Origin of the sequence: Flavobacterium sp. ABG (genome assembly GCF_001027725.1) — a bacterium.
In the GTDB taxonomy this organism is placed as follows: Bacteria; Bacteroidota; Bacteroidia; order Flavobacteriales; family Flavobacteriaceae; genus Flavobacterium; species Flavobacterium cupriresistens.
On record NZ_LEKS01000019.1, the window covers coordinates 1 to 57,671 of the forward strand.

At 36.2% G+C, this 57,671-nt stretch carries 47 protein-coding genes and 1 riboswitch (1 of these 48 running past the window's edge); of the genes, 29 read left to right on the forward strand and 18 right to left on the reverse strand.

Annotated features, from left to right (window positions below):
• Nucleotides 1–361: 361 nt before the first annotated feature.
• Genes AB674_RS17265 through AB674_RS17275 form a run of 3 tightly spaced genes read right to left on the reverse strand, consistent with a single transcriptional unit; the run spans nt 362 to nt 4,221 of the window.
• Nucleotides 362–1,093, reverse strand: coding sequence for an MIP/aquaporin family protein (locus tag AB674_RS17265; protein ID WP_047778522.1), 732 nt, complete (start codon nt 1,091–1,093; stop codon nt 362–364).
• A 25-nt stretch (nt 1,094–1,118) separates the two neighbouring features.
• Complete coding sequence (glpK, locus tag AB674_RS17270) at nt 1,119–2,615, reverse strand: glycerol kinase GlpK (protein ID WP_047778523.1); 1,497 nt, start codon at nt 2,613–2,615, stop codon at nt 1,119–1,121.
• Nucleotides 2,616–2,631: 16 nt separating this feature from the next.
• Entirely contained in the window at nt 2,632–4,221 is a 1,590-nt protein-coding gene (locus AB674_RS17275; protein WP_047778524.1) for a glycerol-3-phosphate dehydrogenase/oxidase, read from the reverse strand.
• A gap of 326 nt (nt 4,222–4,547) precedes the next feature.
• On the opposite strand from AB674_RS17275, the gene topA reads away from it, so the two are divergent.
• From topA to AB674_RS17315, 8 genes are all read left to right on the forward strand, one after another.
• Nucleotides 4,548–7,064 (forward strand): type I DNA topoisomerase, encoded by a 2,517-nt coding sequence (topA, locus tag AB674_RS17280; RefSeq protein WP_047778525.1) that lies wholly within the window; start codon nt 4,548–4,550, stop codon nt 7,062–7,064.
• Nucleotides 7,065–7,067: 3 nt separating this feature from the next.
• Nucleotides 7,068–8,219 carry a formimidoylglutamase gene (locus AB674_RS17285; RefSeq protein ID WP_047778526.1) on the forward strand — a complete coding sequence of 384 codons (1,152 nt, stop codon included), beginning with the start codon at nt 7,068–7,070 and terminating at the stop codon, nt 8,217–8,219.
• A 263-nt stretch (nt 8,220–8,482) separates the two neighbouring features.
• The gene (gene gldK, locus AB674_RS17290; protein WP_047778527.1) at nt 8,483–9,877 is read left to right on the forward strand and encodes a gliding motility lipoprotein GldK; all 1,395 of its coding nucleotides are present in this window, start codon (nt 8,483–8,485) and stop codon (nt 9,875–9,877) included.
• A 60-nt stretch (nt 9,878–9,937) separates the two neighbouring features.
• Nucleotides 9,938–10,585 carry a gliding motility protein GldL gene (gene gldL / locus AB674_RS17295; protein WP_047778528.1) on the forward strand — a complete coding sequence of 216 codons (648 nt, stop codon included), beginning with the start codon at nt 9,938–9,940 and terminating at the stop codon, nt 10,583–10,585.
• Nucleotides 10,586–10,637: 52 nt separating this feature from the next.
• Complete coding sequence (gldM, locus tag AB674_RS17300; protein ID WP_047778529.1) at nt 10,638–12,179, forward strand: gliding motility protein GldM; 1,542 nt, start codon at nt 10,638–10,640, stop codon at nt 12,177–12,179.
• Between the two features lie 44 nt (nt 12,180–12,223).
• Entirely contained in the window at nt 12,224–13,213 is a 990-nt protein-coding gene (gldN, locus tag AB674_RS17305; protein WP_047778530.1) for a gliding motility protein GldN, read from the forward strand.
• Between the two features lie 408 nt (nt 13,214–13,621).
• Nucleotides 13,622–14,611, forward strand: a complete 990-nt coding sequence (gldN, locus tag AB674_RS17310) for a gliding motility protein GldN (protein WP_047778531.1) — start codon at nt 13,622–13,624, stop codon at nt 14,609–14,611.
• A 77-nt stretch (nt 14,612–14,688) separates the two neighbouring features.
• The gene (locus AB674_RS17315; protein ID WP_047778532.1) at nt 14,689–15,738 is read left to right on the forward strand and encodes an NAD(P)/FAD-dependent oxidoreductase; all 1,050 of its coding nucleotides are present in this window, start codon (nt 14,689–14,691) and stop codon (nt 15,736–15,738) included.
• A gap of 5 nt (nt 15,739–15,743) precedes the next feature.
• Here the strand turns inward: AB674_RS17315 and AB674_RS17320 are convergent, their stop codons facing one another.
• A complete protein-coding gene (locus AB674_RS17320; protein WP_047778533.1) occupies nt 15,744–16,139 on the reverse strand; it encodes a DUF983 domain-containing protein in 396 nt (131 codons plus the stop codon).
• A gap of 345 nt (nt 16,140–16,484) precedes the next feature.
• Here AB674_RS17320 and AB674_RS17330 point away from each other — a divergent pair, with 345 nt between their 5' ends.
• The 15 genes from AB674_RS17330 (at nt 16,485) to AB674_RS17400 (ending at nt 32,099) form a co-directional block, all read left to right on the forward strand.
• Entirely contained in the window at nt 16,485–17,060 is a 576-nt protein-coding gene (locus AB674_RS17330) for a TerD family protein (protein ID WP_047778535.1), read from the forward strand.
• A gap of 209 nt (nt 17,061–17,269) precedes the next feature.
• The gene (locus tag AB674_RS17335; protein WP_047778536.1) at nt 17,270–17,935 is read left to right on the forward strand and encodes an HAD family hydrolase; all 666 of its coding nucleotides are present in this window, start codon (nt 17,270–17,272) and stop codon (nt 17,933–17,935) included.
• Between the two features lie 2 nt (nt 17,936–17,937).
• The gene (locus tag AB674_RS17340) at nt 17,938–18,744 is read left to right on the forward strand and encodes a phosphoribosyltransferase family protein (protein ID WP_047778537.1); all 807 of its coding nucleotides are present in this window, start codon (nt 17,938–17,940) and stop codon (nt 18,742–18,744) included.
• Between the two features lie 3 nt (nt 18,745–18,747).
• Nucleotides 18,748–19,302 carry a TerD family protein gene (locus AB674_RS17345; RefSeq protein ID WP_047778538.1) on the forward strand — a complete coding sequence of 185 codons (555 nt, stop codon included), beginning with the start codon at nt 18,748–18,750 and terminating at the stop codon, nt 19,300–19,302.
• A gap of 3 nt (nt 19,303–19,305) precedes the next feature.
• Nucleotides 19,306–19,914, forward strand: a complete 609-nt coding sequence (locus AB674_RS17350) for a TerD family protein (RefSeq protein ID WP_047778539.1) — start codon at nt 19,306–19,308, stop codon at nt 19,912–19,914.
• A gap of 4 nt (nt 19,915–19,918) precedes the next feature.
• Entirely contained in the window at nt 19,919–21,007 is a 1,089-nt protein-coding gene (locus tag AB674_RS17355) for a toxic anion resistance protein (RefSeq protein WP_047778540.1), read from the forward strand.
• A gap of 26 nt (nt 21,008–21,033) precedes the next feature.
• Nucleotides 21,034–21,999, forward strand: coding sequence for a hypothetical protein (locus AB674_RS17360; RefSeq protein WP_047778541.1), 966 nt, complete (start codon nt 21,034–21,036; stop codon nt 21,997–21,999).
• Nucleotides 22,000–22,007: 8 nt separating this feature from the next.
• Nucleotides 22,008–22,559 (forward strand): TerD family protein, encoded by a 552-nt coding sequence (locus tag AB674_RS17365; protein ID WP_047778542.1) that lies wholly within the window; start codon nt 22,008–22,010, stop codon nt 22,557–22,559.
• 19 nt (nt 22,560–22,578) lie between these two features.
• Nucleotides 22,579–23,238 carry a TerD family protein gene (locus AB674_RS17370; RefSeq protein WP_047778543.1) on the forward strand — a complete coding sequence of 220 codons (660 nt, stop codon included), beginning with the start codon at nt 22,579–22,581 and terminating at the stop codon, nt 23,236–23,238.
• A gap of 26 nt (nt 23,239–23,264) precedes the next feature.
• Complete coding sequence (locus tag AB674_RS17375; protein WP_047778544.1) at nt 23,265–23,900, forward strand: vWA domain-containing protein; 636 nt, start codon at nt 23,265–23,267, stop codon at nt 23,898–23,900.
• Between the two features lie 1,002 nt (nt 23,901–24,902).
• Complete coding sequence (locus tag AB674_RS17380; protein ID WP_047778545.1) at nt 24,903–25,955, forward strand: TerY-C metal binding domain-containing protein; 1,053 nt, start codon at nt 24,903–24,905, stop codon at nt 25,953–25,955.
• Between the two features lie 5 nt (nt 25,956–25,960).
• Nucleotides 25,961–27,370 (forward strand): PP2C family serine/threonine-protein phosphatase, encoded by a 1,410-nt coding sequence (locus tag AB674_RS17385; protein WP_047778546.1) that lies wholly within the window; start codon nt 25,961–25,963, stop codon nt 27,368–27,370.
• 3 nt (nt 27,371–27,373) lie between these two features.
• Nucleotides 27,374–28,885, forward strand: a complete 1,512-nt coding sequence (locus AB674_RS17390) for a helix-hairpin-helix domain-containing protein (protein ID WP_047778547.1) — start codon at nt 27,374–27,376, stop codon at nt 28,883–28,885.
• A 31-nt stretch (nt 28,886–28,916) separates the two neighbouring features.
• Nucleotides 28,917–29,915, forward strand: coding sequence for a TerC/Alx family metal homeostasis membrane protein (locus AB674_RS17395; RefSeq protein WP_047778548.1), 999 nt, complete (start codon nt 28,917–28,919; stop codon nt 29,913–29,915).
• Between the two features lie 270 nt (nt 29,916–30,185).
• On the forward strand, nt 30,186–32,099 hold the full coding sequence (locus AB674_RS17400) for an ABC-F family ATP-binding cassette domain-containing protein (RefSeq protein WP_047778549.1): 1,914 nt from the start codon (nt 30,186–30,188) through the stop codon (nt 32,097–32,099).
• A gap of 231 nt (nt 32,100–32,330) precedes the next feature.
• Here AB674_RS17400 and AB674_RS17405 read toward each other — a convergent pair whose 3' ends face one another.
• The gene (locus AB674_RS17405; protein WP_047778550.1) at nt 32,331–33,293 is read right to left on the reverse strand and encodes an App1 family protein; all 963 of its coding nucleotides are present in this window, start codon (nt 33,291–33,293) and stop codon (nt 32,331–32,333) included.
• 63 nt (nt 33,294–33,356) lie between these two features.
• Here AB674_RS17405 and AB674_RS17410 point away from each other — a divergent pair, with 63 nt between their 5' ends.
• On the forward strand, nt 33,357–34,226 hold the full coding sequence (locus AB674_RS17410) for a diacylglycerol/lipid kinase family protein (protein ID WP_047778551.1): 870 nt from the start codon (nt 33,357–33,359) through the stop codon (nt 34,224–34,226).
• A gap of 2 nt (nt 34,227–34,228) precedes the next feature.
• Here AB674_RS17410 and AB674_RS17415 read toward each other — a convergent pair whose 3' ends face one another.
• Together AB674_RS17415 and AB674_RS17420 are read right to left on the reverse strand one after the other, a co-directional pair.
• Nucleotides 34,229–35,374 carry a GNAT family N-acetyltransferase gene (locus AB674_RS17415; protein ID WP_047778552.1) on the reverse strand — a complete coding sequence of 382 codons (1,146 nt, stop codon included), beginning with the start codon at nt 35,372–35,374 and terminating at the stop codon, nt 34,229–34,231.
• Between the two features lie 120 nt (nt 35,375–35,494).
• Nucleotides 35,495–35,983, reverse strand: a complete 489-nt coding sequence (locus AB674_RS17420; RefSeq protein WP_047778553.1) for a DUF1761 domain-containing protein — start codon at nt 35,981–35,983, stop codon at nt 35,495–35,497.
• Between the two features lie 181 nt (nt 35,984–36,164).
• Between AB674_RS17420 and AB674_RS17425 the strand changes: the two genes are divergently transcribed.
• Nucleotides 36,165–37,022 (forward strand): Two component regulator three Y domain protein, encoded by an 858-nt coding sequence (locus AB674_RS17425; protein ID WP_047778554.1) that lies wholly within the window; start codon nt 36,165–36,167, stop codon nt 37,020–37,022.
• Between the two features lie 806 nt (nt 37,023–37,828).
• Nucleotides 37,829–38,134, forward strand: coding sequence for a hypothetical protein (locus AB674_RS17430; RefSeq protein ID WP_047778555.1), 306 nt, complete (start codon nt 37,829–37,831; stop codon nt 38,132–38,134).
• Nucleotides 38,135–38,506: 372 nt separating this feature from the next.
• Here AB674_RS17430 and AB674_RS17440 read toward each other — a convergent pair whose 3' ends face one another.
• Nucleotides 38,507–39,640: a PKD-like domain-containing protein gene (locus AB674_RS17440; protein WP_047778557.1), complete on the reverse strand. Its 1,134-nt coding sequence runs from the start codon at nt 39,638–39,640 to the stop codon at nt 38,507–38,509.
• Between the two features lie 119 nt (nt 39,641–39,759).
• A riboswitch (cobalamin riboswitch) is annotated at nt 39,760–39,995 on the reverse strand.
• Nucleotides 39,996–40,316: 321 nt separating this feature from the next.
• On the opposite strand from AB674_RS17440, the gene AB674_RS21995 reads away from it, so the two are divergent.
• Nucleotides 40,317–41,039, forward strand: a complete 723-nt coding sequence (locus AB674_RS21995) for a hypothetical protein (RefSeq protein WP_053004313.1) — start codon at nt 40,317–40,319, stop codon at nt 41,037–41,039.
• Nucleotides 41,040–42,118: 1,079 nt separating this feature from the next.
• Here AB674_RS21995 and AB674_RS17460 read toward each other — a convergent pair.
• Together AB674_RS17460 and AB674_RS17465 are read right to left on the reverse strand one after the other, a co-directional pair.
• Nucleotides 42,119–42,604 carry an acyl-CoA thioesterase gene (locus AB674_RS17460; protein ID WP_047778560.1) on the reverse strand — a complete coding sequence of 162 codons (486 nt, stop codon included), beginning with the start codon at nt 42,602–42,604 and terminating at the stop codon, nt 42,119–42,121.
• Between the two features lie 50 nt (nt 42,605–42,654).
• Complete coding sequence (locus tag AB674_RS17465; RefSeq protein WP_047778561.1) at nt 42,655–43,236, reverse strand: TetR/AcrR family transcriptional regulator; 582 nt, start codon at nt 43,234–43,236, stop codon at nt 42,655–42,657.
• A 486-nt stretch (nt 43,237–43,722) separates the two neighbouring features.
• On the opposite strand from AB674_RS17465, the gene AB674_RS22000 reads away from it, so the two are divergent.
• Nucleotides 43,723–45,294, forward strand: coding sequence for a murein L,D-transpeptidase catalytic domain-containing protein (locus AB674_RS22000; RefSeq protein WP_053004314.1), 1,572 nt, complete (start codon nt 43,723–43,725; stop codon nt 45,292–45,294).
• A 116-nt stretch (nt 45,295–45,410) separates the two neighbouring features.
• On the opposite strand, the gene AB674_RS17480 is transcribed toward AB674_RS22000, so the two are convergent.
• The gene (locus AB674_RS17480; RefSeq protein ID WP_047778562.1) at nt 45,411–45,866 is read right to left on the reverse strand and encodes a carboxymuconolactone decarboxylase family protein; all 456 of its coding nucleotides are present in this window, start codon (nt 45,864–45,866) and stop codon (nt 45,411–45,413) included.
• A gap of 113 nt (nt 45,867–45,979) precedes the next feature.
• On the opposite strand from AB674_RS17480, the gene AB674_RS17485 reads away from it, so the two are divergent.
• Nucleotides 45,980–46,432, forward strand: a complete 453-nt coding sequence (locus AB674_RS17485; protein ID WP_047778563.1) for an Lrp/AsnC family transcriptional regulator — start codon at nt 45,980–45,982, stop codon at nt 46,430–46,432.
• A gap of 111 nt (nt 46,433–46,543) precedes the next feature.
• Here AB674_RS17485 and AB674_RS17490 read toward each other — a convergent pair whose 3' ends face one another.
• The 7 genes from AB674_RS17490 to AB674_RS22010 all read right to left on the reverse strand — a co-directional run.
• Nucleotides 46,544–47,848 carry an ATP-binding protein gene (locus AB674_RS17490; RefSeq protein WP_047778564.1) on the reverse strand — a complete coding sequence of 435 codons (1,305 nt, stop codon included), beginning with the start codon at nt 47,846–47,848 and terminating at the stop codon, nt 46,544–46,546.
• Nucleotides 47,845–48,435 (reverse strand): hypothetical protein, encoded by a 591-nt coding sequence (locus tag AB674_RS17495; protein WP_047778565.1) that lies wholly within the window; start codon nt 48,433–48,435, stop codon nt 47,845–47,847. The genes AB674_RS17490 and AB674_RS17495 overlap by 4 nt, the downstream gene beginning before the upstream one ends.
• Before the next feature lie 70 nt (nt 48,436–48,505).
• The gene (locus AB674_RS17500) at nt 48,506–53,446 is read right to left on the reverse strand and encodes a DUF4157 domain-containing protein (RefSeq protein WP_047778566.1); all 4,941 of its coding nucleotides are present in this window, start codon (nt 53,444–53,446) and stop codon (nt 48,506–48,508) included.
• A gap of 26 nt (nt 53,447–53,472) precedes the next feature.
• A complete protein-coding gene (locus tag AB674_RS17505) occupies nt 53,473–53,826 on the reverse strand; it encodes a hypothetical protein (protein ID WP_131701556.1) in 354 nt (117 codons plus the stop codon).
• A gap of 91 nt (nt 53,827–53,917) precedes the next feature.
• Nucleotides 53,918–56,341 carry a DUF4157 domain-containing protein gene (locus AB674_RS22005; protein WP_053004315.1) on the reverse strand — a complete coding sequence of 808 codons (2,424 nt, stop codon included), beginning with the start codon at nt 56,339–56,341 and terminating at the stop codon, nt 53,918–53,920.
• A gap of 31 nt (nt 56,342–56,372) precedes the next feature.
• Nucleotides 56,373–57,479 carry a hypothetical protein gene (locus AB674_RS17515; RefSeq protein WP_047778568.1) on the reverse strand — a complete coding sequence of 369 codons (1,107 nt, stop codon included), beginning with the start codon at nt 57,477–57,479 and terminating at the stop codon, nt 56,373–56,375.
• A 74-nt stretch (nt 57,480–57,553) separates the two neighbouring features.
• Nucleotides 57,554–57,671, reverse strand: partial view of a DUF4157 domain-containing protein gene (locus AB674_RS22010; protein WP_053004316.1) — the 3' portion only. Its footprint extends 2,204 nt past the window's final position; only the last 118 of its 2,322 coding nucleotides appear in the window; its start codon lies beyond the right edge, outside the window; its stop codon occupies nt 57,554–57,556.

Genomic DNA, 57,671 nt, shown 5'->3' on the forward strand with positions numbered 1-57,671 from the left:
GCATTATTTTGAATTGCCTCCTGCTTTAGCTGGAGGAGTATAGTTTGATTTAAGAGTTTAATGGCTTTAGCCAAAATAAGCACCAGTTTGACTAAAGCTCAAAGTCATTAAGGTAAGAGATTTTTTCACGCAGATTCTGCGGATTTTGCGGATTTTTTTAATTTCATTCCGCTGAAACCTGCGTGAGACTTTGTTTTTGACAATCCTTAACTTAATGACTTTGAGCTAAAGCAAGAGGCAATTCAAAATGATACTTTTGCAAATCTTTTAATTTTTGCTGGAGATTTATATCATTTTAATTCGGAAAACAAGGTGTAATTTTTTTAATATTAGGGATAAGAAGACTAATGATCTGAATGGACTAATTTAAAATTCCGAATAAGAATGCGGCTAAAGAAGCACCCAAAAGTGGTCCTGCAATGGGAATCCAGGCATAACTCCAATCGCTACTTCCTTTGAAGGGAAGGAGGCTGTGTACAATTCGAGGGCCTAAATCACGAGCCGGATTAATCGCGTAACCCGTAGTTCCTCCTAAGGACAGGCCGATGCCCCAAACTAAAAAAGCAACAGGAATCGCACCTGCTGAACCTAATCCTATTTTTGCAGAAGGATCACTGGCTAATGAAATGCTGGGATCGGAAAAATAAAAGATCACAAAGACCAGTACAAAAGTGCCGATTATTTCACTGATAAGATTAGAAAAAGGATTTCTGATTGCGGGACTGGTACTAAAACAAGCCAATTTTGCCCCCTCATCTTCTGTGGCGGCAAAATGATCTTTATGAAATAGCCAGACCAAGAATGCTCCTGCCATTGCGCCAATTAACTGAGCGATAATATAGGAAGGCACTAATGCCCATGAAAATTTTCCCGCTATGGCCAAACCAACTGTTACGGCAGGATTTAAGTGCGCGCCACTCACCGGACCTGCAACTTGAACGCCTACGAAAACAGCCAAAGCCCAGGCTGTGGTAATAACAATCCATCCTGAATTGTTGCCTTTGGTGTCTTTTAAAACTACGTTTGCTACCACACCGTTTCCTAGTAGTATAAGAAGCATGGTACCTATTATTTCTGCTGTAAATGGGGTCATTTTTGTGTTTTTTGAGGTTGGTAGATTAATCTTCAATCCATTTAGTTGTGCGTCCAACGGCTTTGTTCCAGTTGTGTACGAGTTGGTCTACTTCTGTTTTTGGCATTTCGGGAGAAAAGACTCGGTCAACCGACCATTGTTTTTGTAATTCGTCTACACTTTTCCAATACCCTACGGCTAATCCGGCCAGATAGGCGGCGCCCAGTGCTGTTGTTTCGAGTGTTTTGGGGCGTATTACTTTAAAACCGAATAAATCAGATTGGAATTGCATCATTAGATTGTTGACAACAGCTCCGCCATCGACTCTTAATTCTGTTCCTGCATTTCCCGAGTCCGCTTCCATTGATTTTGCTAAATCATATACCTGATAAGCTATCCCTTCTAAAGTGGCACGTGCTATATGTGCGCTGGTTGTCCCTCTGGTAATACCCAAGATAGCTCCTCTCGCATATTGATCCCAATGCGGGGCACCTAATCCTGTCAGGGCAGGGACAAAATAAACACCGCCATTGTCCGGAACACTTGCTGCCAAGGCTTCAATTTCGTCTGATGAGTTAATCATTTTTGCACCGTCGCGCAGCCATTGTACGGCCGCTCCGCCTACAAAAACACTTCCTTCCAGCGCATAAGTTGTTTTGCCGTTTATCTTCCAGGCGATGGTGGTTAAGAGATTGTTCTTAGAATAAACAGGTTTGTCTCCGGTATTCATTAGCATAAAACAACCGGTGCCGTAAGTATTTTTCATCATTCCGGGTTCGGTGCACAATTGTCCAAAAAGGGCTGCCTGCTGATCTCCGGCTACACCGGAAATCGGAATTTTTGAGGAAAATAACGTGGTGCTGGTTTCGCCATATATTTCGCTACTTTGTTTTACTTCGGGCAACATGGCTCTTGGAATGTCAAATAATTCGAGTAATTCGTCATCCCATTCTAAGGTATGAATGTTTAGCAATAAGGTTCTGCTCGCATTAGAAACATCGGTCATGAACATTTTGCCTCGCGTTAGTTTCCAAATGAGCCAGGTGTCTACAGTTCCAAAACACAGTTTTCCCTGTTCTGCTTTTTCACGTGCGCCTTCAACATGGTCTAAAATCCATTTTAATTTGGTTCCGGAAAAGTAGGCATCCAGTATCAGTCCTGTTTTTTCCTGAATCATATCGGAATGCCCTTTTGCTTTTAATTCATCACAATACTTGGCTGTTCGGCGATCTTGCCAAACAATGGCATTGTACAAGGGTTCGCTGGTTTCTCTGTCCCAGACAATGGTGGTTTCGCGTTGGTTCGTGATTCCAATTGCCGCGATTTCTCTTCCCGAAATTCCCACTTTTGCAATCACTTCGGCTGCAACACTAATTTGGGAAGACCAGATTTCATTTGGATCGTGTTCTACCCATCCCGGTTTTGGGAAAATCTGTTCGTAAGGTTTTTGAGAAATGCTCACGATTTCGCCATCATGATTAAACACGATGGCTCTCGAGGAAGTGGTTCCCTGATCCAATGTTAAGATTAATTTATTTTGCATAATGGTGGGTATGTGGTTAGGTTTGTTTTTCGTGAAAATCGGATAATAAAAATCCGTTGGCAAGATGTTTGAACTCGGCTATTTGTCTTTGAATCCATTTTTCATCATGACCGAGTTCTTTCGCCAGTAATTGTGCTACTTTTTCGCAGCAGCTAATGGCCGCCCGTGCGTCTAAAAATAGCAGACGAACTCTTCTCGCTAGTACATCATCTATCGTTCGGGCCATTTCATAGCGAATAGACCAGGCAACTTCTGCCATCGTATAGTCGTAATCCGGATGTAGTTTTTCTTTTAATTCGGGTTCCGTGTTGTGCAATTCTGCTATTTTAGGAATATCAGTTCCGTATATATACAAATGATTTGCTCGTGCTGCGGAATCCGTTTTTATATTTCCGTGAATGGAGAGCTGTTCTGTTTTACATTTCTTTTTAGGTAGACGATGTACTGCAATGGCTTTGTCTATAATGTCTTCGGCAATTCTTCTGTAGGTGGTCCATTTCCCGCCCGTTATGGTGATTAATCCGGTTTCAGAAACAATGATTTTGTGACTTCTGGATACTTCTTTGGTGCTTTTTCCTTCTTCTTTTGGTGCTGCCAAGGGTCTTAGTCCGGCAAAAACAGACAGCACATCGGCACGTGTTGGTTTTTTTGTTAAAAAGCGTTGGGCGGTTTCTAGAATGAATTCGATTTCTGCTTCGAGTGCAATGGGTTCGAGGCTGTGTTTTTTAATTAAAGTATCAGTCGTTCCTATTACTATTTTGTTGTGCCAGGGCACCGCAAACAAAACTCTTCCGTCACTTGTTTTTGGAATCATCAAGGCCTGATCGCCCGGTAAAAAGGAACTGTCGAAGACCAAATGAATACCCTGACTTGGAACAATGTATTTTTTGTACACCGTGTCGTTTAGTTTCATTATCGCGTTGGTGAAAACGCCCGTCGCGTTGATGACAGCCTTTCCTTTTATATCGTATTTAATACCGGTTTCATGATCAATCGCCTGTACACCTGTTACCTGATTGTGGTCGTCTTTTAAAAGATTGACGACTTTGAAATAATTAAGAAGACAAGCGCCTTCTTCTACTGCAGTTTGTGCAATGTTTATGGCGAGACGGGAATCATCAAATTGGCCGTCTTGATAAACAACGCCGCTTGTTAGGTTTTTTGGTTCTACGGTAGGGAGTAGTGCTAAGGTTTTTTCTTTTGAAATGTATTTCGATCGTCCTAAGCTTAGTCTTCCAGCCAGCAAATCATAAACCGTAAGGCCGATGGTGTAGAAATAACCGCCCCACCAGTTGTAATTGGGGATCACAAAAGATTGGTTTTTGACTAAATGACCTGCATTTTGTGCCAGTAACCCCCTTTCTTTTAAAGCTTCCTGTACTAAAGGGATGTTTCCCTGCTCCAGATAACGAACGCCGCCATGAACTAATTTAGTGCTTCTGCTGGAAGTACCTTTTGCAAAATCTACTGCTTCAACCAAAACGGTTTTGTATCCTCTGCTTGCGGCATCAAGGGCAGTCCCGAGTCCGCTTGCACCACCTCCAATCACTATAACATCCCATTCCTGAGTTTGTTTTAGTTTTGTTAGCTGTTCTGTTCGTTTCATCCTATGCTTTTTTTAGTTTGATTTTATTTTGAATACCAAATATAACGAAACCAAATGAAGCGGAAGTGAATAGAGAGCAGATATGATTGCTGTTAAAAAGGAGCAAAGAATTGTATCTGTTTTAATGTAACTTATGCGATTTTGAGTGTTAAAAATCATCTATTTTTGGAGTATAACCCCTTAAAAGTTATACCTATATATGTAATCGCGATGTTTACAGATAAATCTGTAATTTTTGGAAACATATTATTAAAATACTTCAAAAATGAATAAGCAAGGTTAATATTTAAAAAAAATAGATACTTTTGTTGCAGAAAAATAGAGCAATGGCAAAGAATTTAGTAATAGTGGAATCACCTGCAAAGGCGAAAACGATAGAGAAATTTCTAGGAAGTGATTTTCAGGTAGAGTCAAGTTATGGACATATAGCCGACTTACCATCAAAGGAAATAGGGGTAGATGTAGAAAATGGATTTAAACCTAAATATGAAGTTTCTTCTGATAAAAAAGCTTTAGTAAGTAAACTGAAAACACTATCTAAAAATGCCGAAATGGTTTGGTTGGCGAGTGATGAGGACCGCGAAGGGGAAGCTATTTCATGGCATCTTGCGGAAGAACTAAAATTGGATACCAAAAAGACAAAGCGAATTGTTTTTCACGAGATTACCAAAAGTGCAATTCTTAAAGCAATTGACAATCCAAGAGAAATTGATTATAATTTAGTAAACGCTCAACAAGCGCGTCGTGTTTTAGATCGTTTAGTGGGGTACGAATTATCACCGGTTTTATGGAGAAAGATTAAAGGTGGTTTGTCTGCCGGTCGTGTACAGTCCGTTTCTGTTCGTTTGATCGTAGAGAGAGAACGTGAGATTCAGAATTTTAGCGCTGTAGCAAGTTATTCTGTAGTAGCAGAATTTGTTAACGAAGCCGGAAAAACATTCAAAGCAAAACTGCCAAAAAACTTCAATACAAAAAAAGAAGCCGAAGATTTCTTAAAACAAAATGTCGGTTCTATATATAAGGTAGCAGATTTAGAAACTAAACCTACCAAAAAATCTCCAACAGCACCTTTTACAACGTCGACTTTACAACAAGAAGCGGCCAGAAAGTTGTATTTACCGGTTGGTATTACCATGCAATTAGCACAACGTTTATACGAGGCGGGACTTATTACTTATATGAGAACTGATAGTGTGAATCTTTCTAAAGATGCAATGGATGCCGCCGAAGCTGAAATCATCAAATCATACGGAAAAGAATTCTCTAAGCCACGTACTTTTGCTAATAAAAGCAAAGGAGCGCAAGAGGCACACGAGGCGATTCGTCCGACAGATATGTCACGTCACACCGTAAATATTGATCGTGATCAGGCACGTTTGTACGATTTGATCTGGAAAAGAACATTGGCATCTCAAATGAGTGATGCCCAATTAGAAAGAACAAACGTAAAAATTGAAGCCAACAATCACGGCGAAATTTTTACAGCTTCAGGTGAAGTTTTACTTTTTGAAGGTTTCTTAAAAGTATACTTGGAAGGACATGATGATGATGAGGAAGAGCAGGAAGGAATGCTTCCGGCATTAAAAGTAAACGAGAAATTAGCAAACAATTATATTACCGCTACCGAAAGATATTCAAGACCACCGGCACGTTATACAGAGGCTTCGTTGGTTAAAAAATTAGAGGAATTAGGAATCGGGCGTCCGTCTACGTATGCACCGACTATTTCGACGATCATCAACAGAAATTATGTTGAAAAAGGAACTCTTGAAGGTCAGGAACGTAATTATACCCAACTTACTTTGCAAAACAGTAAGGTTGGTGAAAAGTTGTTAAAAGAAAATACAGGTTCTGATAAAGGGAAATTAGTTCCTACAGATATCGGAACTATCGTAACAGACTTCCTGGTTAAGAATTTTGGAAACATCCTTGATTATAATTTCACGGCAAAAGTAGAGCAGGATTTTGATGAGATTGCCGAAGGAAATATTGATTGGGCTGTCATGATGAAGGAGTTCTACGATAAATTCCATCCGAATGTAAAAGAAGTGGAAGCGAATGCGGAACGTGAAAGCGGAGAAAGAATTTTAGGAAAAGATGCAGACGGAAGACAGGTTTCTGTTCGTTTAGGAAAATTTGGACCAATGGCTCAAATTGGAGAAGCGGATGATGAAGATAAAAAATTCGCCAGTTTGATGTCGGATCAGAATATTGGAAACATCACTTTAGAAGATGCTCTTAATTTGTTTTTATTACCTAAAAGTTTAGGAGAATATAAAGGAGAAGAAGTAGAGGTAAGTAATGGTCGTTATGGTCCTTATGTACGTCACGGAAGTGTTTTTATCTCTTTGCCAAGAGGAGAAGATCCATTAGGGGTTTCGAAAGACAGAGCACAGGAACTAATTGATGAAAAAGCACTTGCTGATGCACCAATTGCAGTTTATAAAGCAGAACCGGTTCAGAAAGGTGTGGGGCGTTTTGGTCCTTTCATTAAATGGAATGGTCTTTTTATAAACGTAAGTAAAAAATACAACTTTGATAATTTATCACAAACAGATGTTGAAGAACTGATTGAAGATAAATTACAGAAAAATATAGATAAAGTCCTTCACAATTGGGAGGATGAAGGGATTTTAGTTGAAAAAGCACGTTGGGGTCGTTCGGTGATAACAAAAGGTAAGATTAAAATTGAACTAAGCAAAGAGGTTGATGCTACAAAGCTGACATTGGCTGAGGTTCAGGAAATGATCGCCAAAAAAACACCGGCAAAGAAGACACCGGCAAAAAAAGCAACAACAACTAAAAAAGCTCCAGCTAAAAAACCAGCTGCTAAAAAGAAATAAAAAATGGAATTTGATTTTCTAGAACCGGTTAATGACGGGATTTTAAAATTCATTAGTTCATTGTCTTCTCAGGAATTAGGCAGTAAGGTTGTTTTTCATACTCAGGATCAGTTTCCCGATATTAGTAAAGTCACTATTGCGATTGTTGGTGTTTTAGAAGATCGACGTAATAGTGGTGTTGTTAATGAGGTAAATCTGACAGCCGTTCGAAAGAAATTTTATGGTATGTTTCCCGGTAATTGGGATGCTTCGATAGCAGATTTAGGCGATATTCTTGCAGGAGATTCTGTAGAGGATACGTACTTCGCACTTAAAAAAGTTACATCAGCTTTAATTAAGAATAAAGTGATTCCGATAGTTTTAGGAGGTTCACAGGATTTGACGTATGCTTTGTATCGTGCTTATGACGATTTGGAGCAAATGGTGAACATGGTTTCGGTAGATAATAAATTTGATTTTGGTAAAGACGATGAAGCGGTTTCTGCGAATTCTTATTTAACAAAAATTATTATTGACGAACCGAATAATCTCTTTAATTATTGTAATATTGGATTTCAGACGTATTACAATTCTCAAGAAGAAATTGATTTAATTGAAAAGCTGTTTTTTGACGCTTACCGTTTAGGTGAGATTTCGAATAAAATCGCTTTGGCTGAACCTGTTTTTAGAGATGCTGATTTAGTTAGTATTGATTTAAATTCGGTAAAGTCATCGGCTTCGGGGAATATGGTTTCTTTTGAGCCGAATGGTTTTAATGGAAAAGAGATTTGTGCCTTGGCGAGATATGCCGGAATTAGCGATAAGGTTTCGTCTTTTGGGGTTTTTAATCACAACAGTACCGTACCGGAAGCGGCAATTATTGGCCAGATTGTTTGGTATTTTATCGAGGGATATCACTACCGATCCAAAGAATATCCATTTGGAAGCAGGGCGAATTATTTAAAGTATATTGTTCCTTTAGAAGAGGAAGAATTGATATTTTATAAAAGTGACAAAACCGATCGTTGGTGGATTGAAATTCCGTACGAATCAAACGGCCACAATAAATTAAAAAGAAATACGTTATTACCCTGTTCTTACGATGAATATTTGCTTGCTTGCAATCAGGAATTACCGGAAAGATGGTGGAAAGCGCAGCGAAAAAACGCTTTGTAGACGGAAATTTTAGCGAAAATCAGGACTTTTTAAAGTTGTGAGAAAAAAGTTAAGAAACATTAGTAGGAAAAGATTTATAGAGTATAAAAAATAACGTTTTACGTCGATTTTTTGCGTTAGTTTATCGATAAAATATTTTTTTTTTATTTTATTTAACATTATTTTTGAACGGTGAAATAAATTTCGTGACTAGTATTGTTTTTTAGCTAAATAATAAATACGTTTACGGACTTATAATAATGAATAGATAATCCCAAATTTATATGAAGAAGTTTATTGCATTTGCAACAATATTAACCCTAGTTGTCGGCTGTGGAAAATCAGGTGATAAAGGTGAGTTAGTTGGTGTTACAGGAGGAAAATGGCATCCTGAAAAACCTTATGGAATGACATTGGTTCCAGGTGGGTCTTTTATTATGGGTAAATCAGATGCTGATTTGGCTAATGTAGAGGACGCTCCAACTAAAACAGTGACAGTTCGTTCGTTTTATATGGACGAAACTGAAATTACCAACAGTGAGTACCGTCAATTTGTGGAGTGGGTAAAAGACTCTACAATGAGAGTTCGTTTGGCTATTTTAGCTGACGAAACAGGTCAAAAAGGAGCAGGAGATGGTAAAGGTAAAAAAGCAGGTAGTATTGCTGATTATGCATTTAACGATTCTGATCCTGAAAAAATGACAGCTTACGATAAGTATATGTATGATAATTACTATAGCGTAGGAACAAAAGATGATCCGTATGCAGGTAGAAAATTGAATAAAAAAGTTAAGTTAATTAAAGATACTAAAGCGTATCCGGATGAGTATTACACTGAAGTAATGGATTCTATGTATTTGCCTATCGAAGAGTCTTACAATGGTTTAAGAACAATTGATGTAAATAAATTGAAATTCCGTTATTCTTGGATGGATATTCAGGCTGCAGCAAAAGCTAAAGTAGGTAAAAGAAAAGATTTCGTTAAAACAGAACAAGTAAGTGTTTACCCTGATACTACGGTTTGGATTAAAGATTTCGCTTACTCTTATAATGAGCCAATGCACAATGACTATTTCTGGCACAAAGCTTATGGAGATTATCCTGTAGTTGGTGTTACCTGGAAACAAGCAAAAGCATTCTGTGCTTGGAGAACTTTGAACAAAAACAGTTATATTAAATCTAAGAAAAAAGGACGTGACTTAGTAAATGCTTTCAGATTGCCAACAGAGGCAGAATGGGAGTATGCTGCAAGAGGAGGTCTGGAATCTGCTACATACCCTTGGGGAGGTCCTTACACGAAGAGTGACAGAGGTTGCTTCTTGGCAAACTTCAAACCAAGCAGAGGAGATTACGCAGCTGATGAGGCTTTGTATACTGTTGAAGCTAAGTCTTACGATGTAAATGGTTACGGATTGTACAATATGGCAGGGAACGTTTCAGAGTGGACAGATTCAGCTTACAATCCAAATGCATACGAATATGTTTCAACAATGAACCCTAACGTTATTGATGGAAACAATCAAAGAAAAGTAGTTCGCGGTGGATCATGGAAAGATGTTGCTTACTTCCTACAAGTAAGTACTCGTGACCACGAATACGCAGATTCAGCCAGAAGTTATATTGGTTTCCGTACCGTTCAGGATTATATGGGTACTCAGGTAACTGGCAAAAAGAAGTAATTTCATAAATTAAATATCCAAATCAAATCTATTTCAAATTAAAACCTAAAAAAAAGTATTATGGCATTATTAAGTAAAAAAGCAATGAATTTCGCTTATGGTATGGGAGCGGCAGTAGTAATCGTTGGAGCATTATTCAAAATTACTCACTTTGAGATTGGACCATTAACAGGAACATTGATGTTATCAATCGGATTGTTAACTGAGGCGTTAATCTTTGCACTTTCTGCTTTCGAACCTGTTGACGAAGAGTTGGACTGGACTCTTGTTTACCCTGAATTAGCTAATGGACAAGCTAGAAAAAAAGCGGATAAAGTTGAAACTCCTTCTGATGCCCAAGGATTGTTGTCTCAAAAGTTAGACGTTATGTTGAAAGAAGCTAAAATTGACGGTGAATTAATGTCAAGTTTAGGAAACAGTATTAAAAATTTCGAATCAGCTGCTAAAGGAATTGCTCCTACTGTAGATTCTATCGCTTCTACTAAAAAATACAGCGAAGAATTGTCTATGGCTGCTGCACAAATGGAATCATTAAACAGCTTATACAAAGTACAATTAGAAAGCGCTGCAAGAAATGCAGATGCTAATAAAGAAATTGCTGACAATGCCTCTAAATTAAAAGAACAAATGCAATCAATGACTGCAAACATTGCTTCTTTAAACAATGTTTACGGTGGTATGCTTTCTGCAATGAGTAACAAAGGATAATTAGTTTTTAACTACTATATTAAAATTATTAATAAGAACTAATTAGAAAAAAATGGCAGGAGGAAAATTAACCCCTAGACAGAAGATGATTAACCTGATGTACTTGGTTTTCATCGCAATGTTGGCAATGAACGTGTCGAAAGAAGTAATATCAGGTTTTGGTTTATTTAACGAAAAATTCGAAGCTTCTAACACTACAGCAACTACAAATAATACCTCTCTATTAACAGCCTTAGATCAAAAAGCGGCTGAAGCAAAAGGAGAATTTGCTATCGCTGCAGTAACAGCTCACAAAATTGAAGCAGTTTCAAAAGATTTTTACGCTTACATCGGAACTTTAAAAGCACAATCTATCAAAGGATTTGAAGCAGATAAAGAAACTGGTAAATTACCTTACGAGTCTATGGACAGAGGAGATAATATCGACGACTGGTTTACAGGAGACGGTTATACTGCTAAAGGGAATGAGATTATCGCTAGAATTCAAAAATACAAAGCAGACATTAAAGCTGCTTTAGGATCAGATAAAAAATACGCTAACATTATTTCAGAGATCGATCAAAAATTTGATGTATCTGATGTTAAAAACAAAGACGGTATAAAAGAAAAATACTTAGCTTATCATTTTAAAGGTTTCCCTGCAATCGCATCAGCTGCTAAACTTTCAGCTTGGCAAAATGATGTTACTAAATTGGAAACTGATGTTTACAACAGTGCTTTAGGTAAAGCTGCGGTTGCTGCTGCATCTTATAGCAATTATCAAGCAATTGTTGTTTTAGACAAAAATGCTTACTTCCAAGGAGAAAAAGTTACAGGTAAGGTAGTTTTAGGTCGTTATGACGAAAACACTAAACCAACTTCATTCCAAGGTCCTGGACAAATCGTTAACGGACAAGCGGTTATTTCATTAACTGCCGGAGGTGTTGGAGAGCAAGATATTAATGGTCAATTTACTTTCTTGGAAGACGGAAAAAACATTCCTCTTAAATTTGCTGGGAAGTATGTTGTAGTACCAAGACCAAATGCTGCTACTATTTCTGCAGATAAAATGAATGTGGTTTATAGAGGAGTGGTTAACCCAATCTCTGTATCATTCGCTGGTGTTGATGCAAACAAAATTGTTGCAAGTGCTCCTGGATTAGTTTCTGCAGGTAAACCAGGTAAATATAACATGAGCCCGGGTCAAGGTACTGAAGCTACAATTTCTGTAACTGGAACATTACCAAACGGTGATAAAGTAACAGACAAGAAAACATTCAGAATTAAAGGTATTCCTGGACCAACAGGAACAATTAGAGGTGAGATGGGTGTTGTTAAAGGACCTAAATCTAACTTAGAAATTGCTACTATTGGTGCTAAATTACTTGATTTTGATTTTGAAGTTGGTTTAGATGTTGTTGGATTTAATTTAAAAGTTACAGGACAACCTACAGTTGTAGTTAGCGGTAACAGATTAAATGCACAATGCAAACAAATTCTTTCAAGAGCAGGTAAAGGAGATCAAGTTACTATTTCTGAAATTAAAACTAAACTTGTTGGAGCTGGTAGTTATTTATTACCAAGAACTGCTCCGGTAATTTACGAAATACAATAATAAAGTAGGTAAAACTACGTTCAATATCTTATAATGGTATCATGATGAAAGTAAGAAATTTTTTAATAGCTATTGTTTCTATCGCTGGAGGTTTTGCTTCTAATGCGCAATCGAATTTGCTTAATGCAAAAACACCGGATCAGATAGGGCTTAAAACTCCTGCGCAGCTTATCTCCGATAATGATAAACCATTAGCTTATGGTTATGTTGATGACAGAGATGTATTGATGGGGAAAACTACTTGGGAAATCATTGATTTAAATGAAAAAATTAACTTCCCATTATATTTTCCGGTAGATACGGCTAATATTGGCCCTGACAGACGTTCTCTTTATGACGCTTTGACTAAAGCTATGAAAAATGGCAAAATAACTGAAGTGTATTCAGATAGCTATTTTAATACTAAAAAATCTCTGAAAGACATCCAAGGATCATTATCACGTATCGATACGACTGATGCAGGTAGAGAGTTAATTAACCAATACCCTGATGACTACAAAACTCACGTTGTGAAGAAAAAAGTAGTTACCGGTACAGGTAAAAAGAAAGTAGTAACTTATGTTGACGAAACTGTAGGTGCTACCAGAACCGTTCCTGCTGAATATATTTTGAAGCAAGATCTTACCTCTGCTGATGTTACACAGTACAAAATAAAAGGATACTGGTATTTCGACAAACGTCAAAGTGAATTGAAATATCGTTTATTGGGTATTTGCCCGGTAACTCCTGATGTTTATACTATGAACAGTGATGAGAAGGATTATATCGAGTTGTTTTGGATTTTCTATCCAAACTCAAGAGAAGCATTGCACGAAGCAAAAGCTTTTAATGACAATAACTCAGCGCTTCCGATTTCATTCGATCAAATTTTAAACTCAAGACGTTTTAACGCTATTTTGTACAAAGAAGAAAACTTGTACGGAGATCGTGAGATCAAAGAATACATGAAAGACAATGCACAGAATCAGTTGTTAGAATCTGAAAGAGTAAAAGAGAAGATTCGTAACTTCGAACAAGATATGTGGAACTACTAAGTTTCTGAAATTAAATTATATGAAAAACTCTTACTGCCTCGGTAGTAAGAGTTTTTTTTTGGTCGTATCTGTGGTATTTTCAGGTGTAAATACTTGGTTTTCAATTAGGTTTAGGGTATTGTCGTTATTTTTTTGTAATTTTAATAAATGTGTCGAGAATATTCAGGGATCAAGTCTTGAAGTTGTGAAGCAGTAAAATTGGATGTAATAAGTTAGTTTGTTTTGAAAATATAGACAGCGTTTGTCCTTTCGACGAAGAAGAAGTCTCTACAAGGAGCTCCGTAAAAATGAGCTTAGTAAACAAAGATTTCTCCTTTTTTGAAATTGACAGCATTGCGGAAAATGAGGCTTGATCCATATTCAGTGAGTGTAAGGAGTTACGTTTAATATCTTATAGTATTTATCATGATGAAGATTAGATTTTTCTTAGTAACAATTGTTTTTATTGCAGGAAGTTTTACTTCAAACTCACAATCCAATTTGCTTAATGCGAAAACGGCGAATCAAATTGGACTTAAGACTCCCGCTCAGCGTATATCAGATAATGATAAACCTTTGGCTTATGGTTATGTTGACGACAGGGATGTATTATTGGGTAAGACCGTCTGGGAGATCATTGATCTGAATGAAAAAATTAACTTCCCATTATACTTTCCGGTTGATACCGCCAATATTGGCTCGGAGAGACGTTCGTTATATGATGTTTTGACAAAAGCGATGCGGAACGGTAAGATAACCGAAGTTTATGCGGATAGTTATTTCAATACTAAAAAATCTTTGAAAGACATTCAGGGATCATTATCCCGTGTTGATACAACGGACGCAGGAAGAGAGTTAATTAATCAATATCCGGACGATTACAGGACACGTGTTGTAAAGAAAAAAGTGGTGACCGGTACCGGTAAGAAGAAAAGTGTGACGTATGTTGATCAGACAGTTCCGGCTTCGAGAACTGTTCCTGCTGAATATATTTTAAAGCAAGACCTTACCGCTGCTGATGTGACACAATATAAAATAAAAGGGTATTGGTATTTTGACAAACGTCAGAGTGAATTGAAATATCGTTTACTGGGTATTTGCCCTGTAACTCCCGATGTGTATACGATGAATAGTGATGAAAAGGACTATATTGAATTGTTTTGGGTTTTCTTTCCCAATGCGCGCGAGGTGTTACATGAAGGGAAGGCTTTTAATGATAAAAATTCGGCACTTCCTATTTCGTTCGATCAGCTTTTAAACTCGCGGCGTTTTAATGCCGTTATCTACAAAGAAGAAAATGTTTATGGGGATCGTGAAATAAAAGATTATATGAAAAACAATGCCGACTATCAATTGTGGGAGGCTGAAAGGGTTAAGGAAAAGATTCGCGACCTCGAACAAGATATGTGGACCTACTAGGCTCGTAAAATTAAATTATAAGAAAAACTCTTAGTACCTTTGTAGTAAGAGTTTTTTTTATTTTACCATTATTGAATATGATTGATTATCTCATTGTCGGATCAGGATTAGCCGGAATTTCGTTTGCTGAACGAGCGCTTCAAAACCATAAAACTATTTTAGTAATTGATGATAAATCTCAAATATCATCAAGAGTGGCGGGAGGTTTATACAATCCCGTTATTCTAAAGCGATTTAGTGAAGTCTGGAAAGCAGAGGAGCAATTAGATTTGATGGATGAATTCTACAGTCAGGTGGAAGCTAAATTGGAAACTAAATTTAATTTCAGGCTTCCTATTCTCAGAAAATTCTTTTCTATTGAAGAGCAGAACAATTGGTTTTCAGCCTCTGATAAACCACTGTTGGCCAATTTCCTTTCTACAAAGTTGATTTTTAAGAAATATGCCGGAATCGATTCGCCTTTTGATTATGGTGAAGTATTACACACAGGTTATGTCGATACAGGACTTTTGTTGGATAAATATCAGGCGTATTTGATTCAGAATAAATTGTTGCAACAGGAATCATTTGACTATTCTAAATTGATTATTGGAGAAGATTTTGTAACCTACAATGGGATTGAAGCCCGAAATGTAATCTTCGCAGAAGGCTTTGGACTGCACGCTAATCCATTTTTTCAGGATTTACCGCTTGATGGTACAAAAGGGGAGTTGTTTATTATAAAAGCACCCGATCTTGATTTGGATGTTATTGTGAACACCAGCGTCTTTATTTTGCCTCTGGGAGCTGATTTATACAAAGTGGGTGCGACTTACAATTGGCAGGACAAAACCGCTACTCCAACAGCAGAAGGAAGAGCGGAGTTAACAGAGCGTATTCAAGAGATCATCAATTGTGATTTCGAGATTGTATCGCATTTTGGTGGAGTAAGGCCAACAGTAAAAGACCGAAGACCTATTATTGGTACACATAACCTACATCAACGATTACACCTCTTAAATGGACTGGGAACACGTGGTGTAATGCTCGGGCCGGCGATGGCAAAAGATTTGTTTGCTTATATTGAAGACAAAACGCCTTTGGATCCGGTGATTGACATTTACCGTTTTTATAAAAAAAGAAAATAAGTAGTTTATTGTTTTTTTGCTTTTGGATCTGCTTTTGCATCGTAAGAGACGAACATATTGATGTAGATGTTTCTTGAAAGACGCAAAACAAAAGGGAATAACACTACTAAAGTAATAATAATAGCCAGAAAAGATTGCTCGATAGTACTCTCAAAAAACACGAATGAAACAATAAAAGCGGCAATTCCCACTGCAACATTTAATCCGTAGCTCACATACATTGCACCGTAGAAAAAGGAAGGTTCAATTTGATATTTTAATCCGCAATGGCTGCAGTTCTCATTCATCTTGAGAACTTTAGTCAAATGAAGCGGATTTTGGTCTGCATACATGCTTTCATTTTGACATTTTGGGCAACTTCCTGTTAAAATACTATTTATTTTAGATCCTTTTTTGAACATTTATATGGGGCGTATTTATGAAATAGTGTGGATTTGATTTAAAGTTTTAATAATTCGTACTGAACGATCGTCTTTTTTTGATTGCTTCGAATTCAATGTAAATATAGTGATAAAGTTTCTCTTTTTTATGGAATTGGGAATCTCGTTTGTTTGTATTTTGAGTCATTTTTGCTAGTGCTTTGGGGCTGAATAGGTTTGCCGGAGAATATTCAGAATAGTGTTGTTTTCTATGATTTTTGTTGATTTTGTTGATAAATATTTCTCTTTTTACGTACTCCCACATTTTTCATGAGGGGCTTTTTTGTATCATTGTATAGTTTAAGAAATTCTAATTAAAATATCGTAATGGCTATAAATTTACAAAAAGGGCAAAAAATTGATATTGGCTTGTTTAAGATTACAATTGGGTTAGGATGGGATCCAAATGAAGGAACGGGACATGATTTTGACTTAGATGCTTCAGCGATTATGATTAATGCAAACCGCAAGCTTTTAGGAGAAAATTATTTTGTCTTTTACAATAATCTAAACTCTCCCGATGGAGCATTAGAGCACACAGGAGACGATCCGACAGGAGGAAACAGTGATGGTGATGATGACGAAGCAATAAAGGTTGACCTCAGTAAATTAGATGCCGCTGTTGAAGAAATTCTTTTTGTAGTGACTATCGAAGATTTCGAACGCAGAAAACAAAATTTTGGACAGGTGCGAAATTCTTATATCAGAATTGTAGATGATGCCAACGGTCAGGAAATTGCCAAGTACGAATTAGACGAAGATTTTTCTATAGAAACCGGAGTAGAATTTGGCAGGTTATACAAACGAAACGGCAACTGGAGATTCGAAGCTTCCGGTATCGGGTATAGAGCCGATTTAAGTTTCTTTCTGGAGAAATATTACTCAGGAGAAATTATTAAATAAAACCCGGGATTTCAAATAGGGCAAGAATCTATTAGAGTATGGGTCAATGTCATTAAGTTAAGGATTCTCAAAAAGAGTCTCACGCAGATTTTAGCAGAACAAAAAAATCCGCAGAATCCGCGTGAAAGAACCTCTTAACTTAATGACAGTAAGGGTATGGTTTGAGTAAACGATATCGTTTAGAATATGCATTTTTTAAATAAAGACTTTTGGAAATAAATTATAAAAATTACAGTCACCTTTCTTTTGATTTGTGGCTGACTTTAATAAAATCAAATCCGGAATTTAAGCAAAGAAGGAACTTGTTATTCAAGGATTTCTTTGAAATTAACCATGGAATTGAAAAAGTAAATGAAGTAGTTCGGTATTATGATGTTTTATGCAATACAATTAACGAAAAAACAGGATTAAATTTAGATACATACGAGATTTATTATTTAATTTTAAGCGCTTTAGACGTAGATATGGATCAAAACGGAACAGATCGACTGTCTCAGTTTTATGATCATACAGAAGAATTGTTTCTGGAGTTTAAACCGGTATTAATTTATCCGGAGATACAAAAGATCTTTAAAGACGTTACCGATCAGGGTAAAACGATTAACATTTTGAGCAATACCGCTTTTATTAAAGGTCGAACTTTAAGAAAGGTACTGCAACATTACGAGTTGTCGGAGTATTTTAAATTTGAGATTTACTCGGATGAAGTTGGGTTTTCAAAACCAAACCAGGAAATTTTTAAATTGGTATTGGATGAAATTGAGACTTATAAAAAAATAGAAAAAAAAGATGTTTTGCATATTGGAGATAATCCTATTGCAGATTACAATGGAGCATTAGAGTTTGGTTTTAATGCGCATTTATTAAAAAATTAAAAGTGAATAAAAGTTACAGCTTACACAAAATAACAGAAAAAGAAAACTGCCCTTTTGAGGAGGCAGCCTATAGCAGGTTTAAATTTGGAGATAAATTCTATGCAGAGCAATTTGCAAAAGAATTATTTGAAGGATTTGCTGTTCAGTTTAAAGATCTGATCTTGTCTAATACAGAGATTGTCATTTTACCAAGTCCTTATTTGTCCATTCCGACAGCATCAAACTTTTTATGCTACTATTTTAAAAAAGAACTCAATGGGTTTTTGTTTAAAAATGGTAAAAAGGCCTGTATTGAATCTAAAATTTACAGAAATCAAACCTATGTTACCGATTATGGAAATTTGGATTTTGAGGAGAGAGTTAAATTAATCTCAAACGATACCTACTACATCGATCGTAATTTTATCGATGGCAAACTTTGCATTTTTGTTGATGACATCAAGATAACCGGTAGTCATGAGCATACCGTAATAAAAATTCTGGATCAATATGATGTAAAAGGAGATTTTGTTTTTGTTTATTTTGCGGAATTAGTAAACAAAGGAATTCATCCAAAAATCGAAAATCACTACAATTATTTTGCGGTTCACAATGTAGAAGATATTGTTTCTATTATTAACAGTGAGCATTTTCAGTACAATACCAGAATTGTAAAATTTATTTTGAGTCTGGACGCAGCGCAGTTTGCATTTTTGGCAGCCAATATTCCGACGGCAAAAAGCAACGAATTATTTCATCTGGCAATTAGTAATAATTACCATCAAATTTTAGAATATAAAAGCAATATTAACGTAATAAAAATAGATTAAATTATGGCTATCAATTTGCAAAAAGGACAAAGAGAAAATATAAATGCGCCAAAATTCACCATTGGTTTAGGATGGGATACAAACAACAGTAGTACAGGTTCAGGTTTTGATCTTGATGCTTCTGTTTTTATTCTGGGAGATAACGGTAAAATACTATCAGATTCTCACTTTATATTCTACAATAATCTAAAGTCACCGGATGAATCAGTTATTCACACAGGAGATAACCTGACAGGTGACGGAGACGGAGATGATGAGCAAGTAAAAATAGATTTAACCAAAATTGATGCAGCAGCAAAAGAAATTTGTGTTGTTGTTACAATTCATGATGCACACAACAGAAAGCAAAATTTCGGACAGGTGCGTAATTCATTCATTCGTATTGTAGACGATTCGAATACGACTGAATTAGTTAAATACGAATTAGAAGAAGATTTCTCTATAGAAACGGCCGTTGAATTTGGAAGAATTTATAACAAAGACGGACAATGGAAATTTGAAGCTAAGGGAGCCGGAATGAAAGGCGGATTAGAAGATTACTTAAATAAATATAACTAAGATATGGCAATTAATTTAGAAAAAGGACAACGTATTAATCTTGAAAAAAGTAACGGTACAAAATTACAAAATATTTGCGTAGGTGTAAACTGGGGTGCAATTGAGAAAAAAGGATTTTTCGGTACTAAAAAAGAAGCAGTAGATTTAGATGCCAGCTGTGCGATCTATGATGATAAAAAAAATCACATTGATTCTGTAAACTTTAGAAAACTAATTTCTAATGACCGTGCTGTAAAACACAGTGGAGATGATTTGACAGGAGATTTAAATGGCGATGACGGATTAGATAACGAAGTTATTACGTTAGATTTCTCTCAACTGTCACCGTCTGCTAACCACGTTGCCTTTTTTATAAACAGTTTCAGAGGACAGGATTTCAAAGACATTCCTTTTGCTTCTATCAGAATTTACGAAGGAACTCCAACCCGAGTAAGTGAAGAATTTGCACGTTACGATATTGCAAACGATGCTACTTTTGCCGGAAATGTATCGATGGTTTTAGGTGTTTTTTACAAAAGAAACGACGACTGGAAATTTAGCGCAGTGGGTGTACCGACAAACGATAAAAAACTGGAGCAAACGATAGTTACTATTCAACAGAACCACTTATAAAATCATGTTAGAAAATCAATTAGTTACTCAGGAGAATACTGCTTTAATTGATAAAGACGGAAATGTAAATCTGGCTTCTGTTACAGAAGCAGATGTAAACAATTACAAAGCCATCTCCAATCAGTTGAATGAAAACGACGCCAATTCGATTTTGAATTATGGTGCCGAAATTCAAAACTCGATCGCCAAACAAAGTGATACTTTTTTGACCAATGTCAGAACGTACAATTCCGGTGAGGTAGGAACTTTGATTAATGATTTACTGACCGAATTAAATTATGTAGACGTAGATCAGTTAGATCAAGGGCCGTTTAAAAGGTTCTTGTCTAAAATTCCTTTGTTGAATAAACTAATTACAGATGTAAAAAAGTTATTCCAGGAATACGACAGAATTACGGTAAACATTGATAAAATCAGTAATAAGGTAAAAGCCGGAATGATCAATTCTGTGAAAGATAACAGTGCACTTCAAACGATGTTTGACGGTAATGTGAATCTGATCAAAGAAATGGAAAAACACATTATTGCAGGGCAAATTCGTTTTAAAGAATTGAACGAAGAACTTGCTGTAATGGAAGGAAAAAGTGCCGATTATCAGGATTATCAAATCTCAGATAAAAGAACCTTCATTAATCGATTAGACAAACGTCTTGCCGATATGAAAATCGTGCGTTTTATCATGTTGCAATCTTTGGCGCAAATTAGAGTAGTGCAAAACAACAACACCTCTATTGCCGAAAAAGCACAGTCTATTTTGACCACTACAATGCCAGTTTGGAAAAACCAACTTACATTGGCCGTTGCTTTACAAAGACAAAAACAGAATATTGAGATTCAAAGAAGAGTGTCTGAAACGACCAATACTATTTTGCAAAAGAATGCAGAAATGCTGAAACAAAACAGTATCGAAGTGGCAAGAGAAAACGAGAACACCATCGTTTCACTTGAAACACTTAAAATGACTACAAAATCTTTGATCGATACCCTGACAGAAGTAAAACAAATACACGATCAAGGTACAGAAACCAGAAGACAATTGGATGCCGGTTTACAAAGTCTGGAACAAGAATTGAAAAAAGGCGTCGTAAGCTAGAGAATTGAATATTTGAAATTAGATAAATGCAGGAGGAAGAGGAGAGCTATCTTCGAATAATAAAAGACAGTAACAGAAAACTTGTGATTTTAGAATTGTTATCCAATTTCTTTAATCACAAGGATCTTGTTGGGGTTTTGGTAAGAACGAAAATCATTCATACGCTATTTCAAAACAATCGGATATTAGACATTAATAAATTAGAATTATTTCATATTCAGTTTACCAACAGTCTGATCGATTTGTTTCAAAAAATAAAAAAATCAAAAGAGCAGCAGTATCTTTTAATCACAGACGAGATTTATATTAATGATGATATTGTATCAAAATTAAAATTAGAAATCGGTGAGACCAAGTTTGCCAAACAAATGCAGCTTCATGCACAAAACATGTCCAAAAAGATTGAAGAACTCTATCAGTTGTTCGTTTCAGATACCGACAGTTTTTTTAATTGGAATGACATAGTGGCTTTTTCTCAAAATATTCAGGCCGAATATTACAGAGAAATTACAATTGAGCAATATGAAAAGCTTTCCCAATTCAATAAAAGTGTATATGAAAATACACATGCTAAATTTGAAAAAAAACTCTTAGGACGGTTAAACATCCTGAATTTTAAAATCAAATTTTTGTGTGGATTGGTTTGCAACAACGAGACCATAGAGATTTACGAGTTTAGGGATTCTAATGACAAATTTGTTTTTGTCACGAACGAAAAATCGTTTTATTTCTGGAATGAAGAAGTGACGTTAGGAGTTGATATTTCGAAAAACGGTTCTGCCAAAGAAAGCATTTTGAGAGATTTGAAAACCAAGAATGCCGAGTTAAAGAAAGAACTCAGTACGATAAAAACAACGCTGCCCGAAACAGTTCTCGAGGTGTTAAAAGAATACCACGAAAAAATTTCATCAGTAGATTTTCTGGACGAATTACAGAACGTTGATGAACAAACAAATATTTTAAAAACAATGTTGAATATTAATATTAATTAAAGAATAAAATGGCAATTAACTTAGAGAAAGGACAAAGACAAAGTATTGATGCGCCTAAATTTACTGTAGGTTTAGGATGGGATAGTAATGCAAGCAGCACCGGGACAAGTTTTGATTTGGATGCGTCAGTATTTTTAGTTGGTGCAAATGGAAAACTTCCAAATGACAATCATTTTATTTATTACAACAACTTAAAATCACCGGATCAGGCGGTTATTCACGCAGGAGATAACTTAACAGGAGCAGGAGACGGAGATGATGAAAAAATACAAATAGACTTGTCAAAAATTTCACCGGACGTTTTTGAGATTTCTTTCGTAGTTACCATTCATCATGCCGATACAAAAAGACAAAATTTTGGACAGATCAGAAATTCGTTTATCAGAATTTTAGATCAATCTAATGTAGAATTGGTGAAGTACGAGCTTGATGAGGATTTCTCTATCGAAACAGCCGTTGAATTTGGAAGAATTTACAAAAGAAACGAAGAGTGGAAATTTGAAGCAGTTGGTATCGGAATGAAAGGTGGTTTACAAGATTACTTAAATAAATACAACTAATTAAACACAATTTACAAACATGGCAATTAACTTAACCAAAGGACAAAAAATTGATTTAAGAAAATCAAGTGGTGAAACACTAACCGATTTCTGTGTTGGTGTGAACTGGGGCGCTATCGAAACTAAAGGTTTTTTAGGATTATCTAAAAACATAAAAGAGATCGACTTAGATTTAAGTTGTGTGCTTATTGACGACCAAAATAAAATTTGTGATCATTTGTATTCTCCTTTATACAGAATAGAAGCTTTACAGCAATTTGGTTTGCCACAAGGTAAATTGTTAACCTCTGACGGGGCTTTAAAACATACAGGCGATGATCTTGCCGGAGATACCGGTGGAGATGATGGTCTTGACAACGAAATCATTACAGTTGATTTATCGAAAGTTAATGCAAACGTAAACCAGATATTTTTCTTCCTGAATAATGCCGGGACGGAAGATTTCTCTCAGATACCTTACGCTAAAATCAGAATGTACGAAGGAACTCCAACCAGAGTGGTTTCTGAGTTTGCTTCTTATAACGTTTCTGCAGATTCGCAATACGTAAACAAACGTTCGATCATCATGGGGAAACTATACAAAAGAAATAACGAATGGAAATTTAGTGCCATTGGTGACCCGACAGCAGATACTTTTTTAGGACAAACTATTCATAAAATTGTAGCGTCATACCTTTAGTATTCCACTATAAATAAAATAGTACGATGAGACGATTACCAGTATATTTTTTATTAGATACGTCCGGATCAATGTACGGCGAACCCATACAGGCTTTGAATAATGCTTTGAACGGTATGATTAATAATCTGCGTTCAGATGCACAAGCTTTAGATTCGCTTTGGATCAGTATTGTAACTTTTGACAGAGAAGTAAAAGAGATTGTACCCTTAACTGAGTTGGTTCATTTTCAGCTTCCTGAGATTACTTGCCCTCAAAGTGGTCCTACCAATACAGGAGCCGGATTAGATTTTATAATTCAGAAAGTAAACACAGAAGTAATAAAGGGTTCCCCGACTCAAAAAGGAGACTGGAAACCTTTACTTTTTGTTTTTACTGATGGAAAACCTTCGGATATTCAGTTTTACAGAGAAAAAACACAAGAAATTAAAGCGTTAAATTTTGGCGCTGTTGTAGGCTGTGCAGCCGGTCATATGGCAGATGACAGTATTCTTAAGGAACTTACTGCCAATGTCGTTCATTTGGCCTCAGCAGACAGCTCGACTTTAAAACAATTTTTTAAATGGGTCTCTGAAACGATCGAACAAGGGAATAAAAGTCAGGGAACCGGAGAAAGCGTACTGCTGCCACCACCACCAAGCGAAATAACGGTAGTCATTTAATCCTGATCAATTCAGTTTTAAGTTTACATCTGGAATTGTTGTCTGACAAAGACAAGTTCGGAAGATACTTAAATCAATTTTCGACTTCTTCAATCGTAAATTTTACTACCATTTTGTTTTTCGAAAACCGGTATCAAAATAGTTTAGTAATTAGGATATAAGTTGTTGTAATAACCCATTGGGTTCAATTAATTTTAACACATAGAATCATAGCTAACAAAACATAAAAAAAGACGTTTCACTTAAAATAAATCGCATAAGCTTATGTGAAGAAAATATGATTTTCTTGAAACGTTTCAATTTATAAATTTAAAATCTATGTTTCTATGTGTTAAAAAGATTTAGCAGAATTACACCTAGCGGGTTATAGTAACTCATTGGGTTCAATTAATTTTAATACATAGAATCATAGCTAACAAAACATAAAAAAAGACGTTTCACTTAAAATAAATCGCATAAGCAAATGTGAAGAAAATATGATTTTCTTGAAACGTTTCAATTTATAAATTCAAAATCTATGTCTCTATGTGTTAAAAAGATTTAGCTGAATTACACCTAGCGGATTATAGTAACCCATTGGGTTCAATTAATTTTAACACATAGAGTCATAGCTAGCAAAGCATAAAAAAAGACGTTTCACTTAAAATAAATCGCATAAGCTTATGTGAAGAAAGTATGATTTTCTTGAAACGTTTCAATTTATAAATTCAAAATCTATGTGTCTATGTGTTAAAAAGATTTAGCTGAATTACACCTAGCGGGTTATAATAACTCATTGGGTTCAATTAGTTTTAACACATAGAGACATAGCTAGCAAAGCATAAAAAAAGACGTTTCATTTAAAATAAATCGCATAAGCTTATGTGAAAAAAGTATGATTTTCTTGAAACGTTTCAATTTATAAATTCAAAATCTATGTCTCTATGTGTTAAAAAGATTTAGCTGAATTACCCAAAACAGGTTATAATAATTATTTTTTAATGTTTTAAAATTCTTCATAAAATGAGAAGATTACCCATATATTTTTTGATTGACATCTCGGAATCAATGGTTGGAGAACCCATTCAGCAAGTTGAAGAAGGGTTAGCCACTATAATTCAGGCATTAAAAACAGATCCACATGCGCTGGAAACGGTTTTTGTTTCGATCATTGTTTTTGCAGGTCAGCCTAAAACATTGGTGCCCTTACAGGAAATCGTGAGTTTTTATCCGCCTAAATTTCCGGTAGGAAGCGGAACATCATTGAGTAAGGGATTAGGACATTTAATGTACGAATTAAGAAATAATATTGTAAAAACAACTTATGAAGTAAAGGGAGACTGGAAACCAATTGTATTCCTTTTTACAGACGGAGTGCCAACAGACGACAGTCAGGCTGCCATAAATGAATGGAAAGAAAATTGGCAACGAACCGCTAATTTAATTGCCGTTTCTTTCGGAAACGAAACCGATACAAAACTATTGGGACAGTTGACAGAAAATGTACTTCATTTTAAAAACACCAATGTACAATCGTATAAAGAGTTTTTCAGATGGGTTACCGATTCGATCAAGACAAGCAGCATTAGTGTCGAGAATAATTCATCAGGTTTTGAATTGGCAAAATTAGAAGGCGAAACACTTTCTAAAATAGATTTGACCAAAGCAGAGCCTATTAGACAATATGTTGATGATAATTATGTGGTTTTGAACGGTAAATGTCAAAATTCAAAAAGGCCCTATTTGATGAAGTACCGCAAAACAATTGCGCCGTCAATTTATGCAGGTGTTGAATTGAGTTCAAAAAATTACAAACTCGTTGGCGCTTACCAAGTCGATAATTCTTATTTCGAATTGGCAGACGAATCGACCTTTAATACTACCGTAAATACAGAAGAACTCACCGGATTTCCTACCTGTCCTTGTTGCGGGAACCAAATTGCTTTTGCAGTCTGTGTTTGCGATAAAATACATTGTATTGGAGACGAAGAGATCAGTACCTGTCCGTGGTGTCATAATCAGGGATCTTACGGTTACGGAGAAGGTGGTTTTGATGTCAGCAGAACCCAAGGATAACACTTATGGAAGAGACCAAAAGATATCTTCAGTCTTTTTTATTTCAAAATAAAATCGATATTCCAAAAAGCAAAGAATCGCTTTTTGAAGATTTTATTAGTGATGAAACAAACAGTGCAGCAGTAAAAATAATAAAAGAAAAGCAACAGCTGATTATGGACAATTGGAAGTTAAAGAATAGAATTGACGATATTATGCAGCATTCTTTTTTCTTGCCCAACGGTACGGTGAATAAAGAATATGAATCAAAAATTGACTTTATAAAACTGGGTTGGGGAGATATTATTTTTTACGAAATTGAAAATTTAGAAGAAACAGGACTTTATTTTGATGCTGTCGAAAAATTGCTTTTTGGAATCCCAATAAGAAGTGGCGATTTAAAAATAAAATTCCGTTTTAAAATAGAGGGAGAAGCTGAGGAAGTGCTATTAAACGAAAAAATAGTTACGCTGATTATAAACCCGGATCCAAAGTCATTGTGGAAAAATATTGAAAGTAATCCCAATACTCCCTTTAGCAAAGAAGACAATGTAGCTGTTTCAGCTGTTTTTTTGGACAAAAATATTGTGGTCGCTTCCAAAAGAGGTCGCAGTCATGCTAATGTAGGTTCTTTTAGAGAAGATGATTTTGCATTCAGAAATTTCGAAGCAAACGGATGGAGCGTTTTGGCTGTTTCGGACGGAGCAGGTTCTGCAACGCTGTCCAGAAAAGGATCAAAATTAGCGTGTGATGCTATAATTGACTATTTTGAAACCCATTTAAATACTGAAATTTGGAGCAAGTTCGAAGAGTTGGCGCTAAATTATTATGCTAAAAAAGATCCGGAATTAATTCAAAAAACAAACGATTTTGTTTGTGCTAATCTGTCGAAAGCGGCACATTTTGTAAATCAAAAGATAGCAGAATTTGCAACAGCGCAGGGTGAAGAATTGAAAAATTTTCATGCCACTTTGATTTTTACTTTGGTTAAAAAATATGATTTTGGTTATGCTATTTTAAGCTTTGGAGTTGGAGACTGCCCGATAAATTTGATCAGCAAAGATTTAACTGAGGTAAGTTTAATGAACCTTATAGACGCCGGAGAATTTGGTGGTGGTACCCGATTTATAACCATGCCGGAAATCTTTCAAAACGAGAATTTTTCGTCCCGATTTGGCTTTAAAATAGTAGATGATTTCTCTTATCTGGTATTGATGACTGACGGAATCTATGATCCAAAGTTTGAGGTTGAAGCCAATTTAGAAAAAATAGAGAAATGGAAGGCATTTCTATCTGATTTGAAAGGCGATAATGCAGAAAAAGCCAAAGTCGATTTTGAGCGTGACAATGCAGCTATTGCAACACAGCTCTCGAACTGGATGGATTTTTGGAGTCCCGGAAATCACGACGACAGAACTCTTGCTATAATTTACTAGAAGATGAGTATAGTTACGGTAAAATCAATAAACGACACCACAAAAACCTATCAATTTGTTGATAATGGCGAACCCATGCGCGGTGGGGTAAAAGATGTTTATTTTAGTCCCGATAAAAAATATGTGGTCGCTATTTTTAGAGACAAGTTAGACGACAATCAAAAAGAAAGATTGCAGCGCATAACCGGTAAATATTTTGCTCAGATTAAGGAGGGTGAAGCGAGTGATTATTATTTAAATGAAGTGTTCAGATGGCCAACCGATGTCATCGGGCATAATGGTCTCACAGGGATAATTGTTCCGGTTTATCATTCGAAGTTTTTCTTTAGAAAAGGATATCAGACGAGCGATTTAATTCAAGGAAAAGAAAAAAACGGAAAATGGTTTGCAGGGCCAAAATTCAGAAATCCACACTTCCCGTTGCGGGTCGCAAATTCGGAGTTGGGAGATTGGCTGAGTTATTTTCAGGTTTGTGTAAATCTGTCACGAGGCGTAAAAAAGATGCACGCGATGGGATTGGCGCATTCTGATTTGTCCTATAATAATGTTTTGATTGATCCCGTTGAAAGATCGGCTTGTATGATTGACTTAGACGGCTTGGTCGTGCCCGGTGTGTTTCAGGCAGAAGTAATTGGTACGGCAGAATTTATTGCCCCCGAAGTACTTGCTACCAAACATTTAGACAAAACAGATCCCAACAGAAAATTGCCCAACAGACTTACGGATTTGCATGCACTGCCCGTTCTTATTTATATGTTTTTGCTGCACAGACATCCATTAAAAGGAGGGAAAGTACATGATTTAGATACCGAAAAAGACGATTTGTTGTCGATGGGAGAGAGGGCAATGTTTATCGAGCACCCAACAGATGTTACCAACAGGCCCAAACTCAATCAGGTTTCAAAATGGGATTTGCCTTGGGCAGATATTGCCAGGCTACCATATTCAATCACGGGACCTTATTTAAAAACATTGTTTGATAAAGTTTTTATAGACGGATTGCACAATCCAATGCAAAGACCTAATGCAGAAGAGTGGGAAAATGCCTTATTAAAAACAACCGATTTAATGCAGAAATGCCACAATACGGCTTGCGAACAAAAATGGTATGTTTTTGACAATACAAATCGTCCAAGATGCCCGTTTTGCGGAACAGCTCACGAAGGGACACTCCCGGTTTTAGACTTGTACTATCAATATCAGGATACCGTTTGGAAGCCCGAGAATCATAGACTAATGGTTTATAATGATCAATATTTGTTTCTATGGCACGTTAATCGTAATATTGCCAGAAATGAGAAATTGACCCCCGAACAAAAAGTACCGGTTGGTTATTTTACTTTTTTCAAAGGGAAGTGGGTATTGGTCAATCAGAAGTTGAATTCGTTGAAAGATTTGACAGAAGATAAAGAAATTCCAATAGGCACCATGGTAGAACTTACCGATGGAAAAAAAATACTTCTTTCAAAAGAAGAAGGAGGAAGAGTGATCGTAATAACAATGGCTAATACATAAAATTTAAAATTTAACTTAATTAATATCTAAAATGAATCAACACCCAATTTTTTCAGAACATCCCGGTCTGGTTATCGTTTTTGCGATCGCAGTAGTCATCATGCTATTGTTGGATTTAGGAATCTTCAATAAAAAAAGTCACGTAGTAAGCAATAAAGAAGCAGTAACCTGGTCTTTAGTTTGGATTAGTTTAGCAATGATTTTTAGTGGTTTAGTGTACCACTTCGCCGGATCGGCAAAATTCTATGAATTTCAATCGGCTTATTGGATTGAAAAAGCACTTTCTGTTGATAATCTTTTTGTTTTCATTTTAGTATTCAAGTTTTTTGATGTTGCCAATCAAAACAAACATAAAGTTTTGTTCTGGGGAATTATCGGAGCATTAGTTTTAAGAGCCATCTTTATCTTCTCAGGTGCTTTCTTAATCGAACTTACCTATTTGAATAAATTGTTAAGCTTTGCAGGAATCCCAGGATTTAAATACGATATCAACCTAATTATGACCGCTTTCGGATTGTTTTTGGTTTATGCAGGGATCAAATCATGGTCTTCAGGAGATGAGGACGAAGATGAGGATTACAACAATACAAGAGGAGCAAGACTGATCAGAAAGTTTTTCAGTGTTAGCGATAAGTACGATGGAGATAAATTCTTCACGTATGAAAACGGAAAAAAATTAGCAACACCACTTTTAGTTGTGGTTGCGGTGATTGAATTTACCGATTTATTGTTCGCAGTAGATTCTATTCCGGCAATTTTTGCGATATCAAATGACCCGTTTATTCTTTATACTTCAAACATTTTTGCGATTTTAGGACTTAGAGCATTGTTTTTCTTATTGGATAATTTCATTCATTTATTCAGTAAATTACAATACGGTTTGGCAATTATTTTATCTTTTATTGGAGTAAAAATGATCATTTCGCCATTCTATCATGTCGATTCTGTTTACTCTTTATTGGTAATCGGAGGCGTTCTTTTAATTTCGGTTGTGGCTTCGATCATGTTACCGGAGGTTAAAGAAGCTTAATTTTAAGAAGAGGTTTTTAAAACCACAAAGAATATAAACATATTAAAAAACGGATTGGAAATTACATGTAATTTTCAGTCCGTTTTTTTGTACGGGAGAATATTGCAAAAGCTATTGTTTTTCAACGTAGAAACTTCAATTAATTGTTATACTTTTGCACTTTCAAAACGTATCGTAAAAAAGGTTGTTTTTTCAACCCGTTTACACGTTAATTTAATAAATAACAATGGTTTATTCAGCCATTGTCGCATACAACAATAGTCATACATTATGCTTAATATACACAATTTGTCGGTTTCTTTTGGAGGAACATTTTTATTTGAAGAAGTTACTTTTCGTTTAGGAGCAGGAGACCGCGTAGGTCTTGTTGGTAAAAACGGTGCAGGTAAATCGACAATGCTTAAAATGTTAGCGAGAGATTTTGCTCCGGATTCAGGAGTTATTTCTCAGGAAAAAGATATCCGAATGGGATTTTTACGCCAGGATATTGATTTTGAACAAGGAAGAACCGTATTGGAAGAAGCTTATGAAGCTTTTACTGAGATTAAAATTGTTGAAAAAAAGTTAGAAGAAATCAATCATCAATTGGTTACCAGAACCGATTATGAAAGTGAAGAATACAGCCAGATCATTGAAGACTTATCTGATTATACACACCGTTTTGATCTTTTAGGAGGTTATAACTATGTGGGAGATACAGAGAAAATTCTTTTAGGATTAGGTTTCAAAAGAGAAGTATTTAATAACCAAACCGAGACTTTTTCGGGAGGTTGGAGAATGCGTATCGAATTAGCGAAGTTATTATTACAATCCAATGATGTATTGCTGCTGGATGAGCCTACCAACCACTTAGATATCGAAAGTATCATTTGGTTAGAAAGTTTCCTTCGCAATTATCCGGGAGTTGTGGTAATTGTATCGCACGATAAAATGTTTTTGGACAATGTGACCAATCGTACTATCGAAATTTCGTTAGGGAAAGCATACGATTTCAACAAACCATATTCTCAGTATTTGGAATTGCGTCACGAAATCCGTGAGAAACAATTGGCAACTCAAAAGAACCAAGCCAAGAAGATTGAAGAAACAGAAAAATTAATCGAGAAATTCCGTGCGAAAGCTTCAAAAGCTTCGATGGCGCAATCGTTGATTAAAAAATTAGATAAAGTAGAACGAATCGAAGTTGACGAAGACGATAATTCAGTAATGAATATTTCTTTCCCTGTTTCAAAAGAACCCGGAAAAGTTGTCGTTGAAGCAGAGAATGTTACTAAAAGTTATGGCGATAAAGTAATCCTAAAAGAGATTAGCCTATTGGTAGAACGCGGTAGTAAAATTGCCTTTGTTGGACAAAACGGACAAGGTAAGTCTACTTTTATCAAAGCATTGGTTAATGAATTTGAATACCAGGGAAATATTAAGTTAGGACACAACGTTCAGTTAGGTTATTTTGCTCAAAATCAGGCAGAATATTTGGATGGTGAAATCACCTTACTTCAAACCATGGAAGATGCTGCAACAGATACGAACCGTTCTAAAGTTCGTGATATGTTAGGATCATTTTTATTCCGTGGTGACGATGTAGAGAAAAAAGTAAAAGTACTTTCAGGAGGTGAGCGTAACCGTTTGGCGCTTTGTAAATTGTTGTTACAGCCTATCAACGTATTGCTAATGGATGAGCCGACGAATCACTTAGATATCAAGTCTAAGAACGTTCTGAAAGCGGCACTTCAAAAATTCGGCGGTACTTTATTATTGGTTTCTCACGATAGAGATTTCCTTCAGGGAATGTCGAACATCGTTTATGAATTTAAAGACCAGAAAATAAAAGAATATCTAGGTGATATCAACTATTTCTTAGAGCAACGCAATCTTGAAAACATGCGTGAAGTCGAGAAAAAAGACGTCGCAAAAGTAGCTGCTCCAAAAGAAAACAATAAGACTTCATACGAAGATCAGAAAAAAGGAAAAGCACTGCAAAACAGATTAAGTAAAATCGAAAGTCAAATCAAACAATTAGAAAAAGACATTCAACACGACGATAAAATGTTGACTTCTAATTATGACAAACATATAGAAGACGCTTCCTTTTTCAAAGCTTACAACAAGAAAAAAGCAGATCTTGATCAGTTACTATTAGATTGGGAAATCGTTCAGGAAGAGATTGATAATTTTAGTGTCTAGGTTTTAGTCTCGGTCTCAGTTTACAGTCTCAGTTTACAGTCTCAGTCACAGTTTTAGTTTACAGATTTTCTATGGTACAATTATTCATAGAAAATCTGTTTTTTTTTTAAGCAGATTTCATCTCATCTATTTCCCATCTGTCAGGCTGAGCGAAGTCGAAGCCCCTTTTTAACTAACCAGCCCTTCGACTTCGCTCAGGGGGACAATCGAATAAAAAAAAACATCTCGCAATCACTTAATAATCCCAATAGATTTAGAATGCATAATAGCCTCGCTGCTGTCTTTAAAATAACACACAGCAATGTTTAAACCCTCTAAATTTTTAAGTATGGTTTTGGTTGTTTCTTTTTTATGTTTGCCCGTTTGTCTGATGTAAACCGCTTTTACGGTTACGGGAAATATTTTACAAATGCGTTCGTACAAAACAGGATCATGTTGCGAATCATCTCCCAACAGAACATATTGCAGATTGGGGTAGAACTCTAAAACATGTTTGATTTTGTCAAATTTATGATCGTGATTGCCTCTGCCACTCATAAAAAAATCAGTGATTCCGGTTTTGATATCCTTCAATAAAATAACAGCTCGGGGCAGTCGGTGTATTTTGGTGAATTTTACGATGAAATTGTATAAATTCCATTCACTGCTGGAAACAAAAAAAAAGGCGTTTTTTTCTTCTTTATTGTTTCTTCCGGCAGAACTTAAAGCCTGATAATGCGGAACGACATCATTAAAAACCTTTCTGTCGTTGACATTTTTAAATAAAAGAATGTATATTTTTCGGAAGACATTTCGCGTATGAGAAATCAAAAAAGTATCATCAATGTCGGATATGATTCCAAGATTGCCTTCGTGAGGCCTTATAAAACTGCCTTTTGCGGTTATGGTTTCTGATTTGTATCGGATGCTGACCTCATATTCCATCCACCCAAAATTAGGCTCATCCTGAATTGGAATACAAAATTTAAAATAACCATCATCGAGTGTTTTCGAGTGAATTTCCTGATGACCGAATTTTAAGTACACATCAAAATTTCGAATGGTTTTTATCCGAAATAAGTTGACGATAGAAGTAGCGTTTTTGAAGTTTTTCTTCTGAAAATCATAATCATACAATGTTTTAAAGACATGCCCCATCACGATTAATTCCTGATCATTAGCATAACCCCGGTATAATTGTAGAATTGGCTTCATTAATTGTGTACTTTTATATAAAGTTGGAAATTAATTATTTTAATCGGTTTTAGAAATTAAATTTTGAAAAAGAATATTGTTTTTGTTGTAAATCCTATTTCGGGTGATTTGGATAAGTCAGATTTAATGGAGGCTGTCTATGAGTTTTCGATCACAAATAACTTCAATTTGGTGGTGTATGAAACCACAGGCCAGTCCGATGTTAAAGCGATTCAATTGCTTTATGAGCAATGCAGTCCCCAAAGAATTGTAGTGGCTGGTGGTGACGGAACTATAAAAATGGTTGCCGAAGCAATGGAGCAATACGATATTGTAATTGGTATTTTGCCCGCCGGTTCTGCCAATGGTCTGTCTGTCGATTTAAATTTACCGGATTCAACAGAAGAGAATCTGGAAATTGCTTTTCTGCATTCTTATATGGAAATAGATATGATTTCTATCAACGGCAAGAAAAGCATTCACTTGAGTGATATCGGGATCAATGCTGATTTAGTAAAAAACTACGAAGAAAGTAACTGGAGAGGGATCTGGGGCTACGCTTTGCAGGCCTACACGACGCTGGTGGATTCCAATGATCCTTTTGTAGCCACAATTACGACTAATAAAGAAACAAGCGAGCACACGGCAAGAATGATTGTCATTGCGAACTCTCAGAAATATGGAACAGGTGTCACGATCAATCCTCACGGAGCAATGAATGACGGTAAGTTTGAATTGGTGATTCTTAAAAGCCTCGATTTATTATTGCTTGGAAAAATTATTACGGGAAACATGCCGATTGATTCCGAGGATATTGTGATCATTTCGACCGATAAAGCCACTATTAAAACCAATTATCCGGTTAATTTTCAGATTGACGGGGAGTATTGCGGCGCGCAGACTTCTTTAGACATTCATATTCTGCACAAACAAATGAAAATAGCCATTCCTTAAAATTATTTAAAAGGATTTCTTTCTTTCCATTCTGTTTTGGGCTCTAAGTAATCAAATAGTTTACCGATATTTTTATTGATTAAAGCATTGCTGTGGGTGATTAAACCGTACATTTTTACAGGTTTTGCGCCTACGGAACTTTTTATTTCGAGGGCAGTTCTGGCAAATACAACTTCCGAAAAGCCATGATTGATGGAATAAGCGATCATATCATAAAGCATGTTGAGGTATAGCATTTTATCACGCTGAATGCTCTCGTCATAGCCTAGGAAATAGGTGTCCATCACAGCGCCGTTTTGAATCAAAGTATTGAATCCGATTAACTTTCCATCTAAAAAATAACCATAAAAAAGAAAGTCTTCTTTCATGATTTCTTTAAAAGTGCGGAAATGATTTTTAGCCAGAAAAAAAGTGTTGAAAGGCGCATTTTTCGCTACATGAAAATAGAGATCATAAATCGTATCTTCATGTTTTATGATTTCATCCAGCGACATTTTTTGTTTTTCGATTCCTTCTGCTTTTTTGCGGGCGCGTTTGTATTGGTCGCGATATTTTTTAGAAAGTGCTTCAATATAATCCTGTTCCGTTTTCCAATTCGAATTGATTTCAAAAATCATATTGGGCTGCGTAGAGAAGGTAAAGTTGTTTTTGAATTCACTTTTTAAAGGCTCAATCTCACTTTCTGTAAAGTCTTTTATGCTGGTAATATGAACTTTCTTCCCTTTTGCTCTAAGCCCTTTTTTGAGTTCAGTGATGGCTTTGTGGAGTGTTTTAATCACTTTTGCCTGATTTGCATTTTCAGCAATCGAAAAAGCATTTTGTCCCGTAAGCATATTGTTGCCCACAAACAAAACATGTGAAGCAAAATTCTTGAACGCAAAATTACGAACCGATGTTTTTAAACATTGATCCCGTTCTCCAAAGGATTCGAGTTTTTCTGCGAAAATAAATTGAGTTAAAGCGATTCCGATTAGGTTGTCATTTTTAAAAATCCCAATAAAATGACAAAGCATATTGGCCGGAGAAGATTTTTCGAGTACTTCGAGATATTTCCGGGTCAGAAAGATGTTTTCGGTGGTTAGCGCATCCCATTCTAAAGGCAGTGATGAAGCGCTATTGTATAATTGGAAAGTATAAGTTGTACTCAAAAGTAGATGCTAATTTTGTCAAAATTAGATAATATTTATAAGAACCAATCCTGTTTAAGTTATTATTAAGAAAAACCCGTTTGAGTTTTGATTTCAAACGGGTTGTGTTCTTTTATGTGGTTAGGCAAATGCACAAACGATTCCACCCATTAAAGTCAGTGTGACGATCCAGAATCCGGCGTGAATCAAAATGTATTTCCATGATTTTCTTTCGAATAGCGAATTAATCCCAACTACGGGAAAAGCAAAAAACAGGCCTGAGACAAAACCGTGCAACGCACCGTGTTTAAAAGTGCGATAGGCTGTTCCATAATCTGCCATAAAAGCAGCAAACGATGGTTTTGCACTGGCGATCAACGGAGGGCCGCCGACCATTCCTACTGCTCCGGATTGATGAATAGTCAATGCCATCAAAACGATGGTAATCATTAACGAAAAAACATATGTTAATCCGAAAATTTTAAGCATGTTTCCGGTTCGAAGGACCTCTTCGGTCAGATTACTTTCTCTCATCCATACTGTTCCAAAGACTTTTGGATGGTACCAGATAAAACCAACGACAAGTGTCATGATAGCAGCAACTAGTAGTGCAATAAAGTTAATTTCCATAATATGAGGTTTTTATGATTAGTTAGTCAAATTTAATCAAATAAAGTAAAACTTTTGGAAATTTGTAATAAGTAGTATAAATAACGTTAATAAATTACTTATTAACACTTTATCGACATTATGTGCTTTATGTCTGTAAAATGTATAATTTTATTCCTGAAAACAAACCCCCAAATCTGTTATGAAAAGTTATATCACTCTTTTTTTAGCACTTGTTTTTTCTCTAAATATTTTTGCAGATACTGTTTCGGACAAAGAAAAAGATGCCCTTATTAAGTTGTACCATGCTACTAATGGATCACAATGGAAAATAAAATGGGATTTGTCATTATCAGTAGCTACATGGTATGGAGTAACAGCTGAAAACGGAAAAGTTGTCGGGCTAAATTTGGCCAACAATAATTTGCAGGGAGAATTACCCGGTGAGTTTTACGATTTAGTAAATCTGATTGCCGTCGATTTACATGAAAATGGTCTGAAAGGACAACTTCCTGTAGCAATTCAAAATCTGAAGGAGCTTGAAGTTCTCGATGTTTCATTAAATGAGCTGTCAGGAACATTACCGGCTTCGATTTGCGAATTAAAAAAACTGAAAAATTTAGAGCTTTTTGCCAATAAAATTTCAGGAGAATTGCCAATAGAGATTGGAAAATTAAAGCAGTTAGAAATACTGTCGTTGTTTAATAATGAACTGGTAGGACAACTGCCTGGTTCTTTGTATAAAATTCAGACATTGAAGGTATTGCTGCTCAATAATAATAAGATGTCCGGGAACTTAAGTAATGAAATACTTAATTTTTCTGCTCTTGAAAATCTAAGTCTGTTTGACAATAGTTTTGGAGGTGAAATTCCAAAAGGACTGGAAAAGTTGCATAATTTGTCTGAAATGAATCTTTCATACAATAAATTTGAAGGAACCGTTTCTAAAAACCTGGTGTTATTAGACGCACTGAATATGACGATGTTTGACGAAAACGGAGATCCGGTTTTGTTAGAAATTAATAATGAAAAAGAAACTACAATTGTTACCCAAAATTAATCATGCTTATGAATGAATTTCACTCTCGTTAAAAAGTTGATTAAATATATTTAGTTAATTGTTGAAAACCGTAATTCGTTACGGTTTTTTTCTGCCCAAAAGTGATTGGAGTAAGGAATTGTTATGAACACGAATTACACGAATTTCCACTAATCAATTCGTGTTAATTAGCGCAATTTGTGGCATTTTTTTTTGAAGCTAAACTTTATGGAATGTTTTTATGGACACGAATTACACGAATTTTCACTAATCAATTCGTGTTAATTCGTGTAATTTGTGGCTTTTTTTAGGTTAGACTTTATCGGGATGTTTTTATAGCCACGAATCTCACAAATTTCCACGAATCAATTCGTGTTAATTCGTGCAATTCGTGTTTTTTTTAGGTTAGACTTTATCGGGATGTTTTTATAGCCACGAATCTCACAAATTTCCACTAATCAATTCGTGTTAATTCGTGCAATTCGTGTTTTTTTTTAGGTCAAACCTTATCCGTATGAAAAGAAGACTCGAATGAAAGATTTCGTCACTCTGTAGAAAAAAGTAATCCTTTCAATTCTTTTAATCTGTGGCAGATCTTTTTTTTATTTCGCCACAGATTAAAAAGATTAGGAGGATTTTTTCTGGTTTGTGGTCTTGCGCTTTTAACTAGAAAGCACTTCACAAAAGCGTTGCAACTTTTGGACATGATTTAAATAACATTTATTTTTGAAGCGATTTTTTATTCATTTGCTTTTTTTTCATAACTTTAGTTATCAATGTTGGAATGAAAAATAAAATCTTAAATTAACCCTTTTAATTATAAAATTATGGTAGTACAATATAAAGGTGAACAATACGGAAAGGAGACACAATTTACAATAAGAATCATTGGTAATAATCTTTCTAAAAGCAGTTCAAATTATCAAATAGATTTATTGGTAGGTGATAAACAATTGCCAACTTTTACCACGTCTATTCACCAGAGTTTATCAAATTGCCTGAAAGAGATCTATTTGTTCAGAAAACATAACGGGATTAAATTTGATGCTTCTTCTGAAGTAATAAATCCTAAATTAGTGCCTTACGATAAGGTTTTGTACGATTATAATAAGTATGCTTTGTTTATGGCTTAGGTCATTTTACTTAGTAAAAATACGGAAGACTGTCTATTGAGATGGTCTTTTTTTGTTTTCATAGAGGAGGATTAGTGCTTTATAAAGAAAAATGTTTGACACGAATTTCACGAATTTCACGAATTGGCACGAATTATTTTGTTGGTTGTATTTCTTTTCTGCGCATAGTTTGTCCTTTCGACGAAGGAGAAATCACACTTGCTGAGCACTTTTTTTATGGAAATTTCTGTGTGAATTTAAACGCGAGGAACGCTAAGTTTTGTTCAAGGGTCGCAAAGTTAGGGGAAGTAAAAGTGATCTCTTTTGTGATAGAACTAAAAAAAGCTTCAGATTGTCCTGAAGCTTTTGTTTGTAAACGGATGTTTTATGACTTTATAAATTCAAATCTTTAAAACCCGAAATTTCAGTAGAAACTTCACCTAGCCATCCACCTTCGGCACGGTTTGAATTGTAGACTTTGATGAAGTTAATTCCTTGTAGTTTTACAGGGTTTCCTTTTTTATCTACGGCCCAACTGATATCGATTTGGGCTTTTTCATCGGTGTTGGACCAATTGTCGGCATAGCCCCAATCGTAGGCAGGGTTTACCCAATACGTACCGGTTCCGGATTTATCGTATAGGTTGGCTTTTAAGAAAGTTCCTTTTAGGGTAATACTGGTGCCTTTCCAGGTTGGATAGAAAGGATTGCTATGATAAGCATTTTTAGAGATATAACCTGTTTGTCCTTGATTATCAGTCCAACGAATGTAATTGGGTTCCGATGGGTTTTCAGGTTCACTTTTGGGTTGGTAATACGTCAGTTCGTAATTTTTGATGGTTGTTGGTTTATTGTGCTCTGAGCCTGCAATTTCGTACCACTCGTCATCTGCTTTTCCGTTGTTGTTTACATCGCTGGAAACCATGATTATACCGGGTTCGGCCCAATTGCTAAACGCGTTTCCAAGGACGATAAAATCGTTGCCTTCTTTATTGATAATCGTATGGTCAAATCCCATTACGATATAACCTCCAAATCCGCCAAGACTTACCAAGCTTCCTGTTGTAAGTGCCGTTTCTGCTTTTTTCCGCATGGTTTCGTCAGTGTCTTTTGCAGTTGCTTCGGGTAGCGCATTTGTAAATTGCCCGGGAGCAGGAAAGAAATCAAAGACATTTTTAACTCCGTTCAGATAGGTTTTTTCATTTACATTAACGGTGATTTTTTTAAAGATTTCACCGGAATTGTTTTTTACTCTAAAGTCAATTTTATAGGTTCCGGCTTCTGCAAAAACATACATTAAATCAAGCGTGGTAGCAATTATTTTTCCATTTAACAGCCAGGTATAAGTCACGTTATCCGGGTTTTTAAGCTTAGGCTGGAGGTGAAACCATTGCATTTTATCAATTGTAAAACCATTTGTTGGTTCATCAAATGTTACTTCCGGTAATACCACTTCGGAAGGTGTCTCATCTTTGGAACATCCGGTGAGGAATAGAGTTGTGGCTAATGCAATTAAAAATTTATTCATAAACGAAAAGAGTATTATTTTCTATTCTTGTTTTTGCTTTAAAAGCGAAAAAACGAAAACGAAAACCAAATTTGAATTTGATGTTTGTGTTCGGGCTTAAAGTTTTGCTCCACGAAAACTTTAAACTATTAAGCAGTGGCAGGTCTCCTGACTTGTTTCCATTTTGAGCAACCTTCCCACATTTCTAAAAATGCAGTGGCAAAAGATTAGATTTTGGAGATTTGAAAAATCAACAGCAATCTGTCAAAATGTTGCATGAAACTTACAGTAACGGGCTTGTTCAGGATTTGCACCTAATTCCCTTTTAATCAACTACACCGAAAAATGCAGTTGAACCATTGCGCGTACAAATGTAAATAAACTCTTTGGTGCTTTGAATGTTAATTTCAAAAAAAAAATAAACGCTTTTTTGAGGTTCTTTTTTATAAGACAACTCAAATAAATGGTAAAATAAACTTTTTAGCGGCAGATTATATAACACGAAATTTCTCATGATACTAAAACTATTTTTATATATTTGATATAGTAGAATGATTAAAAATAGATTGTTTTGAAGATGTATTGCTGAAAATGTTATAGTGTTAAGTCGTTGACTTATAGTGTATAAATGTATTTTTTGTTAAATCAAGTAAAATTAAGCATTAGTATTAACCATTAATTAACCAATCATTGTATTATGAAAACAAAAATTATTTTAGTTGCTTTTTTAGTATCCCTTTTTATTTCTTGTCAAACAGATGAAATTGCTCAGGAGCCATCGGCTTTGGAGCAAAACAAAGAATTGAAATTTGCCGTTGATCCGGATGGCAAGATCTTACAAAACATTCCACCCGAAATTATCAGCTTAATGGTAAAGGAGTTTGAGTTATCGAATAAGAAAAGTGAAATCGAGGTACTGAGAAATTCTTATGATTTTGAGACGGGGAATTTAACCAAAGAAGCAGCCGGAAGCGATGCCTATTTTAAAAAGTTGAATGAACTGGCCACTGAAAAGAAACTGACTGGCAAAGCAGCTGAAGCGACAAGTGGATATAGAGCACATGTAGCAGGTAAAGGTTGGTTGCCATGGACGCCATACGGACAAGTAATAGGAACAATTGGAGAAAGCAGACAATTGGAGGCTGTTGAATTTGGAGGTTACATTCCGAGTCCTATTTGTAAAATTGGAATTGCTCACGTAGAAGGACTTGGTTGGTACGATCAGGGATGTTCGAGAACATTAGGAACCGTTGGTTTAGGCAGAAGAATGGAGGCAATTCAGGTATATGCTGCAAGTTACTACAGAGCTTATGTGGCAGAATTAGGCTGGTTACCATGGGTAAGCAGTGGTCAGGTTGCCGGAACTGTTGGACAAAGCAGAAGAATGGAAGCTTTTCAGGTAACGAATTTTGGATACTAGACTACGGATATTAGTTCCCTAATTCAGGCAAGACTGCGAAATACTTTCTTTAGAATACACACAAAAACTCCTTAAGAAATTAAGGAGTTTTGTGTATATAAAATGATAATGAATCATTCTATTCGTACTTTAAGAATTTTAAAATATTGGTTCTTTCGGCTAAAGACAAGATACACCTCTCAATCCTTTTATGTTTTCGTCAAATAGGATCAACTAATTATTAACTAGCAGCTTGAATTAATTAGTAGGATCGCTCAACTTTACCGTTTTATAAATATCAAAAAGAATAAAAACTGCAGTAATAGGATTGGCAAATAAAAACAGGTCTAAAAAACCACCGTGTGTAATTTCAAAGAGAGCAAGTATTAAAAACAGTGCAAATAAAAGCAGATTAAATATGCCGAAAAAGCAATAAAGAAAACTTAAACTTAATTTGTTCTTCTTGTCGTTTTTAAAATAAAAGAATCTTAATAGTATTAAAATCACTCCAATTGCCCCGGAAACCCAACAACTGTTTAAGTAAAAACCAAAAACCCCGAACCCATGAAACCAGCCAGGTGATTCAAAGAAATAAATGAAGAAAGCACAAATTGTCCAAATATTTGTTATGATCAGGGAGAAGGTTAGATTTTTAAAAAGGGTTTCTTTCATGTGTTGGTTTCTTTTGGTTATAAATAAAGTTTTGATGTTAACACTGTGTAAACATTAATAGTGCCAGAATGTGAATAACAATAGTATTTAATTCTTGCTCTCAGTAAATTTTAATTCAGTTCTTGAAAGATTTTTTTGTAATTGTGTGAAATGTAAAAAGGGCAGAACCTTATAGAATGGTTCTGCCCTTTTTTTATTCTTTATAGTTGGATTGCGGAAAATTTAACGCAAAGCTCGCAAAGATTTTCTTTTGCACGCAGATTTGCTTAGCCAGTTCGCTATCGCTCGGGTAGCGGATTAGGCTGATCTTATTTATCTCTCAAAAAAATATTTGTGCAATCTGCTAAATCTGCGTGTAAAAAAACAAGTATAAAACTAAAAAGAATTCGTAATACTATAACTAAACTTTGCGTGCGGTTATCTCCGGTTTAAGCATAACTTTTCATTTTCTGAACGATCTCTAAATAACGATTTTCAAAAACAGTTTGCTCAACAGGAACCACAACCGATTGGAATAATTGCATCAAATTATCAGCGTGATTGGCTACTTTTGTTGTTTGAAGGTTGTAATGAATGAATTTTATCCAAAGCAATGCTTTTAGTTCTGTTTCATTCTCATTCCACATTTTCATTTCTACCAGTAAAACATTATCGGTATATTGAATCAGTTGAGACTCGATTACTACGGTTTCCATTGTAGAGGCCGGTCTCATATAACTGATCTGATTGGAAGCCACAACCCAGCTCAGCGCGGTTGTTTTCATCAATTTAAAAATATCAAGATTGTAGTGTTCTGCAATTTGATCTTCACGGGTATTAATGAAATATTCAAGGTATTTTGCATTGTTCAAATGATTGAAAGGATCGCAATCCTGAAATCTGATTTTTCTTTTTGTTTTTAATACTTTTTCCATTTTTAATTAAATTATCACATACCGATTGGTATATGTAGGGTTAAATTTTTTTACTTTTTTATGCTTTTAATTAGTATGTCATCAATGAAATCCATTGCATGCGTAATGTAGGAGTCGTCATTGTGTGTGAATGCCAAAAGAGAACTGCCTTCTATCATAGTTAAAATGAGTTGTGCATATTTGTTTACATCGGTATCCGGTTGAATTTCATCTTTGCTAATCCCTTCGCTGATGATATCGGTTAGTCCATTAATGAATTTTTGAGATAACTTCTCGGCAGCTTCGAACAATAGAGGATTTACAAATTTGGTATCAACAGAAACCCGTAACATCGGACAACCGCCTCTGTCCTTGAGCAAATCGTAATAGGAGCGATGGTAGTTGGTTATGGTGTGTAATTTGTTAATAGCACCTTCCTTGGTCGCCACCAGCTTAAACAACGGAATTATAGCAATACCGACATTAAGTTTAAAGGCTTGCAACGCCAAATCTTCTTTGTTGGTAAAATTGCAATAAATAGCTCCTTTGGTCAGTCCCGTAGCCTTTGTAATATCCGACAAACTGGTTCCAATATAGCCTTGTTTATTAAAAACGGGCGCAATTTTATCCAATATAAATTCAGAAGTATTCATGGCTTGTTTGGATTTGTGACTAATAGTAGGGCAAATATAAGAAACAAATACCGATCGGTATGTGAGAAAATGATTTTTTATTTTAAATAATTTATTTTACTAAATTTTGGAAGAATGTTTGGGTTCTTGTTCTGTTAGCAACAAGATTAGTGTTAGCATTGGTTTAGAGACTAAGATGCTCGCTGGCAATCCTAAAAAACAAACAAAAGCTATCGGACATCGTTTTATCAGAAGTCTTTGAAAGTGGGTAATTTAATGAAATTTACTGCTATATGATTTCGTGAAAAAATGATTAATCTTGTTAAAAAATAGTCGTACATTAGTTGTTTGTAAATGTTTTATTTTTAGTTAAGTTGTTGATTTGTTTGTTTTTATGATGTTTTATTTTGATATATTTTTAATTGTTATTGAAAAAAAATGTCTTACAATTTTTGTTTTGCTTTTAAGTGTTTAATTAAATGTATAAAAAACTTAATACTAAATATTATGACTAAAAAAATAGCAATTATCCCGAAAAATAAGGATAGAGGAATACATGTTGAGACGCTACAAAAAAGACTACTTGATTTAGGATTTAACCCTAATGGAGTAGACGGTATTTTTGGCAATGGCACAGCAGTGGCGCTTAAAAAATTTCAAAGTTCATCTGGTTTATCTGATACAGGAATTATTGACACTACAACGCTCTCCAAACTCGATTTAGAAGTAAAAGTGGGACAAGACAATAATCATGAAATTGCGATAACAGATATCGTAGATAGAAAAGATATTACTAACACAGATTGGAAAAATAGAGGGAAGGCTGTTTGGGGTTACTATTATGGTATGGCACTTATGTTTGCAGTTTTATACAAAAGATTAAAAAATGGAGATCCACTTGTCAAAGAAATGGCAAAAGCACTTCATTCAGATCGTGATAGAGATGCTTTAAAAAGATTTGATACTGTGTTTGCTGGTAAAGGGATGAAAAATGATAATGGAGAAGAGGACAGGTTAAGGCATCTGTTTGTTCTTATGTTTGGGCTTGGTGTTATGGAAAGTAACGGAAAACATTGTGCAGGCAGGGACATTACCATGAATTTTGATCATGGTGATGATACGGAAGCGGGATTGTTTCAAACTAGTTATAATGTAAGGAGTGTTGCAAGAGATAAATTATCACAAGTGTTTGAAACATACAGATCGTCAAACACAAATGGTTTTTTAGAGTATTTCAAAAAAGGGTTTAAGTCCGAAGAAACCGAAAATTATGGGACCGGAGACGCTTACGAGTTTCAAAAATTATCAAAAGAGTGTCCTGCATTTTCTATAGAGTTTACTGCTATCGCATTAAGAAATGTATCCAATCATTGGGCTCCTGTAAAACATATCGGAGATATCGAAAAAGGGTTGGAAATAAATAGTAGCTGCAATGAACTCTTAAAACAAGTACAAGAGTATGTTGATAAATATGGATTTAATACTGATGAGATAAATTTTGTTGAAAACAGAACGGACGAAGTTGCTCCAATTACAGCAATTGAACCAAAGAGTGAGCTAAAAGAAATTGCATTAAATAAAGCAAATGAATTAGGACAGAAGGAGCAACTTGAAAAACTATTTGACTCGTATCCCGAAAGTACGGCAAACTATTGGGCAGTAGTAGATTTTAATAAACCAAGTTCAGAGAAAAGATTTTTTATCTTTAATTTGAAAAATAAGAATTACAAATCCTATTTGGTTGCCCACGGAAAGAATTCAGGAGAATTGTATGCAAGAAATTTTTCTAATGTAATTGGGTCTAATCAATCAAGTTTGGGGATATATAAAACAGCAGAGACCTATAATGGAGAACATGGACTCTCATTAAGACTAGATGGACAAGAAGCTGTAAATTCAAATGTAAGAGCAAGAACGATTGTAATTCACAAAGCAGATTATGTGGTGCCAAATTATAAAGGAACTGGTAGAGCAGGTCGCTCAGAAGGTTGTTTAGCTGTAAATCCTGCTGACATTGATGAAGTTATAGCAAATTTGAAAAATGGCTCCTATATTATTGCATGGACTATTAACGCATAGTTTTAAAAAATCTGCTGTTTTTATATGGAGGAAAAGTAAATAAAGACTACTACAGTCCGCTAGAGATTTTTCGTTGGCTTTTTAAGTCTAACGAAACCTTAGTGGTTGTGCATCGTTTATAAGTTTAAGTCTTTTAATTGTACCACTGCATTTAATTGGTAATTTTCAGTTAAGTTGAAAATTTTTCCGAGTTTTTGTGAAGCACTGATAAAAGCGATGAAGGTACACAATTCCGAAATTTCCTTTTCAGAGAAAAACTCTTTAAGCATTTCAAAATGCACATTTGAAATGGATTGGTGGTCTTTACAAAACAGTTCGACAAAAGCAGTTACAGTTGCAGTTTTTATTTTAGTTTCATCAAAGTTGGGTCTTCCTCCTTTTACCATACAGTATTCACAACCATTTTCAAAAGCCATTGCTCTTCTTATTTGTTCTAATAAATCGTTGTCTAAGGACGTTTTTTCCCAAAAAGATTCCTCCAATTCAATCCATTTTTCAAGGATTTGAGTATTGTGTCCGATAAGTTTTTCAAAAGAAGTTTTTCCATTTTCTGCAAAGTTAATTCTTGTCATTGTTCAAAATTTAAGTTAATCAAAGTTCAAGGTTTTGATTTCTTTGTCAAAGTGGATTTAATGGTAATGTTTATTAATTTAGCTTAAATTAATTTTATTTTAAACAAGATGCAATGAAAATAGCTTTAGACGATTTTGATTATAAAATTCTTCAAATCCTGAACGAAAATGCAAGATTGAGTTATGCTGAAATCGGAAGAAAAATTGCTTTGTCGCAATCGGCAACGAAAGAACGTGTTTTAAATTTGGTTGAAAATGGGGTGATAAAACAGTTCAGTACAGTTATAGATTTTGAAAAACTAGGCTACGGATTAAAGGTAATTATTAGCTTAAAATTCAAAAACGATGAGTTTAAAATATTCATTACTGATCTGTCAAAGTTTCCTGAAATTCTCAATTGTAAACGCGTTACGGGAGAATATTGTTTGATTGCGGAATGTGTTTTGCGGGATAGTTTACATCTCGAAAATTTGATTGACCGCTTGATCACTTATGGTGTTCCTGCGACTTCAGTTCAATTATCAGAAATAAAAGCAGATACTTTTTTTAAGCGTAAGATGAGTTAAAAACACACATTATGTTTAGGCATTTGGCAAGCAGATTTCCTCCTTGTTCTGTCAATTAAATCAGGACATATTGGGCTTAAAACTTTGGTTTTCGATAAAGTAGTATTTGAATCACATCATTTTCCCTTCCTTAGCATACTCTTTTTTTATCCCCTGAAGAAGGTGCGTGAGGTTAATAGTTTCGTTTTCGTCTTCCAGTGTTTTCAGACAGGCATATTGAATGATGTTTACAATATTGGCGCCCGTAATGTCGTATTTTTTGGAAAGTTCGTTTAGGTTTACGTCCTCAGAAATTCTAATTCCTCTTGGCAGGTTATTTTCCCAAAGACGCAAGCGTTCCCCGTAGGAAGGGACTTCAAACTCAATTATAGATTGAAATCTGCGGGTGAAAGCGGTATCAATATTCGCCTTAAAATTCGAAGCCAGAATAACCAATCCGGGATGGTTTTCGATGCGTTGCAGCAGATACGAAACTTCCTGATTAGCGTATTTGTCATGGGCATCGCGAACGTTGGTTCGTTTTCCGAACACGGCATCAGCTTCATCAAAGAAAAGGATCCAGTCTTTGTCGGCGGCTTTGTCAAATAGTGAGGAAAGGTTTTTCTCGGTTTCACCAATGTATTTTGAAATTACCATCGATAAATCAATTCTGTAGACATCTCTTTTAGTATACTTCCCAAGGAGGGAGGCGGTGAGCGTTTTTCCGGTTCCCGGGGCACCATAAAACATGACTCTGTATCCCGGTTTTATTTTGGATTTCATGTTCCATTCGTTCAGGATGATGTCGTTAAATTTCAACCAGGTTTCTATTTCTTTAATGTTATTTAAAGTAGTAGAATTGAGTACCAAGTCGCCCCATTCTAATTGAGTTTCGATTAATTGTGCGGGGAAGATGCTGCTGAGCTGCGGTTTCAGGATTTTTCCGGTAATGAATTTTTCGACATATTCATCATCTAAAACAAGCAAACCGCTTAGTTTGGGTTCGCCATTGCTAACCGAGTCTATTTTGATGATTCCTTTTTGATAAAGGAAAGACTTGTTGTGCAGGTAATTATAAAAGGAGATTCTATCCTCGAGATGGTTTCCTGCGATTAAAAACTGAGCAGTTTCACCTGTTGGTAAAATCCCGCGGTGGTTCTTTGTTTTTATGCCGCCAAATTCGGGTAATTCACCACCATTGGGTAGGTATTCGGCTATGATGGAGCTTAAAAAATCAGGATGAATATTAGGAACCAATGCCAATGCAAGTAACAGAATATCGGTTTCGGACAGGTTATTTTCTATGATGAATTCGTTCACAAATCCCGTAGCATCCAGTTTTCTGACGATGAATTTTTCCGCTGGATTTTCTACCTGAAAAAGAGTGTCAAGCTGAAAGATGAATTGGTTTTTTAGAATCTCAAATAGTGTTTTCATGATGGTTTTCTTAAAAATTCAATTAATTCATTTCCTAATTCTATTTGTTCATTAACCGATGCCATAAAAGGATCGGTTAGGTATTCAATATCTTTAATTTCAGGGAGATTTCCTGTCAACGTTTCTTTCCAATTGCCTTTGTTGTTTGATTCAACAAAATCATATAATTCTTTTCGTTGGTTTACCTCCTTAAAAAAGTTCGGAGATTTGGCTGCCGGATAATAAGAATAGTAGGGAGAGGGTAAGCGGCCCAATGATGAAAAACAGGTTAAATGGCCTTTAGGTTCAAAAATAAAAAATAAAGGTTCACTATAAATGCAGGTTCTTAATAAGGCAAATTCTCCATTCAACAGTCTTTTTTTCAACTCAATTAATTGAGGAAGTATATGCTCCAGTATGCCGAAAGGATTAAAATCTTCGTTTGATGACATCGAAATCCCGTTAAATATAAGAATAACTTTCTCCAGATTGGGTTTCCAGAACGGGGGATTATCAAGAAAGTCTCGGATATTGATTGCGCTTTTAGGCAAGAAATCATCTTCGAAACTATCATCATCTGCCGGATTATAAAGGTAAAATGTTAGCATTATATTTTAGTTGTTTTTAGTTTTTTACATTAAAATGGGATAAAGTAAAAATAGGTTTTTTTTAGATGAATTAAATACTTTGGTACAATACCATTGCAGCTTTCATGAGTTTCCCTTCAATTTGAAAACCGATACTTCCCTGCGGATAAATAGACATTATTCCTCTAATGTTGTCCAGACTTACCCATACCTGATGTCCTGAAGCTAAAGTTCCTTGTCGTACATCGGTTCTGGCTAAACCTTTTACTAAAGCTTCTACTTCAGGGGAATTCAAAAGAGTTCGGGCCAGATTTTCCAATTGTCCCATATCGGTTCCAAGATCAAACATACTGACGTTCGACTCAATATTGGCAAAAGATTTTACATAGAAGTATTTCCAGGTATGACCGGCTGCTATATGTGAAATATCAGCGTTTTCAATGGTAACAGTTACAAATGTTCCATCCGCAATTTGTAAACTTTTCTGACCAACCTGACCTATTCCGTTGGCTCCTCTGGCTGGAAAATTAAGGTTCGATGCCCCTCTGCACTCATTGGCCAGGTTTATTGCATATTCTAATCCTTTATACCATTTTGTAATTCCGGGAGTTTTGCTGGCGAGACCTCTGTCAAAGAAATCCACTATTTTATCAATTTTTTTGAACCCATGGGTCGGACATGCTTCAAGAAAGTCAAGAATAAAAGTGGAACCCGAAGTAGCACGTGATAAACCAGATGCAATTGCTTTGTCAACGACAGTCAGCAGATCAGCAAAATTACCGAAATGGTTGATGAAGTTGGTTACTTTATCAAGGTCCTTAACTTCATCTAAAACCCTTATTAAATCATCTACAACACCGCCGGCCTGAGTCAGAAGATTTCTTAATTTGGCTACCGTTAAGTTATCCATGAAAAGGAGTTTTTCCAGTTTGGCAATTGTCATTCCCGGTTCGTCGAGGAATCGCACAAAATCATCCAATTCACCGGCTAAACCATTCAGTTTTGGTATGGCTTTGTTTATATCTGATAATCCTTCCAGAAAAGGAACCAAACGATCTAAGGCTGTGCTTCTTCCCAGTAGGGTAACTAACTTGTCGAACTCTGTTACGCCGTTGAATACAGCCAATAAGCGATCGGTGTCTGCAAATCGGTCAAAAGCGATAACCAGTTTATCCAATTCGGCAACTTTGTCAAATAGTGCTACTATTTTATTTACTTCTGTCGCTTCTTCTACTATTCTTAGTAAGGTGGCAAAATCTGCGGCTTTGGTTACAATTCGAAGCAATGCTGCAGTATCGTCGGCGGTCTCGATTAAGGTGATTAATCTTCCGAGATTGGATGCTCCTACACGTTCGATAGCAATGATCATTTTGTCCAGGTCAGTTGCTTTGTTCAGTACTCTTATTAGTCTTCCGATATCATCGCCCGAACGTTCCAGTATCGTAATTAATTTGACCAGCTCTTTTGCTTTCCCCATTATGGTAATCAGGCTTTCGGCATGACCGGCTACTATTCCTTTTTCGATAAGGGCTAAAACCCGGCCAATATCATCTGCTTTGGTCAGAATACTAAGTAATTCGTCAGCCTTACCAACGGCGAGTAATGCTTCAATTATTCGAGCTACATCATCAGCGCTAGTCAGTAGTTTAATCAGCCCGCTAACGTCTTTAATTTTTTCGATTAATAGCAGCAATCTTTCAATATTGGCCATGCTGTCGATCAGGGCAATAAAGGCTTTTACATCTCCCACCAGAACGACAATTCTGAGGAATCGCGCCAGCCCTCCAACTCTTGCTACAATTGCCGAGATTCTTGCGATGCGTGCCAACCAGCCAACTAATCGGGAATAAACACCTGCTCCGACGAGGGCTAAAGCAATTTCAAAAAGAGCTCTTCCGAATAATCGTCCTCTTTCGTAAGGACTTAAACCTTCTGTAGTGACCGCCTTGTAGATGTAATAGATGGCAAAAAGAGCCGCTATAACAATTCCGACAACAAGCAGTACTTTCAGGATAACAGCCAAAGCAATTCCGAATTTAAAGATCAGGACGAGGATTATGATGACAATAACGATCACAATGATCCAGAAAATTAAAGTTCCCATTGCTTTCCCTATGGTAGTGATCAAAGTGGTAAAACCTTCCACAAAACCTCTTGCCATTCCGGATATGAAATCAGTGAACGTATCCCACCAGGAACTGGAACGATTGAATTCCCTGTCGAGATTGGCGGTAAACTGGTTTACTATTTCTGTTTGCTGTTCCAGACCTTTGCTTACCGTTTCGTGCATGTTAGAGACGTCGTCAGTAAGTTGACTGTTCCATTTGGTTTCGCTTTTATCAATTTGTTCCTGTAAGCCTGAACCCAAATCATCTGCCACGGTTTTGGTATCGGTTTCAGCCTCTCTTGCGCTGCCATTAATTTCTTTTACGGTATCTGATTTTAGTTTGTCGGCAGATTCCTGATAGCCGCTTGCGGTTTCAGATAAAGAAGTATTAATGGTGTCCTGAGTTGAAATAAATTTAGTCTTGAATTCTGTTGTAACATCAGACACTTTTTTGATGACGTCTTTAATGTATTTGTCAACGTCTTTATGATGTTCGTCAATAGCTTTGCCTAAATCATTTTGTGCTTCTGTCACTTCTTCGTTATACCAATAAATTTCGCTGATGTCGGTTTTGAACTTATCAATCTCTTCCAGTGTGGTTGTTTGATTTTTATCAGTATTTGAAATTCCGGTTTTTAAAATATCGTCTAATTCCGTATCTATTTTTGTCGGGATCAGTTCCAGTACGGCAATTTGCGAAGTGATGCTGGTTCCTAGTTCGGTTTTTAACTTGGTTGTTTCTTCCTCCAGAGAAGTGAGTGATTTTGCTGCAGATTCGGTTACGGCCTTGATGATTTCGTCTTTTTTGTCATTGATTGCCTTTATTGCTTCCTCTTTTTTGTTACCGAATTCGGAGCAAACATTCGTCGCATCTTCGCGATAATTGCCGGCTAATTTTAAGGAATGCGAAATGACTTCGGAAGAAATAAGATCACCTGCTTCCTGAATTTTCTGAATGGTATCAGGCTTGCTGGACCATGCGGCTTCAACAATGTCGCCGGCATTGTCCTTGCCGCTGTATTGGCTTTGTTTCTGCTGAATAATGGCGTCAATCTGCTTAATGTTGGCAGAAGTAGTTTTGAGGGCATTGGTAGATTCTTCGGTTCCTGTAGTAGTCACACTTTTTGCTTTATCTTCGGCGATAGAGGTAAGTAACTCTTTTTTGGTTAGGATCACATCATCTACCCTTGCTATTTCTTCAATGGCGGTATCTTTTGCTTGTTGTATTTCAGTGTCTCGTTTTCCTTTTATAGCATTGCTTGCCTGTTCGTAGGATTTATTGATTTTTTCAAGAGTCGCTCTTTTGGTTTCTTTTAATCGGTCGATTTCGGTTTGAACAGCCTCTTTGGTTTTTCTCTTCTCTTCATTGATTCCGTCTGTAAGTGCTGTTTTTTGATTTGTGAAATAGGTAATAGAGGCTTGTTTTTTCTCTTCAACATAAGCAATAAACAAATCATAACTGGCAAAACCACCACCCGTTTCTGCACCACCGGTAGAAGATGTTGAGGTGGTTTCTGACGAAGTTGCACCGGTACCACCCGATGAATCACTGCTGGTAGACTCGTTGTTTTGGCTTGCTGTTCCGGCAGTGGTTGATTGGTTGGCCTCTTCATTTCCGCTTGCATTTGTCGTTGACTGGTTGGTTGAATCTGAGGGTGCTCCCGGTACCGATTGGTTTTGAGTATCATTTGCGGGTGTACCCGATTGCGAAGTTGAATCGGTTCCCGAAGTATTTTGATCGGCAGCTGTACTATCAGAAGTTGGACCTCCATTATTGGATTGAGACGATTGATTTTGTTGTGTTGAAGTGTCTTCAGAAGAGGTGTTTTCAGAAGAAGTGTTCTCAGACGAGGTGTTCTCGGTTCCTGAATTTTCCGGTGATGAACTGTTGGGTTCTTCTTCCTTTTTTTGAACGGCAGGAGCTGATGCACCTTGTTGAACAGTATGTGTCAGTTCGTGAGCAAGCAAGTGTTTTCCGGATAGAGAGTCGGGATTGAATTTTCCTTCATTAAAATAAATATCATTCCCGTTCGCAAATGCCTGAGATCCCAGTTGTTGATTCATTTGAACAGCATTGGAATCATTGTGGATTTTTACATCGCTGAAATCGGCTCCAAACCCTGATTCCATCTCTGTTTTGGCATTTTCCGGAAGCGGAGAACCACCACCTTTGCTATTGTTTAAATCGGTTTCAAGATCAGAATTATCAGTAGGATCTGCATCAGCACCCGCACTCATTTGGAGTCCATTTTCCTCTTCTTTTGACTGCGTTTCCTCTTCTTCTTTGGATTGAACTTCTTCTTCGACTTTCTTTTGTTGAATCAATGGCTTTGGTGTCGGCATTTTTTCGACAGTTGCGGTTGCCTCAGGAGTTGTAACTTCGGTTTTATTTGGAGCAGTTTCTTCTTTCTCCGATCTCGAATGAAAAAGAGAAGTGTTGTTTTCTCCTACTGCTGTTGTTTCGGGCGCAGCAACTTCTGTTTGGTTTAGAATCGTTTCTTCTTTTTCTGAATTGAAATGCAAAATGGAAGGATTGCTTTCAACAGATGGAATTATTTCGGGAGCTGCAACCTCAACTTTGTTTTGAACTGTTTCTTCTTTTTCCGATTTTAACTGACCCACAGGACTGATGTTCTCAGCTATTGGTTTTTCAGAAAGAGTATTTTCGGTTTCTTCTTTTTTCTGTACGTCATTTAGTTTTTTCTGAGCAATAGGAGAGGGGCTGAAAAAAGGTTCCGGTGCTGTATTCTTTTGCGTATTGGAGATTACTTTTTCGGCTACATGGTCGGCTTCGGCTTCAAATTTATCATTTGATTTTCCGATGTTAAGCTTTGCCTGTACACCAAAAAAATCCTCGCCCTGTCTCGAATTTAGTCCGGACGAGTTTGAAGGATTTGCTTTTGCTTTTTGGTGAAATGCTCCCATGAACCTTTATTCTAAGCTGTGATTATTTACTCTTCACCTGCAAAAGCAGCTGCTAAGGCATTTAAAGTATATCGTTCTTTTGGATCGTCTGTTTTTTGATATCCCCAAAAAAAGAGCCGTCCGTTAGAACTGAATAATGAATTTTTCAGATTGACATTCGGGTTATTGGTAAAGTATTTTAGAGCATCCTCATGTTTTTGCTGATTTTCATAAATATAGATGACACAACTAACATTTTCATCAACCACCTCATAGCTCACGGCATACCCGGCAGCTGCTTCATCGGCTGTAGGAGTAGGAGGAATCTCTTTGAGAGGCTTCGAAAAGGAATGCATTAAACGGTCTATTTTAGTTTTTTCATGCTCTAAATAATCTGACATGTTGGTTGTTTTTAATTGGTTATTATTTCTGTTGTCTTTTCGGGAACAAGTAGCCAGTGCCAGGCTTGCAAGACAATAAATCCCTATTTTTTTATAAGTACGCATCGGCAGCAGTCCAGTTTCCACTTTTAGTTTCATTTAGGAAAGTACTCCAGCCTGTACCTCCGGCACTAACAAAAGTACTTTCTAAGGTATCTGTATCCCCATCAAAATACGCAGCGGCTACAACGGCTTCTCCGACTAATGCGACTAATTTTGTGGCGGTAGTCCAATTGTCCTGATAATTTGTTCTTGTTGAAATGTTTATTCCGGCTGCGTTACAAACCATTCTGGTAAAATATTCGGTCACTCCTTCATTTAGCGGTTGACTGAGGTTTATTAATGTCCGCGTCGAATATTTGTGTGTTCCCTCATGTACCATAGTACCGGGGTTACCGCTATTTTGCTCGATCCATACCCTGCGTTCGCTGTCTACAAAACCACTTACGTTTTTTGTTGCCCATACTGATGCGCCATAATGGTTCTCTCCGGCAATATTCCAGTTTAAGGTATCAACAACGGCTACAAATCCTTCAATTTGACGTCCTTCTGCCACTCCACCGCCTACATAAGCAGACAGATGCGTTTGAATTGCGGCGTCAGCATCTACAGCAGAAGTATGCGCAATACTTCCAACAAACAGCATTCTTAACTTAATAATTACCCATAAATAATAGTTGTCTCCAACTTCTGAACGAAGAGAGGCGAGGTAGGCGGCATCATTCCATACCAAATCACGATCTGCTTTTGTAGCGAGTTCGATAATTTGTTTGACTTCTTCTAAACCGGCCTCTGTTCTTGTCCATTCGATTTTAGTTTTTAAATCAAATTGCAGATCGGTTAAGGCCTCGATGATCGTTACGTTGGTGCAAACGCTGCCAAAAAAGGCTTTCCATTCCTCTGTTTTTAAGGAGTCTCTTTCAATTTGCGTGGTGTTGGCGTGAATGATCCACGGTTTTATAGTGGGATAATGGAGTTCCCAACTGGTTATGGTCATTTCGGCGTGTAACCAGGTTAATTTGGTGATCAGATCAAATTGCAAGTCGTCTAAGGCTTCGACCATTGTGGCATTGGTACAAACATCAACAAAGAAACTCATGCCTAAATCCGTATTTGTTTTTAGGGAATCTCTTTCCGCTTGCGTTGTATTGGTGTGAATGATCCACGGTTTTATAGTGGAATAACTGAGTTCCCAACTGGTTATGGTCATTTCTGCTTTTAGCCAGGTTAATTTGGTGATCAGATCAAATTGTAAGTCGTCTAAGGCCTCAACCATGGTCGTATTGTCGCAAACATCAACAAAGAAACTCATACCTACATCCGCATTTGTTTTTAGGGAATCTCTTTCAGCCGGAGTGGTATTGGCGTGTGTGATCCAGGGTTTTATAGTGGAATAACTGAGTTCCATACTGGTTATGGTCATTTCTGCCTTTAGCCAGGTTAATTTGGTGATCAGATCAAATTGTAAGTCGTCTAAGGCTTCCACCATAGTCGTATTGTCACAAACTCCAACAAAAAAGCTTCTCCAGGTATCGGTTTTTAAAGCGTCTCTTTGGGGTTGGTCTGCAGCGATTACCATTCCTTTAATCTCGCTGTAGCTCATAAATGTAGTTCCGAAAGTCGCCGCGGCATTTACCCATTCGAGTTTTTTATCCAGAGTCCACCCTAAATTGTTGACGGCACTGGTCATTTCAGCTACATTAAGGGCATCGGCCATTCGTCTTTTATAACTGCCATCCGCCAAAACCGTTGCTCGTTCCGATTCTTCAAGTTGAGAGCACATCAATATCACCTCATCTTCGGGAACGTTAAAGCTATCCAGCATTTCATTTAGACTGTCCAGATGGTTGGGTGGATCTTCTTTTTGAATGTTGGGTTTATTGCCTCCTTGCTGTAAAGTATGGGTAAGCTCATGGGCAAGTAAATGTTTGCCACTTTGTGAATCGGGATTGTATTTTCCCTGATTGAAATACACATCGTTTCCGCTGGCAAAAGCCTGTGATCCCAATTCTTTATTCATTTGAATGGCGTTAGAATCACTGTGGATTTTCACATCGCTGAAATCGGCTCCAAAACCCGATTCCATTTCTTCTTTTGTTTGATTGGTCAACGGAGAACCACCGCCTTTGCTACTTTGAAGTTTACCTTCTAATGCTGAGGTATTGGTAGGATTGGTATCCGTTGTAGCACTTTTTTGAAGTGGCTCTTTTTCTTCCTTGGTCTGTACTTCCTGATCTTCTTTGGCGGTTTGTTTTTGAACTAAAGCGGGTTGGGGTGGAGTAAAAAATCCCTTCGAATTATTTTTTTTATTAGAGACTACTTTGTCGGCTGTAGCATCAGCTTCGGCTTCAAATTTATCATTTGATTTCCCAATGTTGAGCTTTGCCTGTACACCAAAAAAGGATTCTTCTCCTCTCTCCACTGTCGAAGGGGAATGTTTTGAGTTAGAATTTGACTTTTTTGGAAAGGTACTCATAAACTTTTCGTTTCATTTGTTATTCCATAATCTAAAAGGGGCTCTTTATTTCAATCAAAATTATTTCTTTAGGACCTGCTATTGATAGAATCAACTGGTTGTAATTAACGATTTTAAAATAGTGGCTTTGTCCAATTATCCATCTGTAAGGGGCAACACCCTTTTGGTATTGCATTTCATTTATAGCATGCAAGGACTCGGCTGTTGTTCCATTTTTACTGAATTCATAATAGTTGGATAAATTATAGGCCGAATAACCATTCTCTTTTTCAAAAACAACAGGGAGAATTTGTTTGTCGAAATTTTCCGGAAGCGCCCATTTTTTTGATAAGGAGTTCGATAGTAAATAGGTGGTTTTGTCTTTAGTATAGGAAACAAAAGCTTCACCATTATTCAGAACTCCGGCCGATTGCAGTCCGATTTCTCCTTTTAATTCGGCACCATCATACCATCTCAAAGTAGTGCCTTCCAAAGTAATATATTGGTTTCCCCAGTAGCCTGCTAAATTTTCAAAGTAGCCATACTTCAAGGCTGTTTTTTCTGATTTTGTTACACCGTTTTTGTCCAGCGAAAGAATGGCATCGCGTGATTTATTAAAGCAAATAAGACTATCGTTGTATGAAATGGTGTTGATGCCACCAGCCCACTCAAAGCGTTTTATAGTTTTAAAATCAGCATCGATTAACCATGTATCGTTTAAACCAATAACCCAAATAGCTTTATTTTCAGCTGGAATAATTTTCATTCCACTTAGGGGATATTGAATTTTAGTTCCGTCTTTTCTTTCCAGAGTAATCGAGTCGAAAGTTAATTTTAAAAAATCTCCGGTGTCCGTAATTAAGAGATCGATAACATCAGAATCAACAGCAACATATTTAAAATTGTTATTGAAAAGAGTGAAGAAAGTATTGTCTTTTTTGCCGTTTTCAGAAGCGTATCGCCCAATAAGATGCTCAGGAGAACCAAAGAGTTCGAGATATGTTTTTGGAAATGCAAGGGCAGGATTTGGGATGTCAATTCGGGAATATTCAATACTCTTTTGTGTACCCGAATTGTCTTTTGACAAAACCGGAATTGAATCGGTCTGTTGGCTGTAGACGATTTCAAGAGTAAGTTCATTTTTGGCTTGAATATTCATGTTAACGGGTTTTTTGCATTTAGTGAATGTTAAAAATAATAATAATAACAATGTCTTTTTCATGTTCAATTATTTTACCATGGAGGGTTTGAAACTTGAACTACACCTGTCAGATCTGTAATGTTTATGCGTTGTATAAAATAGGTGTTTTTAGGTTGCGACCAAAGACTTATGGCATGGGTCGCATCGATT

What these genes read in the sequence shown, in the direction of transcription:
- AB674_RS17465 (WP_047778561.1), bottom strand. Translation starts at nt 43,236, where the DNA reads ATGAATACTTCTGAATTTATATTGGATAAAATTGCGCCCGTTTTTAAT.
- AB674_RS17285 (WP_047778526.1), top strand. Translation starts at nt 7,068, where the DNA reads ATGGAATTTGATTTTCTAGAACCGGTTAATGACGGGATTTTAAAATTC.
- AB674_RS17405 (WP_047778550.1), bottom strand. Translation starts at nt 33,293, where the DNA reads ATGAAGCCAATTCTACAATTATACCGGGGTTATGCTAATGATCAGGAA.
- AB674_RS17320 (WP_047778533.1), bottom strand. Translation starts at nt 16,139, where the DNA reads ATGTTCAAAAAAGGATCTAAAATAAATAGTATTTTAACAGGAAGTTGC.
- AB674_RS17380 (WP_047778545.1), top strand. Translation starts at nt 24,903, where the DNA reads ATGAGAAGATTACCCATATATTTTTTGATTGACATCTCGGAATCAATG.
- AB674_RS17515 (WP_047778568.1), bottom strand. Translation starts at nt 57,479, where the DNA reads ATGAATATTCAAGCCAAAAATGAACTTACTCTTGAAATCGTCTACAGC.
- AB674_RS17425 (WP_047778554.1), top strand. Translation starts at nt 36,165, where the DNA reads ATGAAAAGTTATATCACTCTTTTTTTAGCACTTGTTTTTTCTCTAAAT.
- AB674_RS17275 (WP_047778524.1), bottom strand. Translation starts at nt 4,221, where the DNA reads ATGAAACGAACAGAACAGCTAACAAAACTAAAACAAACTCAGGAATGG.
- AB674_RS17355 (WP_047778540.1), top strand. Translation starts at nt 19,919, where the DNA reads ATGTTAGAAAATCAATTAGTTACTCAGGAGAATACTGCTTTAATTGAT.
- AB674_RS22005 (WP_053004315.1), bottom strand. Translation starts at nt 56,341, where the DNA reads ATGAGTACCTTTCCAAAAAAGTCAAATTCTAACTCAAAACATTCCCCT.
- AB674_RS17490 (WP_047778564.1), bottom strand. Translation starts at nt 47,848, where the DNA reads ATGAAAACACTATTTGAGATTCTAAAAAACCAATTCATCTTTCAGCTT.
- AB674_RS17430 (WP_047778555.1), top strand. Translation starts at nt 37,829, where the DNA reads ATGGTAGTACAATATAAAGGTGAACAATACGGAAAGGAGACACAATTT.
- gldM (WP_047778529.1), top strand. Translation starts at nt 10,638, where the DNA reads ATGGCAGGAGGAAAATTAACCCCTAGACAGAAGATGATTAACCTGATG.
- AB674_RS17400 (WP_047778549.1), top strand. Translation starts at nt 30,186, where the DNA reads ATGCTTAATATACACAATTTGTCGGTTTCTTTTGGAGGAACATTTTTA.
- AB674_RS17375 (WP_047778544.1), top strand. Translation starts at nt 23,265, where the DNA reads ATGAGACGATTACCAGTATATTTTTTATTAGATACGTCCGGATCAATG.
- AB674_RS17485 (WP_047778563.1), top strand. Translation starts at nt 45,980, where the DNA reads ATGAAAATAGCTTTAGACGATTTTGATTATAAAATTCTTCAAATCCTG.
- glpK (WP_047778523.1), bottom strand. Translation starts at nt 2,615, where the DNA reads ATGCAAAATAAATTAATCTTAACATTGGATCAGGGAACCACTTCCTCG.
- AB674_RS17395 (WP_047778548.1), top strand. Translation starts at nt 28,917, where the DNA reads ATGAATCAACACCCAATTTTTTCAGAACATCCCGGTCTGGTTATCGTT.
- AB674_RS17440 (WP_047778557.1), bottom strand. Translation starts at nt 39,640, where the DNA reads ATGAATAAATTTTTAATTGCATTAGCCACAACTCTATTCCTCACCGGA.
- AB674_RS17500 (WP_047778566.1), bottom strand. Translation starts at nt 53,446, where the DNA reads ATGGGAGCATTTCACCAAAAAGCAAAAGCAAATCCTTCAAACTCGTCC.
- AB674_RS17350 (WP_047778539.1), top strand. Translation starts at nt 19,306, where the DNA reads ATGGCAATTAATTTAGAAAAAGGACAACGTATTAATCTTGAAAAAAGT.
- AB674_RS22000 (WP_053004314.1), top strand. Translation starts at nt 43,723, where the DNA reads ATGACTAAAAAAATAGCAATTATCCCGAAAAATAAGGATAGAGGAATA.
- gldL (WP_047778528.1), top strand. Translation starts at nt 9,938, where the DNA reads ATGGCATTATTAAGTAAAAAAGCAATGAATTTCGCTTATGGTATGGGA.
- AB674_RS17505 (WP_131701556.1), bottom strand. Translation starts at nt 53,826, where the DNA reads ATGTCAGATTATTTAGAGCATGAAAAAACTAAAATAGACCGTTTAATG.
- gldN (WP_047778530.1), top strand. Translation starts at nt 12,224, where the DNA reads ATGAAAGTAAGAAATTTTTTAATAGCTATTGTTTCTATCGCTGGAGGT.
- AB674_RS17495 (WP_047778565.1), bottom strand. Translation starts at nt 48,435, where the DNA reads ATGCTAACATTTTACCTTTATAATCCGGCAGATGATGATAGTTTCGAA.
- gldK (WP_047778527.1), top strand. Translation starts at nt 8,483, where the DNA reads ATGAAGAAGTTTATTGCATTTGCAACAATATTAACCCTAGTTGTCGGC.
- AB674_RS17345 (WP_047778538.1), top strand. Translation starts at nt 18,748, where the DNA reads ATGGCTATCAATTTGCAAAAAGGACAAAGAGAAAATATAAATGCGCCA.
- AB674_RS21995 (WP_053004313.1), top strand. Translation starts at nt 40,317, where the DNA reads ATGAAAACAAAAATTATTTTAGTTGCTTTTTTAGTATCCCTTTTTATT.
- gldN (WP_047778531.1), top strand. Translation starts at nt 13,622, where the DNA reads ATGAAGATTAGATTTTTCTTAGTAACAATTGTTTTTATTGCAGGAAGT.
- AB674_RS17315 (WP_047778532.1), top strand. Translation starts at nt 14,689, where the DNA reads ATGATTGATTATCTCATTGTCGGATCAGGATTAGCCGGAATTTCGTTT.
- topA (WP_047778525.1), top strand. Translation starts at nt 4,548, where the DNA reads ATGGCAAAGAATTTAGTAATAGTGGAATCACCTGCAAAGGCGAAAACG.
- AB674_RS17365 (WP_047778542.1), top strand. Translation starts at nt 22,008, where the DNA reads ATGGCAATTAACTTAGAGAAAGGACAAAGACAAAGTATTGATGCGCCT.
- AB674_RS17460 (WP_047778560.1), bottom strand. Translation starts at nt 42,604, where the DNA reads ATGGAAAAAGTATTAAAAACAAAAAGAAAAATCAGATTTCAGGATTGC.
- AB674_RS17420 (WP_047778553.1), bottom strand. Translation starts at nt 35,983, where the DNA reads ATGGAAATTAACTTTATTGCACTACTAGTTGCTGCTATCATGACACTT.
- AB674_RS17390 (WP_047778547.1), top strand. Translation starts at nt 27,374, where the DNA reads ATGAGTATAGTTACGGTAAAATCAATAAACGACACCACAAAAACCTAT.
- AB674_RS17480 (WP_047778562.1), bottom strand. Translation starts at nt 45,866, where the DNA reads ATGACAAGAATTAACTTTGCAGAAAATGGAAAAACTTCTTTTGAAAAA.
- AB674_RS17265 (WP_047778522.1), bottom strand. Translation starts at nt 1,093, where the DNA reads ATGACCCCATTTACAGCAGAAATAATAGGTACCATGCTTCTTATACTA.
- AB674_RS17370 (WP_047778543.1), top strand. Translation starts at nt 22,579, where the DNA reads ATGGCAATTAACTTAACCAAAGGACAAAAAATTGATTTAAGAAAATCA.
- AB674_RS17330 (WP_047778535.1), top strand. Translation starts at nt 16,485, where the DNA reads ATGGCTATAAATTTACAAAAAGGGCAAAAAATTGATATTGGCTTGTTT.
- AB674_RS17385 (WP_047778546.1), top strand. Translation starts at nt 25,961, where the DNA reads ATGGAAGAGACCAAAAGATATCTTCAGTCTTTTTTATTTCAAAATAAA.
- AB674_RS17360 (WP_047778541.1), top strand. Translation starts at nt 21,034, where the DNA reads ATGCAGGAGGAAGAGGAGAGCTATCTTCGAATAATAAAAGACAGTAAC.